Origin of the sequence: Streptomyces sp. NPDC090442 (assembly GCF_044769405.1) — a bacterium.
GTDB lineage: Bacteria > Actinomycetota > Actinomycetes > Streptomycetales > Streptomycetaceae > Streptomyces.
In genome coordinates this window covers 1-55,912 of sequence record NZ_JBIVXW010000057.1, presented here as the reverse complement: position 1 = coordinate 55,912, position 55,912 = coordinate 1, and the positions used below count along the sequence as shown (strand labels likewise).

Here is a 55,912-nt window from a genome sequence, read left to right as displayed (position 1 = left end):
TCACCGAACTGGTCCGCGGCCTGGACCTGCCCGAGCCCGCGGGCTACGGCGACTCCCCCGTGCCCACCCCGGCGCGGCCGGACCGCGACCCCGCGGACGGCCCGCTCACCCAGGACGCGCTCTGGGCCGCCGTGGCGGAGTTCCTGCCGGCCGGCGGCGTGCTCGTGGCCGAGCAGGGCACCGCGTTCTTCGGCGCCCAGGAGCTCCCGCTGCCGCGCGACGCCCGGTTCGTCGGCCAGCCGATGTGGGGCTCGATCGGCTACACCCTCCCGGCCACCCTCGGCACCCAACTCGCCGCCCCCGACCGGCGGTCGGTCCTCGTCATCGGCGACGGCTCACTCCAACTGACCGCCCAGGAACTGGGTTCGATGGCCCGCTACGGCCTGACGCCGGTGGTCGTGGTCATCAACAACGACGGCTACACCGTCGAGCGCGCCATCCACGGCGCCACCGCTCCGTACAACGACATCGCCGCCTGGAACTACACCGCCCTGCCGGCCGCGTTCGGCGCCGGTGACCACTGCGTCACCCGGCGGGTCACCACCCCCGCGGAGCTGCTCGACGCGTTCCGCCTGGCCGCCGCCGCCCCGGACCGGATGGTACTGATCGAGGCCGTGCTGCCGCGCGACGACGCCCCCGAGCTGCTCACCGCCCTGGCCGGCCGATTCGCGGCGCAGAACGACTACGGGGATTGAAACCTCCCCTCCCCAACGGAGTCATAAAGGACGGGGCCTCCTGGCAGAAATCAGGTGAGGCAGGGACGGGGGTAGGGAGCCGCGTCACCGGCCCCCTACCCCTCCGGTCCGTCGTCCCCCGGCTCACCACCCCACCCCCCACTGTCAGTGGCCGGTGCTAGCGTGCGTCACAGCTCGACGATCGGAGGAGGAGAGATGTCGGACGCCACCGGCTCCCCGGCCCAAGCACCGCACCCCTTCGGGGAGTTCTCGCCGACCACCCTCGCGGACGTGCTGGGCCGCGCGCAGGTGATGGACGTCGGCATCCGCCCCCTGTGGCCGTCGGTCCCGCGGGTCGCCGGGCCCGCGTTCACGGTGCACTGCCCGCCCGGTGACAACCTCATGCTGCACGCCGCGATCCACCGCGCGGCACCGGGCTCGGTGATCGTCGTCGACTCCGGCGACCCCAACTACGCGCTGGCCGGCGGCAACGTCTGCGCCGTCGCCCAACGCCGGGGCATCGCCGCCTTCGTGGCCGACGGACTCATCCGCGACCTGGCCGAGGTCCGCGCGAGCGGCTTCCCGGTCTTCGCCCGCGGGGTCATCCCGATACCCGGCAGCAAGAAGGCCGTTGAGCCGCTCAACGTCCCGGTGCGGTGCGGCGGCGTGCCGGTCTCCGCCGGGGACGTGGTGGTCGCGGACGAGGAGGGCATCGTCGTGGTGCCCAAGGACCGACAGGACGAGGTGCTGGGCGCGGCCCGTGCGAAACAGGCCAAGGAGGACCGCGAGTCCCTCGATGACTGGGCGGCGGCGCACCGCGCCCGCGTCGACGCGGCCCTGCGCGAGGGCGGTTACGAGGGGTGAACGGGCGGACCGGCCGGGCACCGCGCGGTCATTGACCGGCCGCCCCCAACGCCCATGGCGCGACCGGGTCTTGCCGACGGCCACGCTCTGCGACATTCTCGAATCCCCGTTGCTGACGGGGGCGGTCCTGCCTCCTGGACGCCGCCGCCGACCGAGCACACGGTTCCCGCCGCGGAGCCCGGGCCGGCGCGTCGGGAAACCCTAGGCCGGAAGGCCGACGCGAAGATCCGTTCACGGGCGGTGCCTGCGGTGGGACGGCGTGGCAAGAGTGGGTGGGGCATCCGTCCGACCCGCTGACTGAACTGCCCGGAGGCTGACGGTGGACACCCAGAACCCGATCGACCACCCCGACCTGTCCGACGTCGCGGCCCACGCGGCGGCGGCCCACCTGATCGAACAGTCGCTGGGGCACTTGTACTCCGCGGCGTTGCGGACGGCCGTCCTCCATCACCTGGCCGACCATGTGGCGGGCGGCCCCCGCACCGCCAGCGAACTCGCCCGCCGCACCGGCACCGACGCCGGCGCCCTCCGGCGCACGCTGCGTTACCTCGCCACCCGTGGGGTCTTCCGCGAGGACGACAACGGGGCCTTCCACCTCACGCCGGCCGGGCAGTTCCTGCGCACCGGGGTGCCCGGCTCGCTGCGCGACGCGGTGCTGATGCTCACCGACGACATCTTCGTGCGCTCTTCGGGGGCGCTCGACGAGACCGTGCGGACCGGCGTGCCCGCCTTCCCGAAGGTCTTCGGCGCCCCGTTCTTCGAGTACCTCCAGGGAGACGACGCCACCCGGGCGCTCTTCGACACCGGCATGGCCGCCTTCTCCGAGCCGCTCGACGACCTGGTGGCGGGCGCCTACCCGTTCCCGGAGCACGGCATCGTGGTCGATGTCGGCGGCGGGCGGGGCGGGCTGCTGCGGCACGTCCTGCTGCGGCACCCGGGCCTGTCCGGGGTGCTGTTCGACCAGGCCCCCGCGCTGCGCGAACACGTCCTGGAGGGCGTCGAATTGGCCGGGCGGTGGCGCGCCGAACCGGGCGACTTCTTCACGGCCGTGCCGGACGGCGGCGACGTCTACGTCCTCAAGCACGTGCTGCACGACTGGGACGACGCGGCGGCGGTGCTCATCCTGAGCGCCTGCCGGCGCGGCCTGGCCCCCGAGGGCAGGGTCCTGGTCGTCGACTCGGTGCCGGAGCCGGGCAACGCCCCGCACCCGGGCAAGACCCTGGACGTGGCGATGATGACGCTGGTGACGGGCCGGGCGCGCGGGCCGAAGGAGCTGGACGTCCTCTTCGCGCGGGCCGGTCTGCGCCGCTCCCGGATCCTGCCGACGCCCACCTTCGCCTCGATAGTGGAGGCGGTCGCGGCCTAACAGCCGCCCGCCTCGCCCCCGTTCACCCCCGCCACGGGTGCCGCCGCCACCGACGGCGGTGGCACCGATCGCGGTGACACCGCCCCGGTCGCCCCGGGGCCCGCCGGAACCGGAACGCCCGCACCGGCGACGCCGGTCTCGACGACAGCCCCCTCGACGACGCCCGCCTCCCCCGTACCCGCTTCTCCCGCGCCCGCCTCCGGAACGTCCACTTCCGGGGCCGCCGGCAGGGAGACGACCATGGTGAGCCCGCCGCCGGGGGTCTCCTCCGGGGTCAGTGTGCCGCCCATCGCCTCCGTGAGGCCGCGGGAGAGCGCCAGGCCGAGCCCCAGGCCGGTGGTGTTGTCGGTGTCGCCGAGCCGCTGGAACGGCTCGAACGCCCGCTCCCGGTCGTCGAGTTGGATGCCGGGCCCGCGGTCGATGATGCGCAGCTCGACGCGGCCGGCGAGCGCGCTGGCGCCGATCGTGACCGGCCGGCCGGCGGGCGAGTGACGGACCGCGTTGGACACCAGGTTGGCGATGACCCGCTCCAACAGGGGCGGATCCGCCAGCACATCGGGGGCGCGCTCCAGCCCGTGGGACACCACCCGCCCGGGCGCCTGCGGCGGCGATCCGGGCAGGGTGTCCAGCGCGACGGGCAGCACCTCGGTGAACGCGACGGGTTCCAGGTGCAGGGTCAGCGCCCCGGCCTGGAGTCTGCTCAGGTCCAGCAGGTTGTCGACCAGGCGGCTGAGCTTGGCGAGGGATTCCTCGGCGGTGGCGAGGAGTTCCTCGCGGTCCTCCGGCGAGAAGTCCACCTCGCGGCTGCGCAACGAGCTGATCGCCGCCCAGCTTCCGGCCAGCGGTGTGCGCAGGTCGTGGCCCACCGCGGCGAGCAGCGCGGTGCGCATCCGGTTGGCGGCCTTGACCGGTTCGACCTCGGCGGCGGCCTCGGCGAGCCGGGCCCGCTCGACGGCCGCGGTCAGATGCGCGGCGAAGGCGGTGAGCACCCGGTGTTCGGAGGCCGGCAGGCGGCGCCCGATCAGCACCAGCACGCTGTCGTCCCCTATGGGGACCTCGGTCCGATGGTCCACACCCGGGTCGCCGGCGGCACCCACGGCATGCACCACCGCACCGACGCCCCCGCCGGCGCCGTCCCCACCCGTCGCCGGCCGCCACGGCTCCGACGCGTCGGCGCGCGGCCGCAGTTCGATGCGGTCCATGCCGAAGGTCTCGCGGGTGCGCTCCAACAGCTCGGGCACCGCCCGGTCCCCGCGTAGGATGCCGCCGGCCAACGAGGTCAGCGTCTCGGCCTCGGCGGTCGCCCGGGCCGCCCGCCGCCCCAGGCGCAGCGAACGGTCCACGATGGCGGCGACGGTCACCGCGACGGTGGTGAACGCGGTCTGCGCGACCACGATGTTGGCCTCGGCGAAGGTGAACTCGCCGATCGGCGGGATGAAGTAGTAGTTCAGCAGCAGCGACGTCGTCACCGAGGCGAGCAGCGCGGAGACCACCCCGCCGATGCAGGCCACGCCGAGCACCGTCAGCAGGAACAGCAGCGCCTCGCTGGTGAGGTTGAGCGACAGCGGGGCCGAGACGCCGCGCAGCACCAGCGTCAGCAGGATGGGCAGTACGAGTCCGACGATCGGGCCGGCCGCCCGGCGGGTGCGCGGCAGGCCGCTGCCGGGGATGACCCAGGTGCGGCCGTGGCCGACGTACTCGTGGCTGACGGTGTGGACGTCGATGTCCCCGGACCGTTCGACGACGGTCTCCCCCACGCCGCGCGGGGCCAACAGCCGCCGCAGCCGGCCGCGGCGGCTGGCACCGACGACGAGTTGGGTGGCGTTCTGGGCACTGGCGAAGTCCAGCAGCGCGGCCGGGACGTCGTCGCCGACCACCGCGTGGTAGGTGCCGCCCAGGCTCTCGGTGAGCCGTCGTTGGCCGGCCAGTGCGGCGGGCGAGGCGCCGGCCAGGCCGTCGCTGCGGGTGATGTGGACGGCCAGCAGGTCGCCGGCGGAGCGGTCCACGATCCGGGCGGCGCGGCGGATCAGGGTCGTGCCCTCCGGCCCGCCGGTGAGCGCCACCACCACCCGCTCGCGGGTCTCCCACACCGGCCCGATCCGGTGCTCGCTGCGGTACTTGCGCAGCGCCTCGTCCACCCGGCCCGCGACCCACAGCAGCGCCAACTCGCGCAGGGCGCTGAGGTTCCCCAGCCGGAAGTAGTGCGACAGCGCGGCGTCGACCTTCTCCGGCGGGTAGATGTTGCCGTGCGCCATCCGGCGCCGCAGGCCCTCGGCCGGCAGGTCGACCAGCTCGATCTGGTCGGCGCGGCGCACCACTTCGTCGGGCACGGTCTCGTACTGCGGCACTCCGGTGATCTTCTCCACGACGTCGGTGAGCGACTCCAGGTGTTGGATGTTGAGGGTGGCCACCACGTCGATGCCGGCGCCGAGCAGTTCCTCGATGTCCTGCCAGCGCTTGGTGTTCCGGCAGCCGGGCGGGTTGGTGTGGGCCAGTTCGTCGATCAGCACCACCTCGGGGCGCCGCCTGAGCACCTGGTCCAGGTCGAGTTCGGCGAACTCCACACCGCGGTGCCGGCGGACCGTCCGCGGCAGCAGGGTCAGCCCCTGGAGCATCGCTTCGGTGGCGGGCCGGCCGTGGCACTCGGCGAAGGCCACCACCACGTCCGTGCCGCGCACGGTCCGCCGGCGTCCCTCGTCCAACATCCGGTAGGTCTTGCCCACCCCGGGGGCGGCCCCGAGAAAGACCTTCAGCCGGCCGGGACACCGCCGCCCCGGCCCCGCGGTCCCCTCGCTGCCCCACTTCATGACGCACTCCCTTCCGGTACGACAGCGCGCCGGGCGGCGCCGCGGGAAGTGCCTCCCCGCGGTCTGTCACCGGCCGGCGCGCGGACCTCGTCTTCCGGGTCCTGCGAGCATCGTCACCGCCCGCCCGGGCGAACCGCCTCGCGCGGCCCGGACGTTGACGCAACTCTGACCCGGCGGGACGGCGGAAGATCGGATCGGCGGGCGATACTCGACGGATGATCTCCCTCTACCGCAGCGCATCGGGCCGGGAGCGCGTCCGGCGCTGGTGCCTGGACCAACTGGATGCCTGGCCGGTGCCGCACGAGCGGGCGACCGTCACCGCCCAGGGAGCCCTGACCCACGTGGTGGCGGCCGGCTCCGGCGCCACGACGGTGGTGTGCGTGCCGGGCACCAACTTCTGCGCCGCCGCGTGCCTGCCGCTGGCCACGGCCCTGGTGTCGGCGGGCCACCGGGTCATCCTCCTCGACGTCCCGGGGCAGCCCGGTCTGAGCACGGGCGAACGGGGGCTCGCCGGCGGTCGGTTGGCGTGGTACGGCGCCTGGCTGGACGAGACGCTCGACGAGCTCGCCGCCGGGCCGGTGACGGTGCTGGGCCACTCCTTCGGCGCCGCCATCGCGCTGTCCGCCGCCTCCTGGTCCGTCGACCAGCTCGTGCTGCTCTCTCCCGGTGGGCTGACCCGACTGCGCCTGACGCCCGGTGTGTTGGCCGCCTCGGCCGCCTGGTTCTTCCGCCCCGCACCCCGGCACAGTGACCGGCTGCTGCGCACCATGCACGCGCCCGGCCACCACCCGCGCCCGGAACTGGTGGAGTGGATGACCCTGGTCGCCCGCCACACCCGCTCCGGCGGGGCACCGGGCCTGGCCACCCTGCCCGCGCGTCCGGTGCCGCGCCGGGTCGTCACCGGCGCGCACGACACCTTCCTCCCGCCGCGCCGCCTCGGCCCGGCGGTGCGCAGCGCCCTCGACACGGACCTGGAGGTCCTCCCGGACGCCGGCCACCTGCTGCTGGACGAGCAACCCGCCTATGCCGCCTCGCTGGTGGACGAGCCGGTCTGAGCCTGCCTCATACGGGACGGCGCGGGCCGGCCGGTCAGCCTCGCGCGCCCGGTCCCGCCCCGGCGGACTCCGGCGCGCACCGGTAGAGCCGGTACGCCTGCCCCGGGACGGGGGTGCAATGCCCGCGCACCCACGGGCCGATGGCGCGGCCCGGGTCGGTCGCCGGGCCGCCGAGGACGACGTACCGCAGTTGCCCGGTGGCGACGAGGTGCCGGAAGCCGGCGGCGGTGGGCGTGGGCGCGGTGCCGGTGAAGCCGCCCATGGGGAGCACCGCGGCGCCGGCGTGGAGGATGTACGGGGAGGCGGTGCGCCAACTGGTCGTGGCGAACAGGAAGGCGGCGCCGTCCCGGTGGGCGCGGGTGTAGTCGAGGAGCCGCCGCTGCGCGGGGCTGAGCGCCGTCCCGTCGTAGGCCCGGTCGGCGGCCTGGTGGCCCGTGTGACCGCCCTTCCCGGGCGGCTTCGGGTGGTGGGCGACGGCGCGGTGCCGGTTGACCACGGGCCCGGTGGAGCCCATGCCGGAGTGGCCGTAGGCCGGGTCGAGGACCGACGACGCCCAGGCGGCGGACGGCAGGAGCATGGCCACCAGCCCGGCACCGAGACCGACAAGCGCGGTCCGTCGCCGGGCCGTTCGGCCGCCGGCGCGGGCGACGGACCCGGAGTCCACGGCCGCCCCGGAGCCAGTGACCGGTCCACCGCCGACGGCTCCCCGCGAGCGGGCGGCCGAGCGCCCCCGCGCCAGCAGCGCCAGCGCGACCACCGCCAGGGCGACCGCCGCCGGCGCCAGCCACGGCAGGAAGTCCGGGAACAGCTCCGCTATCGCCGCCGACCAGGCCACCGTGCCCACCACGGCGGTCGGCAACGCCCAGGCCCGCGACCGGCCGCCGCGCAGCCAGCCGCGCCAGAACTGCACCGTCCCGGCGCCGAACAGCGCCGCCAACGGGACGGCCACCACGCCCAGATAGTAGGTATGGCCACCGATCGCCCCGGCGCTGAACACCAGGAAGTACGTGACCAGCCACACCCCCCACAGCACGAAGCCGGCCCGCAGCGGATCCGTCCGCGGCCGGCCCCGCCGCCACACCAGCCCGCACACGGTGGCGAGCGCCGCGGTCGGGTAGAGCCAGCCGATCTGCGAAACGATCGATGGGGCGAACATCTTGACCCACTGCGCGGCGGTCGGCCGGGTGTGGCCGGTCGGTGGCGCCGGGGCGGTGCCGGCCATGGTCGACACCGCGACGCTCCCGGTGTCCGCGGCGTCGACGTGGAGGTTGGAGAAGCGGTTGACGAAGTTGTAGCCGACGACCTGGCTGACCGCCGAGTTGTTGGTCGTCCCGTCGACGAACGGGCGGTCCTGGGCGGGGGTGAACGTCACCAGCAACACCCATGACGCGGACGCCGCCAGGCACAGCGCGCCCGCCGCGGACAGGTGCGCCAGCCGCCGCCTGAGTGTGGCCGGCGCGGACAACAGGTAGAGCAGGCCGAGCGCCGGCAGCACCGCCCACGCCTCCAGCATCTTCGCCTGGAAACCCAGGCCGACCCAGGCACCGGCCGCCAGCAGCGGGCGCAGCCGCGCCGCGCGGGCCGCGCGCAGTGCGGCCTCGCCGGCCAGCAGGACGCAGAGGGTGAACGCCGGGTCCTCGACCTCGGTGCGGAACAGGCCGGCGACCGCCGGGGTGAGCGCGAAGGCGCCCGCCGCCAGCAGCGCCGCGTTCTCGCCCGCCCAGCGCCGCACCGCGCGGTACAGGATCGCGACGCTGAGCACGCCCTCGATCACCTGCGGGAGGGTCAACGCCCAGGGGTGGAAGCCGAAGATCCGCACGGAGAGCGCCTGCGGCCACAGGAAGCCCGGCAGCTTGTCGATGGTGACGGAGTTGCCGGGGTCGAAGGAGCCGAAGAGGAATCCCCACCAGCTCTCCGACATGCTGCGCGCGGTCTCGGAGTAGAACGCGTGGAACGCGCTGTGTTGGATGTCCCAGGCGAACAGCACCGCGGCCACCACGAGGATCGCGAGCAGCACCGGCCGGGCGTGCGCCGGCCGCGGTTCCGGGGCCGGCCGCGCCGCCCTGGCCCGCGCCAGCAGCCGACCGGCGCCCGCGGGCCCGGTCGGCGCGGCTATCGCCGGGGGTGCGCTCCTCGCTGAGGTGGTGCTGGCCATGGACGGTCCTCCCTGGTGGAACTCGCCGGTCGGTGTGCCAGATGACCGTCCGGCCGGCACGGCTCCGCCCGCCGCCGACTGTTCAACGGACGTTCAGTTCGCGGGCCGCCCGTTCAACTCGTCAGCCCGCGGTTCACCTCGCGGACCGACGGGCCCGGCGCCCCGGTCCGGCCCCGACTCCCACATTCAGACAAAACGCCCCTTATCCCCTCTCCTCTTCCACTACATTCCCCCCATGACCGACGAACCCCTGCGCTTCCCCGACCTCGCCGCCCGTCCGCACCGGCTCTCCGTCGACCGCCTGATGAGCGCGCCGCCCGCCGCGCTCTACCGGGCCTGGACCGAGCGGCTCGACGGGTGGTTCGCGGCCCCCGGCTCGGTGTTGATGACGGGCCGGGCGAACACGCCGTTCTTCTTCGAGACCGAACACGAGGGGAACCGCCACCCGCACTACGGCCGGTTCCTGCGGCTCGATCCGGACCGGCTGGTGCAGCTCACCTGGGTCACGGGCGACGGCGGCACGCGGGGCGCGGAGACCGTGGTCACCGTCGAGTTCGCCGCCGAGGGCACCGGGACCCGACTGCGGCTCTCGCACGCCGGTTTCGCCGACGAGGCGGCGCGCGACCGGCACCGGCAGGCGTGGCCGTACGTCCTGGAGCAGCTCGACCGGCGCACCGCACCCTGACCCGGTGCGGGGCCGTCGATCGACCCGGTGGCCGAAAGTCTTCGCGCACCACACCAGTTGACGCCAAGTCAAGATCCATGACTCCACAAGAGGGATCCGAAGACGGATCCGACGTTTTGACTCGCGAACGAAGGGCAGGCGCGCCATACCGGACCATGATCCAAATTATGGGAGGGCACCTATGACGACGGCAGTTACCACGCACCCCGGAACGCGACACGGCCAGGGTCACCTCCAGGGACACCGGACCGTCCGCTCCGGTACCGGCGGACTGCCGCACGTCCCGGACGCGTCCAAGGTCGCACCGAGGGACGCCAAGGCACTGTCCCGGCCGTTCTTCGCGCGGATGGCGGAGCTGGAGGAGGGCACCCACGAGTACCAGTACGTGCGCAACACCCTCGTCGAGATGAACCTCTCCCTGGTCCGGTACTCCGCCGCGCGGTTCCGCAACCGCGGCGGGGACCCCGGGGAGATGGAGGACATCGTCCAGGTCGGCACCATCGGGCTGATCAAGGCGATCGACCGCTTCGACCCGTCCCGTGAGGTCGAGTTCACCACCTTCGCGGTGCCGTACATCGTGGGCGAGATCAAGCGGTTCTTCCGGGACGCCACCTGGGCGGTCCATGTGCCGCGCCGTTTACAGGAGTTGCGGATCGAGATCGCGCAGGCCAAGGAGCGCCTGTTCGCCCGCCTCGACCGGGACCCCACCGTCGCCGAGCTCGCCGAACACCTCGGGCGCTCCGAGGAGGAGGTGATCGACGGCCTGATCGCCGGCAACGGCTACACCGCGGGCTCGCTGGACCAGCCCACCGACCCGGCCGAGGACGAGGCGACCCACTCCCTCGCCGACGCCCTGGGCGACGAGGACCCGAGGCTCCAACTCGCCGAGGACCTGCACGCGTTGACGCCCCTGGTGCAGAAGCTGGACCGCCGCGACCGACGGATCCTGGCCCTGCGGTTCGTCCAGGAGAAGACCCAGTCCGAGATCGGCCAGGAGCTCGGCGTCTCCCAGATGCACGTCTCCCGCCTGCTCGCCCGGATCCTGGCCAAACTGCGGACGGGGCTGGTCGACCAGCCCTGACGCCGTCGACCGTCAGGCCCGACCGCGGGCCCGCCTGAACCTGGCCAGCCCGTCGGCCAGTTGGACCAGGGGCGGGGGGTAGTCGTAGCCGGCGCGCTCGTCGTCCGGCAGCCGCCACGGCTCGTGGACGGCGGGCGCGGCGAGCCCGGCGAGCTCGGGCACCCAGCGGCGGACGTACGCGCCGTCCGGGTCGTACCGCTTGGCCTGGAGGAGCGGGTTGAGCACGCGGTTGGGTCGGGTGTCGGTGCCGGTGCCGGCCACCCACTGCCAGTTGAGCTGGTTGTTGGCGAGGTCGCCGTCCACCAGCAGGTCCAGGAAGTGCCGGGCGCCCACCCGCCAGTCCACGTAGAGGGTCTTGGTGAGGAAGCTGGCGGTGAGCAGCCGGCCGCGGTTGTGCATCCAGCCCTCGTACCGCAGTTGGCGCATGGCCGCGTCGACCACCGGGTAACCGGTGCGGCCGGCCTTCCAGTCGGCGATGTCGTCGGCGGCCGATTGCGCGGTGCGCCAGTGGTCGTGCCGGGTGCGGTAGTCGGTGGTGGACGCGTCGGGCCGGGCGGCCAGGACCTGGTGGTGGAAGTCCCGCCAGGCGAGCTGCCGGACGAACGCCTCGGCGCCGGGGCCGCCGCGGTCGCGTGCCCGGTGGACCAGTTCGACGGGCGAGAGGGTGCCGAAGTGCAGGTGCGGGGAGAGCCGCGAGGTGGCGTCGCCGGCGAGGTCGTCGTGGCGGTCGGCGTACTCCGCCGCCCCGCTGCGCAGCCAGGCGGTCAGCCGCTTCCGGCCCGCCGCCTCACCGCCCGCCGCGAGCCCCGCCGAGACCCCGGACACCCCTCGGGACGTCGGGATGTCCCGGGAGCCGAGGTGCGCGGGGACCGTCACCGCGCGGGGCGCCGCCAGGACGTCGCGCAACCGCTGCCGGGACCAGTGCCGGAAGTAGGACGTGAAGACCGCGAAGTGGTCCGAGGCCGCCGGGGTGAGCGCGCCGGGCGGGATCGCGGTGAGCACCGCGTCGTGGGCGCAGAGCCGGCGCCCCTCGGCCGCCAGCGCGCGGCGCAGCCGCTCCTCGCGGCGCGTGGCGTAGCCGCTGACGCCGGCCGCCAGGTGCACCTCGACGGCGTCCGCCTCGGTGGCGACCCGGCACACCTGGTCGACGACGTCCCCGGCCCGGACCACCAGGCGGCCGCCGCGGTCGCGCAGCCCGGCGTCGAGCTGCGTCAGGCAGTCGGCGAGGAACGCCCGCCGGTTGGGCGCGGCGAACCCGGCCGCGGCGATGCCCTCGTCGAGGACGAACAGCGGGACCACCGCGTCGGCGGACCGCAGGGCCGCGCGCAGCGGCGGATGGTCGTGCAGTCGTAGGTCGGAGGTGTAGAGGACGACGGCGACGGTCATGCGTCAACTCCCTTGCTCGGTAGCGGCGTCGCTCCGCACGCCGCCGGGCCACGCCCGCACCCATCACAGCGGCTCCGCGGGCCCGCCCGACCGCGCCACGCCGCGGGGCCCCCGCCCCAGACCCCCCGGGACTTCACACAAAGTGTGTGATGTTCTAGGGTGGGCGCACCGCGCGACGGTCGCCGGGAGAGGAGAGGAGGTGCGCCCGCGATGGGAACGAGCCGTGGCTCCGAGGCCGAGGTGGAGGAGCGTCGGCAGGCGGTGCTGCGCCTGGTGGCGCGGGAGGGCGAGATCCGCATCGCCGCGCTCGCCGAGCGGATGCGGGTCAGCCTGATGACCATGCACCGCGACCTGGACAGCCTCCACCAGCGGCAACTGCTGCGGAAGGGCCGGGGGGTGGCGACCGCCTTCCCCGACGTCACCATGGAGAGCGCGCTGCGCTTCCGGGAGCACGCCAACGCCGACGTGAAGGCCGCGCTGGCGGACGCCCTGGTGGCCGAGGTGTCGCCGGGCGACACGGTGTTGCTCGACTGCGGCTCCACGCTCTTCCCGCTGGCCCGCCGGCTCGCCACCGTCGACGGGGTCCGGGTGATCACCAACTCGCTGCGGATCACCGCCCTGTTGGCCGGCACTCCGGTCGAGGTCACGGTGGTCGGCGACCGCTACTACGAGGACTTCGCGTCCTGCGCCGGCCCGCAGGCCCGGCGCCAGCTCCAGGGCCTGCGCGCCGACGTCGCCTTCGTCACCGCCACGTCGATCCACCGCGGCCGGCTGTTCCACCCGGTGCGCGCCTACGCCGAGTCCAAGCACGCCTACCTCCGGGCCGCCGACCGGTCCGTACTCGCCGCCGACCACAGCAAGTTCGGCCGCACGGCGACGCATCCGTACGGCGACGCCGGTGGCTACGACCTGATGGTCACGGACACCGCGACCCCGTCGGACGAGCTCCGGGCCGTCCGGGACCTCGGTGTCGAGGTCCGCACGGTGACCCCCGCCCCCCACGCCTGAGCCGGGCACCGCCCCGGTCGAGCCCCAGGCCCCACCTTCCCCAGAGAAAGGCCCCTGCCATGCGTGCCGTCGTCATCCACACCCCCGGGCACTACGAGGTCACCACCGTCCCCGACCCGACCCCGGGCCCGGGCGAGGTCGTCGTCGCGCCCGCCGCGGTCGGGATCTGCGGGACCGATGTGCACATCGTCGAGGGGGAGTTCGCGCCCACGCCGTATCCGATCGTGCCCGGCCACGAGTTCACCGGCAAGGTCGTGGCGCTGGGGGCGGGGGTGACCGGAGTGCGCACCGGGGAGCGGGTGGCCGTCGACCCGTCGCTGTTCTGCGGCGCCTGTCACTACTGTGCCAACGGCCGCGGCAACCTGTGCGAGAACTGGGGCGCGATCGGCGACACCGTGGACGGCGCGATGGCCGAGTACGTCAAGGTCCCGGCCGCCAACTGCTACCGGCTGCCGGAGGGCGTCGACCTCGCGCAGGGCACCCTGATCGAGCCGCTGTCCTGCGCGGTGCGCGGCTTCGACGTGCTGCCGCGCCGGCTCGGCGACCACTACCTCGTCTACGGGGCCGGCACCATGGGCCTGATGATGCTCCAACTCGCCCGGGCCGCCGGCGCGGCGTCCCTCTCCGTCGTCGACATCAACACCGACCGGCTGCGGATCGCCGAGCGGCTGGGCGCCGACGCCACCGCGGTCAGCGCCGCGGAACTGGACCGTCCGCAGGGCTGGGAGACCGTCATCGACTGCACCGGCGCCATCCCGGTCATCGAGGACGGGCTCGGCCGGGTCCGACGCGGCGGAACCTTCCAGCAGTTCGGCGTCGCGCCGTCCGCCGCGACCGCGTCCTTCTCGCCGTTCCACGTCTACAACGACGAGATCACCATCGTCGGGTCGATGGCCGTGCTGCACAGCTTCGGGCGGGCCGTGGACCTGATGGCGAAGGGCGTCATCGACGCCGACACGATGCTCACCCACAGCTACGACCTGGCCGAGTTCGGCACCGCCCTGGAGACCTTCCGCAGCGGCTCCGGGCGCAAGATCCAGCTCCGCCCGCAGCGCTGAACTCCCTTCCGTCCCCGTCCCGTTGCCCGGAGGCGACACCGTCATGCCCACCGTTGCCGGGGTGGACTCCTCCACCCAGTCCTGCAAGGTCGTCGTCTGCGACGCCGACACCGGGAAGGTCCTCCACCGGGGGCGCGCCGCCCACCCCGAGGGCACCGAGGTCCCGCCCGAGGCGTGGTGGCGGGCGCTCCGGACCGCGGGCGGGGGCCTGCTGGAGCAGGTGGACGCGGTCGCCGTGGCGGGCCAGCAGCACGGGCTGGTGGCCCTGGACGAGGACGGCCGGCCGGTGCGCGACGCGCTGCTGTGGAACGACACCCGCTCGGCACGGGCGGCCGCGGACCTCGTCGCGGAGCTCGGCGGGCCGCAGGCGTGGGCCGCGGCGGTCGGCACCGTGCCGGTCGCCGCGCTGACGGTCGCCAAGCTGCGCTGGCTGGCCGAGCACGAACCGCGGCACGCGGACCGCACCGCGCGGGTGTTGCTGCCGCACGACTGGCTGACCTGGCGGCTGTGCGGCGGGCCCGGCAGCGGCGCCGAACCGGTCACCGACCGCGGCGACGCCTCCGGCACCGGCTACTGGTCCCCGGCCGACGGCGCCTACCGGCACGACCTTGTCGCCCTCGCTCTCGGCGGCCGCACGCCCCAACTCCCGCGCGTCCTGGGCCCGTACGAGGCGGCCGGCCGCACCGCGCACGGCGCCCTGGTGGCGGCCGGGACCGGCGACAACATGGGGGCCGCCCTGGGCCTGGGCCTCGGGCCGGGCGATGTGGTGATCTCCCTGGGCACCAGCGGCACCGCGTTCGCCCGCTCCGCGCGGCCCACCGCCGACCCCACCGGCGCCGTCGCCGGTTACGCGGACGCCACCGGCCGCTTCCTGCCCCTGGTGTGCACCCTCAACGCCGCCCGGGTGCTGGGCTCCACGGCCCGGATGCTCGGCGTCGGCCTCGACGACCTGGACCGGCTGGCCCGGGCCGCCGAACCGGGCTCCGGCGGGCTGGTGCTGCTCCCCTACTTCGGCGGCGAACGCACTCCCAACCTGCCCGAGGCGGCCGGGAGCCTGCAGGGGCTGCGGCACGACAACGCGACCCCGCCGAACCTCGCCCGCGCGGCCGTCGAGGGGATGCTGGGCAACATGGCCGAGGCGCTGGACCAACTGCGCGCCCAGGACGTCGAGGCCCGCCGGGTCCTGATCATCGGTGGGGCGGCCCGGTCGCCGGTGGTCGGCGAGATCGCCGCCGGGATCTTCGGCATGCCGGTGACCGTGCCCGAACCCGAGGAGTACGTGGCCCTGGGCGCCGCCCGCCAGGCCGCCTGGGCGCTGGCCGGCACCGCCGAACCGCCGCCCTGGCCGGTCGCCGCGGCCCGCGAGGTGTCCGCCCCGGCCGACGCCGCGCCGGGGCGCCGGATCCGCGAGGCGTACGCGGCGGCCCGGGCGGCGATGTACTGAGCGGGCCTCGGGTGCGGCCGCCCCTCACGCACCGGGCGCGGTCGCCGGCCCGTAGCGCTCCGCCAGGACGGCGACCGCGTCGGCGACGGCCCGGCGGAGCGCGGGCGGGCCGAGCACCTCCGCCTCCGCGCCCAACCTGAGCAGGTCGCCGACGGCCACTTCGGGCCCCTCGACCGGCAGTTCCACCAGGATCCAGCCGTCCGCGTCCGGCTCCCCGGCGTCCTCCAGGGCGCGCCGGCCGGCCGCGCCGAAGTACATGGGCAGCAGCCGCCGCGCCCGCGGCGAGACCCGCAGCCGCGCCACGTCCCGGTGCAGCGCGGCCTCCAGGCGGCGGGCGGACTCCGCCCAGTACGCGGCCAGATCGAAGCCGGTCGGCCGCGCGAACGCCTGGTCCGTGACCTCCACCGCCAGGAACCGCGCGATCCGGTACGTCCGCACCGCCTCGTCCACGAGGGCCACCAGGTACCAGATGCCGCCCTTGAGGACGATGCCGAGCGGGCGCAGCTCCCGGTGGACCTCGCCGCGCCAGCGCCGGTAATGGGTGCGCAGCACCCGTCGTTCCCACACCGCCCGGGCGATCGGCGCCAGATGCGCGACCGGGTCGGCGTCCCGGAACCAGGCCGGCGCGTCGAGGTGGAAGCGGTCCTGGATCCGGCGGGTCCGCTCGGCGAGTTCCGCCGGGAGCGCCGCCTGGACCTTCAACTGGGCGGTCGCCAGCACCGCGCCGAGCCCCAGATCGGCGGCCGGTCCGGGCGCGCCGGCGAGGAACAGCGCGCCCGCCTCGGCGTCGGTGAGCCCGGTCAGGCGGGTGCGGTAGCCGTCCATCAGGCGGTAGCCGCCGTCGGGGCCGCGGTCGGTGCGGACCGGGACGCCGGCCGCGCCGAGCGCCTCGACGTCCCGGTAGACGGTGCGGACCGACACCTCCAGTTCCGCGGCGAGTTGGGCGGCGGTCAGCCGTCCGCGGTTCTGGAGCAGCAGGAGCAGGGCGAGGAGCCGGTCGGCGCGCATCGCCCGATTGTCCCGCGTACCTGACAGGAGGTGTCAGGTACGGCCGGCAGGCTGGCGGTATCCCGCACGCGGAACCGCCGTGCGGCCCGACGAGAGGACAGCCAGCCATGCCCGCGCAGACCACCGGCCGCATCACGTACGCCAACTGGGAGGAACGCCCGGTGAGTTCGGCGGGGCCGGGCCCGCGCCTCGCCCACGCCTCCGTCACCAACGCCTTCTCCGGCGGCATCGAGGCCGCCGGCACGACCTGCGAGTACAGCATCGTCTACACCTCGGACAAGACCGGCACCTTCACCGGCCTGGAGCTGCTGACCGGTCGGCTCGACGGGCGGCAGGGCGCCTTCGTCCTGGAGGAGCGCGGCGAGTTCGCCGCGGACGGCACGGTGCGCTGCACCTTCGCGGTCGTACCGGGCTCGGCCACCGGGGAGTTGGCCGGGCTGAGCGGATCGGGCGGCTTCGTCTGCTCCCCCGGCGAGCCGTCGTTCCCGTACGACTTCGCCTACGCGTTGGGGTGAGCCCTGGCGGGCGGACCGACGGGAGTGCTCGCGCCGGTCCGCCCGTGCCCGTCAACCGCGGCCGAGTGCTCCCTGACCGACTTCGGGCGCGACCTCGCCGAGGCCCTGGCGCCCCTCGGTGCCTGGGGCACCGACGCCCGCGGCGGCCGCCGGTGACCGGCTTCTCGCGGTGCCGGGTCGGTGGCCGGGTACCGACGAGAAAGTGGGTGTCGCGCGGCCCGCCACCGCTGTCCCGTCAGGGATAGGCGACCACGGTCGAGGGGGCGGTCGAGCTGCCCGAGGTCGGGGCGCCGGTGTCGTTGATGACGCGTTCGTACTGGCCCTTGCCGCCGAGCGAGACCACCAGCAGGTCGTGGAACGTCACCCCGGGGGCGGCGGGGGCGGCGAAGCCGTGGTGTTGGACGATGCCGGGGTCGACGTTGTAGTAGCAGTAGCTGCCCAGTCCCCACGCCTCGTGGGTGGTGACCGAGTCGGCGACCTTGTAGGCGGCGTAGCCCTTGACGTCGCCGTCCTGGACGGCCGCCTGGTTGGGGGCGTCGTACGCCTTCTCGTTCTGGAGGAAGACGGTGCGGCCCCGTTGGCCGTACCACTGCACGTCGTACTTGTTGAAGTGCTCCACGAACAGGCCGGTGGCCAGGACGTCGTCGCCGTTGACGCGGATGCCGTAGTCGGCGCGGTTGGTCTCCCAGCCCACCCCCTCGCCGTGGTCGGCGCGCCAGACCCAGGTGTGGTCGACGAGGGTGTGCCGACTGTTGATCACCATGCTGGTGGTGGCCTTGCCGGGGCCGGCGCCGCCGATCCGGACGAAGACGTCCTGGACGGTGGTCGGGTTGGCGGAGTGGTCGGCCAAGGCGCCGGGCGGGCCGATTTCCAACAGGGTGGCGGAGTTGACCGGTCCGGCGTCGATCAGCAGGCCGGCCAGTCGGATGCCGTCGACGTCGGCGGTCTTCAGGGCGGTGACACCGTTGTCGGGGATCAGGGTGGCGTAACCGAGGCCCAGCACCACGGTGTTGGGCGCGGTCACCTGGATCGGCCGGTCGAGGCGGTAGATGCCGGGGGTGAACAGCAGGTGGAGTCCCTGGGCGAGCGCCTGGTTGAGGGTGGCGGCGGTGACCCCGGGCTTGGCGACGTAGAACCGCGACAGCGACAGGGCGGTGCCGCGCGGGGTGCCGTTGCCCCAGGTGACGCCGCGGGCGGCGGTGCGCAACTCCGGTAGGAAGACCCGGTATTCGTCGCCGTGGAGGTGGAGGAAGGGCTTCTCGCGGGAGGCGGGGGTGGTGTCGAGGACGGTGTAGGGGGGTTGGGGGAAGGTCTGCGCGGGGGCGCCCTCGACGCCCGAGAACACCATGTTCCAGACGCCGTTGGACCAGCCGCCGACGGCGCTGTCGCGGCTGTACCACTGCTGTTGGGAACGCGGCTCGACGGTGCCGTCGATGCGGCAGTCGGCGAGGTAGCCGCCGCTGGCCCAACCGTCCCCGGCGGGCGCGAGGTTGAGGCCGCCGCGGACGTGCATCCGGCGGAACGGGGCGGCCTGGGCGACGGCCCAGCGGTTGGTGCCGTTGGCGGGGACGAGGGCGAGGTTCTCCGCGGAGCGCCAGAAGTTCTGGGTGGCGTTGCCGTTGAACCAGCCGGCGTCGACGGTGACATCGCCGTTGATGGTGGTGTCGTCGGGGGACAGCCCCAGGCCGGCTATGGAGGTGTAGAAGCCGAGTTGGGCGTTGAGGCCGTGGTAGGTGCCGGGCTTGAACAGCAGGGCGTAGCGCCCCTTGTCGAACTGGGCCTTCTCCTGCTGCTGGAAGACCTCGTCCAGCTTGGCCTGGATGCCTGGCGTGGCGGGGTCGAAGACCAGGACGTTGGGGCCGAGGTCGCCGCCGCCGGGCAGGGCGTGCGGGGGCCGGTGGGGCGGTGTGGCGGCGGCCGTTCCGAGGGGGCCGAGCAGGGCGGGCGCCGCGGCGGCCGCGGTGGCGGCACCGAGGAGGGCCCGGCGGCCGACGGCCTGCCGTTGCGGGGTGGGGGGTTCCTCGGAGGCAGGGGTCATGGATGACCCTCCTGATTCAGGAAGTGAAGCCGTGGGGGGAAGGGAGCGCGCTCCCGCCGTCGCATGCTTCAGCTTCGTGAAGGGTGCGTCAAGAGGGCCTACCGGAGTTCGCCGACCGACCGCCGGGCCACCGCCAACGTACCTGCCGTTAAACGGAGTTGATCCCACTATGCGCTTTCGCGCGGTGCACCGGGACACCCCCACCGCGTTCAAGAAGTGACCGGTCGGGGTGGCTCACTTCACCGTCTGGTCGCCGTCGGGGAGGTCCTGGACGGTGACCCCGGCGCGCGGCTGGCCGAGCCCGTCCGCCACCGCTTGGGCCAGTCCGTCCGGGTCGGGCTTGGTGGGCACCGGCACCTGCGCGCCCTCCGGGTAGCTCTCGATCGCCCGGCTGAAGTAGCTGGGATGCCAGGCACCGACCGCGCCCCGCACCTCCACGGCCCGCACCGCCCTGGCGCCGATCCGCTGCTTGACGGCGGCGAGGATCCGGTCCGACCGGTACTCGCCCGGCACCTGGAACAGGCTGGCGTGCGCGCCGACCAGCCCGCCGTCCGCCAGCCGGACGGTGACCGTCAGACAACTGGTCACCGCGGGGTAGAAGAGGGTACCGCCGGGCCCGACCTCGCCGACCTGGCCCTCGGTGATCCGCAGCGCGGCCGTCGGGGACGCGGCGGGGGCGCTCGCCACCGCCGGCCCCGCCTGGGCCAACACCGCCCCGACCGCGCCGGCCTGGACCGTCAACAGCGCAACGGCCACCGCTATCGCGCGGCCTCGTACGCGTGCCATCGTCGCGCCGCCCCTCACTCGAACCGGGCCGGGTCGCCGGCGCCCCGCCGGACGACCTCCACCGTGCCGCCCGAGAAGTCGACGACGGTGGTGGGCTCGGTCCCGCAGTCGCCGGAGTCGACCACCGCGTCGATGACGTGGTCGAGGCGCTCCTTGATCTCCCAGCCCTGGGTCAGCGGCTCCTCCTCGTCGGGCAGCAGCAGGGTGCTGGAGAGCAGCGGCTCGCCGAGCTCGGCGAGGAGCGCCTGGGCGACGGTGTGGTCCGGGATGCGGACGCCGACGGTCTTCTTCTTCGGGTGCAGGAGCTGACGCGGGACCTCCTTCGTCGCGGGGAGGATGAAGGTGTAGCGGCCGGGGGTCGCGGCCTTGATCGCGCGGAAGACGTCGTTGTCGATCTGCACGAACTGTCCGAGCTGCGCGAAGTTCTGGCACACCAGGGTGAAGTGGTGGCGGTCGTCGAGGTGGCGGATCGACCGGATGCGGTCGATGCCGTCGCGGCTGCCGAGCTGGCAGCCGAGGGCGAAGCAGGAGTCGGTCGGGTAGGCGACGAGCGCGCCGGAACGGATCGCTTCGGCGACCGTCCCGATGGTGCGGCGCTGGGGGTTGTCCGGATGGACGTCGAAGTACTTGGCCATTTTCGCGAGTCTAGGTGATGTTCGGGCCGGTCAGCGGCGCCGGCGCGGGCGGGGCCCGGCGGGTCCGGACGGTGGGTCAGCAGGTGCGGCGGAGGTAGCCGTCGTCGCCGGGCCGGCCGACGTCGCGGTCGCGCAGGACGAAGGAGAGCCGCTCGCCCCAGGCGCGGCAGGCGGTGGCGAGGTCCGGTCGGCGGTACTCGATGTCGAAGACCCGGTCGTCGTAGGTCTTGGCGTAGGCGGGGCACTCCCGGTAGCGGGCGCACTCCTCCGTGACAGCGAAGTCGAAGCCGGCGCGGCGGGCTTCGGGCAGGAGGTCGGCGGTGTTCTTCTGCGCGGCGGCCAGCCCCCGGTCGTGGGCCCGTCGGGTCAGCAGGGCGGCGAAGGCCCGCGCGTGGTCCTTGGTGAGCAGGCCCTGGGAGCGCTCGTAGGAGTCGAGGTTGTCCGGTTCGACCGCGTCGAAGCCGGCGGCGGCGCAGCCGTCGATCCAGGGTCCGACGACGCCGAGCAGGGCGGTGCGCTTGGCGGCGGTGGAGATGTCGAGCAGCGGCTCGTGCCAGTCCTCGTCGATGACCGGGTCGCCGTCCCGGTCGCGCAACAGCAGGTCGGGGTGGTGCCGCTGCCACCAGCGCCGGGCCTCGGTGCCGGGCTGCGCCTGGAAGGCGTTGACGTAGCAGATGGTGTAGCGGCCGGGCTCGGGCCGGGCGGTGCGGTCGCGGGAGACCACCTGGACGCCGTCGGCCGGACGGTACGGGCCGCCGATCTGGTAGTCGAACGCGGCGCCCGCGGCGGGCAGTTCGACGCCGTGCCGGGCGTGCGCCGTCGGGGACGGGTGCCCCGCCGCCGTCGGAGCGGCCGGGGAGCAGCCGGCGAGCGGCAGGACGGCGAGCGCCAGGACACCGACGGCACGGCGCAGCGGCGCGGGCAGGCGGGACATGTACGACACGGGGGACACGACACGCCACCCTATGCGCCCGCACGACCACCACCCACTCCAACCCGACGGACGCCCCAACTCCGCCCAGCGACAAGAGAGTTCGCCTCCCTGCAAGGTGACGCACTTCACATAGTCCAGAATGGATTATTCATCGCGCGAACCCCCCGCCCGCGCTTAGCTGGTCGGGTCAGACCTTCGACCAACTGAGCACCACCACACGGGGAGTGATCGCATGTTCCGGGTCCTACGCGCGCTGGGCGCCGCCGTTCTGCTGGCGGGCCTGTCCCTCTCTGCGGCACCGGCCGCGAGCGCGAGCGCCGATACCCGCACGGCCGTCGGCGGCGGCAGCGGCATCATCTTCCGGATGCTGCCCAACCCTGAGCAGCACAAGAGCCTCTACGTCTGCACCCTCACGGCGGTCGGCCGGGACCGGGCCGGCAATCTGGTGGGCCTGACCAACGCCCACTGCTTCATCGACGAGAAGGGCAACAAGCTGGTCGGCGCGCCGGTCTACCTGGACGTCTCGCCCGCGGGAACGGCGGCCGCGCCCGCCCCGTTCACGAAGAGCGCCCCCGACCTGAAGACCGGCCAGATCGGCACGGTGACGTACGTCAGCACGCCCAACAACCTGCTCAGCACCGGCCCCAAGGGCCTGGACTACACGGTGATCCGCCTGGACGAGAAGCGGGTCAAGCCCACCAGCACGGTCGGCGGGGTGACCATCAAGTCGATCGGCGCGCCGCCGGCCAACGGGACCCGGATGTGCAAGGAGGGCCACCGAACCGGCCTGACCTGCGGCATCAAGCTGGGCACCCACGGCATCTGGTTCACGCACCTGATCTGGACCAACGGCGGTGACTCCGGTTCGCCGGTGGTCAACGGCCAGACGCTGGTCGGCAACGCCTGGGGCGCGCAGCACAGTTCGCCGATCCTGAGCATCATCGACGAGCTGAACGCGCACGGCGGCGTCGGTGCGGGTTTCCACCTGGCCGACTGAGCCCGCTCGCCCTCCGCGCCGCCCGGGACCCCTCGGGCGGCGCTCGCGCGTATTGGCCCAGTCCAAAGTGTTGACGTGCCCACGGCGAGGGTCCACGCTGTGGTCGATTGGTCTGGACCACCCCCCTGGATTCCCCCCGTCGGCTTCGCTGGAGGGCATGTGCCACCTCGTCAACTCAGGACCCTCGCCACGGCCGTCTCGGCGGCCGCGCTCGCGCTCGCCGCCGCCGGCACGGCACTCGCCACCGGTCACCACGCCGCCCCACCGGCCCCGGTGACCGCCCCCACGGCGCTGGGCGGCAACTGGTACGCGGCGGCGCCGTACCTCATGCCGCTCGACAACGACCCGCCGGACGCCGGCGCGGTGATGGACGCCACCGGCATCAAGGCGTTCCAACTCGCCTTCGTCCTCGCGCCCAACGGCGGCGGCTGCTCGCCGACTTGGGACGGCCTCCACCCGGTGGACGCGGACACCGATGTGACCAAGGTGATCTCCGCGATCCGCGCGAAGGGCGGCGACGTCTCCGCCTCCATCGGCGGCTACAACGGCACCAAGCTGGGCCAGGCGTGCGGCACCCCCGAGGCCACCGCCGCCGCCTACCAACAGGTCATCGACAAGTACGGCCTGAAGGCCCTCGACTTCGACCTGGAGGAGCCGGAGTACGAGAACACCGCGGCCATCCACAACGAGATCGGCGCCGCCAAGATCCTCCAGCAGAAGAACCCCGGCCTCTACCTCTCCGTCACCACCGCCGGCACCGCCGACGGCACCGGCTGGTTCGGCAAGCAGATGCTGAACGAGGCCAAGTCCCAGTCCTTCACCCCGGACAACTTCTCCATCATGCCGTTCGACGGCGGTTTCAACGGCGCCGCCGCCCAGACCTCCGCGCTCACCAACTTCAACGCCGTGCTGCGGTCCACCTTCGGCTGGGACGAGGCCACCGCCTACGCCCACGAGGGCATCTCCCAGATGAACGGCCGCAGTGACACCGGGGAGTTCTTCACCCAGGCCGACTTCCAGACCGTGCTGGACTTCGCCACCTCCCACCACATGGCGCGGCTCACCAACTGGTCGGTCAACCGGGACCGGCAGTGCACCCCGCCGGACAACAACGGCCGGACGTCGGGGACCTGTAGCAGCGTCCCGCAGGGCGACTGGGACTTCACCAAGTTCTCGGTGAAGTTCGCCGGCGCCACCCCGCCCACCGCCCCGCCGACCACCGCGCCGCCCACCACGCCTCCGGGCGGTGGTTGCGCCGCGAGCCCCTACGCCGCCGGCAGCGTGTACGTGGGCGGCGACACCGTCTCCTTCAACGGCCACTCCTGGAAGGCCCGGTGGTGGACGCAGGGCGAGGCGCCCTCCACCGGCGGCTCCGGGGTCTGGCAGGACCTCGGCGCCTGCTGAGCCGCGGAGGGGAGGAGCACCCGACCGGACATCGACGCCCCTCCCCTCCGCACCCTCCCCCCGGTGCGTGGTGGATCACGCATCCGGGCGCCGGTCCGGGGCAGACTCGGCGGTATGAGCACCACACCCCCGGTCCCCCACCTGCCGCGGACCATCGACGAGACCCGTCTGCTGCACGCCCTCCCGATGGCCGCGGCCGTCGACGCGCTGCGCGCCGCGCTGCGCGACGGCCCGGACCCGGAGGCCGATCCGCCGCGCACCATCGTGCCCGTCGAGCACGGCCAGTTGCTGCTGATGCCCGCGCACCGCAGCCGGTACGCGGGCGTCAAGGTCGCCACCGTCGCCCCCGACAACCCGGCCGCCGGGCTCCCCCGCGTCCAGGGCCAGTACCTCCTCTTCGACGCCGCGACCCTCTCCCCGGTCGCCCTGCTCGACGGGATCGCGCTGACCACCGTGCGCACCTCGGCGGTCTCCGCCCTCGCCGTCGATCTGCTCGCCGCCCCCGACGCCGCCCACCTGGTGGTGTTCGGCACCGGCCCGCAGGCCCGCGGCCACCTCGACGCGTTCCGCGCGGTGCGCCCGCTGCGCCGCGTCACCGTCGTGGGCCGCACCCCCGCCAACGTCGAGCGCTTCGTCGCCGACGTCCGCCGGGACACCGGCCTGACCGTCGAGGCCGGCGACCCGACCGCGGTCGCCACCGCCGACCTCGTCGCCTGCTGCACCACCGCCCGCACCCCGCTGTTCGACGGCGCGCTGCTCCCGCCGCATGCCACGGTGACCGCGGTCGGCTCCCACGAGCGCGGCAGCCGCGAGGTGGACGGCACGACCGTCCTGGGCAGCACGGTCGTGGTCGAGTCCCGGACCGCCGCGGCCCGCGAGGCCGGCGACCTGATCCCCGAGTTGGAGAGCGGCCGGCTCGCGCCCGCGTCGATGCTGACGCTCGCCGGTCTGGCCACCGGAGCCGCCACCGCGGACCCGGCCCGCCCGCGCCTCTTCAAGAGCGTCGGCATGGCCTGGGAGGACCTCGCGGTGGCCGGCGCCGCCTACGAGGCCGCCTGACGGGACGGATCCCGTCCGCTTTCCCGGTCCTCGTGCAATGCTGGGGGCGCCCGGCCGATGGCATGTGACCTCGGCCGATGCCAAGGATGGGGAGCGTACGGCAGCGTGAAGGCAGCGATACGACGGACCAGTACCGGCATCTGGGACCGCTTCGCGGCGTCCGACCCGGGACTGCTGCGGCTGATGGCGGGGTTGCGGACGGTGGGGGCGATCGTGCTGGCCCTCGTCGCCCTCGCGCTGCTCGGCACCAGCGTCTCGCTGATGGTCGCCGGCGCGATGACGGCGATGGTCGCCACCTTCGCCATCCGGGAGAAGGAGGTGCGCGGCCAGGCCGTCACCCTCGGCCTCGGGCTGCCGACGGCGCTGGCCGCGGTGTCGCTGGGGGCGCTGCTGCACAACCAGGTCGTCACCGGTGACCTGTTCTTCATCGCGCTGATCTTCGGCGCCGCCTACGCCCGCCGGTTCGGCGACCGCGGCACGGCGCTGGGACTGATCGGCTTTCAGGTCTACTTCATCTCGCTGTTCGTGCACGCCACGGTGGCGATGCTGCCGGAGCTGTATCTGACCCTGGCGGTCGCGTTCGCGTGCAGCACGGTGATCCGGTTCGCGGTCGTCCGGGACACCCCCGAGCACACGCTGGGCCGCCTGCGGGAGGCGTTCCGGGCCCGCCTGGCCCAGTTGGTCGCCACCCAGCGGAAGTTGGTGGACGCCGACCCCGAGGAGTTGGACGGCGTCCTGGACGACCTGCGGCGGCACACCGCCCGGCTGCACGAGACCGCGCTGATGATCCAGGGCCGCCTGGAGGAGGGCACCCGGGACGCGGCCACCGCGGCGCTGCTCCAACGCCGCATCGCGGACGCCGAGATCGCCGCCGAACGCCTGGGCATGACGCTGCTCAACGCCCGCAGCGCGGAACGCACCGACACCCTCACCCTGCACCTGCCGCACGCCCCGGTGCCGGCCGGCTCCAAACCCCTGCGGTCCGAGGGCGACGCCGTGCCCACCCTGCGCCGGGACCTCGAAGCGCTGGGGCTGTTGGTGGCCCACCGCTCCCCCGGCGACCGCGGCACCGCGCTGGCCCACGTCCGCAACCGGCTGCTCGGCTACCGCGACGAGGACGAACTGCCGCGCGGCTCCGCGGCGGTGCAGGACGCGTTCCGTGCGCTCGGCGAGGCCGCCCGCGCCGTGCTGGGCCTGCGGATCGCGCTGGACGGGCCGCAGGACGAGTCCGACGACACCTCGGCGACCGCCCGCTCGCGCGAGGAGCTCGACGCCGAGGACCTGTCGATCGTCGGCGCGGAGGAGGACGAGGAGGACGAGCGCACCGGGCTCCAGCGCCCCACCACCCGGGCCGCGTTCCAGGTCGCGGCGGGCTCCGCACTGGCTATCGTCGGCGGGGAGTTCCTGTCCACCCAGCGCTGGTACTGGGCGGTCCTGACCTGCTGGGTGGTGTTCCTCAACACCGCCTCCACGGGCGAGATCCTGGTCAAGGGCTACCGCCGGCTGCTGGGCACGGTCCTCGGCGTGATCGCCGGTGTGGCGCTGGCCGGGCTGGTGGGCAACCACACCTGGACGGCGTTCGCGCTGGTGCTGCTCTGCGTCTTCGGGATGTTCTTCACCGCGCCGCTGTCGTACGCGCTGATGTCGTTCTTCGTCACCGCGATGCTCGGCCTGCTCTACACCCTCCTCAACACCTACAGCGTCGCGACGCTGGTGCTGCGCATCGAGGAGACCGCGCTGGGCGCGGCGTGCGGCATCATCGCCGCGGTGCTGGTGCTCCCGGTGCACACCGACCGGCGCACCGACGAGCACCTGGGCACGGTCCTGGACCGGCTCCGGGACGCGGTGTCGGCGGCGGTGACCCAGCTCTCCGGCGGCCCCGCGGAGGACCTGCTGACCCGGGCCCGCGATCTGGACACCGCCCTCAACGACCTGCGCGGCTCCACCCAGCCGCTGGTGCACCCCATCACCCCGCTGCGGGTGCGCCGGCAGACCGCGCGCTATCTGGTGGCGCTGCTGGAGACCTGCGCCTACCACGCGCGTTCGCTGGCGGCGACGGCCGAACTCCTGCCGGCCAGCCGGTCGGTGGCGGCCGATCCCCGGCTCGCCCGCGCCGGCCGGCGGATCGCGCGCAACATCGAGCTGATCGCCGCGCGGGTGAACGACGAGCCCGTCGACGGCGAGGTGGAGGCGGGCGCCAGCATCGCCTCGCTGCTGGAGGCGGACGGTTCGCCGGTGCCGCCGTCGCACACCGTCACCTTCCGGGTGCTGCGGCACCTCCAGCGCCTCGACGAGGGCGTGGTGGGTATCGCCCGCGCCCTGGACGTGCCGGTCGCCGGGCGGGCGGGCCGGAAGAAGAGCGTCTGACGCACAAGACCCCACCGGGCCGGCCGCGCGGATCGCCGCGCGGCCGGCCCGGTGCCGTTCCCCAGGGCCACGAAGCCGCTCCCGTCCGTCACTTCCCGGTAAAACTTTCCCGCGTTCCCGTAGGGCGCCCGCTCCCGCGCCGGCGCCGCCCGGCGCCCGCCCCCGCGCCGAACCCGCAGCTCAACGCCGTCGCACCGGCCGTTCGCCGGGCCCTCACGCGCGCCCCGGCGGGCCCCCGCGCGCCCCGTCCCGCATGACGCCCCGGTTGACGCGACCGGCCTCCGAGGAACACCCTCGTTACATAGGTGCTCGATACAACTGACTCTGGCGAGACGGGTCGGGCGACCGTCCATCGGCGTTGCCCGCCCCCTCCCGACCCCCGGTCCGCCGCGGCCCGTCCCGCGGTTCCGCGGCGCCGGCGGCCCCCAGGGCTCGGAGGAGGAGGACAAGGCATGTGCGGCATCACCGGCTGGATTTCCTTCGACCGCGAACTGCGCGCCGAGCAGGCGACCGTGGACGCGATGACCGAGACGATGGCCTGCCGCGGGCCCGACGACCGCGGCACCTGGGTACAGGGCCCCGCGGCGCTGGGCCACCGGCGCCTGGCCATCATCGACCTGCCCGGCGGACGGCAGCCGATGGTCGCCGAGCGCGCCGACGGCACCAAGGTCGTCCTCGTGTACTCCGGTGAGACCTACAACTTCGGCGAGCTGCGCAGCGAACTGGTCGACAAGGGGCACCGGTTCACCACCGATTCCGACACCGAAGTCGTGCTGCACGCCTACCTGGAGTGGGGCGAGGCGGTCGCCGAACGCCTCAACGGGATGTTCGCGTTCGCGGTCTGGGACGAGCAGCGCCAGCGGCTGGTGATGATCCGCGACCGGATGGGCATCAAGCCGTTCTACTACTACCCCACCGCCGACGGCGTGCTGTTCGGCTCCGAGCCGAAGGCGATCCTGGCCAACCCGCTCGCCGACCGGCGGGTCGGCCTGGACGGACTGCGCGAGATGTTCGCCTTCGTCAAGACGCCGGGGCACGCGGTGTGGGAGGGGATGCGGGAGGTCGAGCCGGGCACCGTGGTCACCGTCGACCGCGACGGGCTGCGCCGGCACGCCTACTGGGCGCTGCGGACCCGGGCCCACCAGGACGACCGCGAGACCTCCATCGGCCACGTCCGGACCCTGCTCGACGACATCGTCCGCCGCCAGTTGGTCTCCGACGTGCCGCGCTGCACCCTGCTGTCGGGCGGGCTGGACTCCTCGGCGATGACCGCGCTGGCGGCCCGTCAACTCGCCGAGGCGGGCGAGACGGTGCGCAGCTTCGCCGTCGACTTCGTCGGCCAGACCGAGAACTTCATCGCCGACGACCTCCGCGCCACCCCCGACACCCCCTTCGTGCACGACGTGGCGCGGCTCGCCCGCACCGAGCACCAGGACATCGTGCTGGACTCCGCCACCCTGGCCGACCTCGACGTCCGCGCCAAGATGATCCGGGCCCGCGACATACCCATGGGCCTGGGCGACATGGACTCCTCGCTGTACCTGTTGTTCAAGTCGATCCGGCAGCACTCGACGGTGGCGCTGTCCGGCGAGTCGGCCGACGAGGTCTTCGGCGGGTACAAGCAGTTCTTCGACGAGGACGCCCGGAAGGCCAACACCTTCCCCTGGCTGGTGGGCTTCATCCAGCACTTCGGCGACGACGACCACATCCTCAACTCCGACCTCAACAGCGCCCTGGAGCTGCCCTCCTACGTCCAGGACAACTACGACCGCGCCATCAAGGACGTCGAACGGCTCGACGGCGAGAGCGACTTCGAGTTCCGGATGCGGAAGATCTGCTATCTGCACCTCACCCGCTTCGTGCGGATCCTGCTGGACCGCAAGGACCGGGCGAGCATGGCCGTCGGGCTGGAGGTACGGGTCCCGTTCTGCGACCACCGCCTGGTCGAGTACGTCTACAACACCCCCTGGTCGCTGAAGTCCTTCGACGGCCGGGAGAAGAGCCTGCTGCGCGAGGCCACCGCCGACGTGCTGCCGCGCTCGGTGTACGACCGGGTGAAGAGCCCGTACCCGTCCACGCAGGACCCGCAGTACGCGGTCGCGCTCCAGCAGCACGCCAAGGACCTGTTGGCGCGCCCCTCGCACCAGATCTTCGACATCGTGGACCGCGGCTGGCTCCAACGCGCGGCGGACCACGAAGCGCCGCAGATCACCCAGGCGTCCCGGCGCGGCCTCGAACGCACCCTGGACCTGGCCCTCTGGTTGGAGATGTACTCCCCCACCATTACGCTCTCCTGATCCACGGCGGGGCCCCGACGGGCCCCGCCTCGGACCTGAGTCCGGTACGGCAGGCGATGGGTGAGCGATGACGATCGGTGACGACGCGGCGCTGCAGTTGGTGGTTTCGCTGCACCGGCTCACCCGGAGCCTGCGCAGGTCCGCCACGGCGGGCAGCATCCAGCTCACGCACACCGCGGTGCTGGCGCTGTTGACCCAGCGCGGACCGTCCCGGATCGGGGAGATCGCGCAGTGGGTGCCGTGCTCCCAACCCACCGCCACCGCGGCCGTCCTCGGCCTGGAGTCCGCCGGCCTGGTGCGCCGGGAGGCGGACCCCGACGACCGGCGCGCCAGCCGGGTCCTGCTCACCGAGCGGGGCTCGGCGGCGCTGGCGGAGGTGGCCCGCGGCGAGGCCCAGGTCCTCGCCCGCCGCCTGAGCGTGCTCCGCCCGGAGGAGATCCGACTGCTCGCCGAGGTGGAGCCGGTGCTCCGCCGACTCGCCGAGGCCGGGGACTGACCCGCGCCGCGCCCATTGGTGACGGTGGCTCAACAGCGCGTCCGCGGCGTCGCGTTGCCCACCGTCCGACGGGCGGCAGCCGCGCCGCCCCGACCGACCCGCCACCACGGGAACGGACATGCGTCGTTCCCACGTTTTTCGCCCACCCGCTCACCCGTCCCGCTGGACCTCCTAGCCCACTTGGCCCCTCGTTACGAGATGACGGGGCCTCAGGTCAGCCATGCTGCCTCTCCTCATGGAGGTCCTCGTGGAGGTGCTCAGGTAATGGCTGAAGACCGGCAGCAGACCACCGACCCGCGCGTGGGGTCCCCGCGGCGGCGCGTGCTGGCCGCGGCGGCGCTCGCCCCCGTACTCGCCGCGGCGACCACCCCCGCCCGCGCCCGCCCCACCGCCGGCCCCGCCGGGTCGGCCGCGGCGCCCGAGCGGAAGCTGATCACCCCCGTCCACACCACCCCCGACGACTGGAAGGCCGTCGCCAAGGCGATGGGCCGCGGCGGCGACGTGAAGCGCAACGTGATGTTCCACATCGGGCTCCCCCGCCGGGACCTCCGGGTGGTCTCCCACCGCGTCCGGGTCAGGCCGGCCCTCGCCCTGGGCTCGCACTGCTCCTTCGTCCGGTACACCGACGGCAGCACCCTGCTGATGGGCGACATCGTGGTCACCGAGGACGAACTGCAGGACTTCGTCGACGCGTTGCAGCATCACCAGATCCGGCTGACCGCCCTGCACAAGCACCTGCTGGCCCAGCAGCCCGACGTCTGGTGGGTCCATGTGCACGCGCACGGCCACCACCCGTTGGCGCTGGCGCGCGGGCTGCGCGCGGCGTTCGCCGGCACCGGGACCCCTCCGCCGGCGACCACCGAGGCGGACGGCGAGGTCGACCTGGACACCGCCGGGATCGACCGCGCCCTGGGCGCCAAGGGTTCCGTGGACGACGGGATCTACAAGTGCATCTTCGTCCGCCGCGAGAAGATCACCGACGGCCATATGGTGCTCCCGCCGGGCCTGGGCTCGACCAGCGCCCTCAACTTCCAGCCGCTGGGCGACGGGCGGGCCGCGATCAGCGCGGACTGCTGCATGGTCGCCGACGAGGTCCAGCCCGTCCTCCGGGCGCTGCGACGGGCCGGCGCCAAGCTGGTGGAACTCCACAACCACGGGCTGACCGACGATCCCCGGCTGTTCTTCGTGCACTTCTGGGTGGTCGGCGACGCGGTCCGGCTCGCCCGCGCGCTGCGTCCCGCGTTGGACTCCACCAACGTCGTCCCGGCCGGCTGACCGGGCCGCCGGGCGACCACGGACGGCGGTCCGCGCGGTGCGCGGGGCGATCGGTGCGGTGACGGTGGACGCGGCGCGGGGCCGCGCCGCGCCGCCCCGGTCGCCCCGCCGCTCCAGCTCCCGGCCGCGAAAAGGAGTTGCGCGGCTCTCCGCCGTGGGGTTTCCTCTCCTTCCGAGCCCCGGCCACCACGCGCCGCCGGGCCACGACGACACAACGAGAGGAGGGACGGGTCGATGACCGCCATGACCATCCCGCTCGTCCCCTCCCGGGGTTCCGACCAGAGCTGAACTCCGGGGCGGACGGGCACCTTCCAGGGAGTGCCCCGGACCGTGCAAACACCCGAACTGACGCTGCGGCCGCTCGCCGGACCGCACGAGCTCGACCTCTTCAACCGCCTGCCCTACCTCCTCAACGACGAGCTGGCGGACGACCTCGCCCAGGGCCGCCGACGGCCGGCGTGGATGTGGCTGGCGCTCCGCGGCGACCGGCCGCTGGCCAGGCTCGCCTGGTGGAGCCGACCGGGAAACGACGTCCCGGCCCTGCTGGACCTCCTCGACCTCGACGACGAACTCCCGGACCACGAGCGGATGGACGTCGGCGTCCGCCTGTTGCGCACCGCCATGGCCGCCACTCTCCCGCGCGGCGCCACCCCGCCCGAGTACGGCCGCTACGTCCCGCCCGACTGGCGCGACACCCCGGCCGCCCGGCAGGCCGTTCGGGACCGGATGACGGTCCTGGAGCGTGCCGGCGCCCGGCCGTTCGTCGAGCGGCTGCGCCTGGAGTGGCGCCCCGGGACGCCGGTTCCCGCGCCGACCGGGCGCCTCTCCTTCGCCCCGGCCCCGGACCCGGAGCTGTTGCTCACCCTGATGACCGAGGCGCTCGCCGGCACCCTGGACGCGCACAGCCGTGCCGACCTGACCCGGATGTCCGCGCGCGCGGCGGCCGTCGCACACTACGAGGGGGAGCTCGCCAACTACCGTTCCCCCAGGGACTGGTGGCGCGTGGCGACCCTTCCCGGCGGGGCTCCGGTGGGCTTCGTCCTCCCCTCCCACAACGGCTACAACGCCAGCGTCGCCTATATCGCCGTGCTGCCCGAGCACCGTGGCAACGGCTACGTCGACGACCTGCTCGCCGAGGGCACCCGCGTCCTCGCCGCACAGGACGTCCCCCGTGTCCGGGCGTCCACGGACCTCGGCAACTCCCCCATGGCGGCCGCCTTCCGGCGCGCCGGCTACGTCAACATCGGCCACGAGATCACCATGGTCTGGGGCTGAGCGGGGAGGGCCCGAGGACCGCGCCGGCAGCGCGTACGCCACGCCGGGCTCCGGCCCTCCGGCGGCCCGAACCCACCGGAAAACGGCGAGCGGTGGGCCCGGCCGGCGCAGTACGGTCCGGGCATGGTGGACGAGGACGGGTACTTCGGAGAGCACGTCGCGGCCAGGTACGACGCGGATGAGGCGGAGATGTTCGCGGCGGAGGCGGTGGATCCGGCGGTGACGCTGCTGGCCCGACTGGCCGGTCGGGGCCGGGCGTTGGAGCTGGGCGTCGGCACGGGGCGGATCGCGCTGCCGCTGGCCCGCCGTGGGATCCCGGTGCACGGCATCGACCTGTCCCGGGCGATGGTGGCCCGGCTGCGGGCCAAGCCGGGCGGCGACGACATCGGCGTGACCCTCGGCGACTTCGCCACGACGCGGGTGGCCGGGAGCTTCTCCGTCGCCTATCTGGTCTTCAACACGCTCATGAATCTGACGTCCCAACAGGCGCAGGTGGACTGCTTCCGCAACGTCGCGGACCACCTCGAACCGGGTGGCACCTTCGTCGTCGAGGTGATGGTCCCCGAGCTGCGCAAGCTGCCGCCCGGGGCGCAGGCCGTCCCGTTCCAGATCGGCCCGACCCGCTGGGCGTACGACGTCTACGACGTGGCGACCCAGGCGATGAGCTCCCACTACGTCGACGTGGTCGACGGCCGCGGCAGCTTCACCTCGACGCCCTTCCGGTACGTCTGGCCGGCGGAGCTCGATCTGATGGCGCAGCTCGCCGGGTTGCGGCTGCGCGAGCGGAGGGGCGGATGGGCGGGCGAGCCGTTCACCGGCGAGAGCCAACGGCACGTGTCCGTCTGGCAGAAGCCCGTCCACGCCGACGGCAAGGGAAGGTGACCGGTCGCCTTTCTCGTTCACCCCGAGCTGGCCGAGAGGCGTGGCCGGCGCGAAAACCGATTGGCCGGCGGGCCCCGGACCAGGAAGAGTGCGGGGGAAGGAGCGCCGGCCGTCGCGCGGCGCTCGGTGCAGGGTTCCGCAGTTTTCACAACGATTCCTCAGTTTGGGCCGATTCATGGGGCATGTAGAAGTCGCGCACGTGGAGTACTACCTTCCGGACGGGCGGGTGTTGCTCGATGACGCCTCCTTCCGGGTGGGCGAGGGGGCCGTCGCCGCGCTCGTCGGGGCGAACGGCGCCGGCAAGACCACGCTGTTGCGGCTGATCTCGGGCGAGTTGAGACCGCACGGCGGGTCGGTGACGGTCAGCGGGGGCCTTGGGGTGATGCCGCAGTTCGTCGGCTCGGTGCGGGACGAGCGGACGGTGCGCGACCTGCTCGTGGCGGTCGCGCCGGAGCGGATCCGGCAGGCGGCGCACGCCGTCGACGAGGCCGAACTCGCCCTCATGGAGCGGGACGACGAGGCGGCCCAGATGCGTTACGCCCAGGCGTTGAGCGACTGGGCGGAGGCGCGCGGCTACGAGGCCGAGACGGTGTGGGACATGTGCACCACGTCGGCGCTGGGCATCCCGTACGAGAAGGCGCAGTGGCGGGCGGTGCGGACGCTGTCCGGCGGTGAGCAGAAGCGGCTGGTGCTGGAGGCGTTGCTGCGCGGGCCCGACGGGGTGCTGTTGCTCGACGAGCCGGACAACTACCTGGACGTGCCGGGGAAGCAGTGGCTTGAGGAGCAGTTGCGGGAGACCCGCAAGACGGTGCTGTTCGTCTCGCACGACCGGGAGTTGCTGGCGCGGTCCGCGCAGCGGATCGTGAGCGTGGAGCCCGGACCGGCCGGCAGCGACGTGTGGGTGCACGGCGGCGGCTTCGCGACGTACCACGCGGCGCGGGCGGAGCGGTTCGAGCGCTTCGAGGAACTGCGGCGGCGGTGGGACGAGAAGCACGCCCAGTTGAAGCGGCTCGTCGTCGACATGCGGCAGTACGCCTCGCGCAGCGACGAGATGGCGTCGCGGTACCACGCGGCGCAGACCCGGCTCCAGAAGTTCGAGGAGATCGGCCCGCCGCCGGAGCCGCCGCGGCCGCAGAAGATCACCATGCGGCTCAAGGGCGGCCGCACCGGGGTGCGCGCGGTCACCTGCCAACGGCTGGAACTGACCGGGCTGATGAAGCCGTTCGACCTGGAGGTCTTCTACGGCGAGCGGGTCGCGGTGCTGGGCTCCAACGGGTCGGGGAAGTCGCACTTCCTGCGGCTGCTGGCGGGCGAGGACGTGGCGCACACGGGGCGGTGGAAGCTGGGCGCCCGGGTGGCACCGGGGCACTTCGCGCAGACCCATGCCCACCCCGAGCTGATGGGGCGCACGCTGGTCGACATCCTGTGGACCGAGCAGGCGAAGAGCCGGGGGCCGGCGATGAGCGCGCTGCGCCGCTACGAGCTGGACCAGCACGGGGACAAGCCGTTCGAGAAGCTGTCCGGCGGGCAGCAGGCCCGCTTCCAGATCCTGCTGTTGGAGATCGGCGGCGCCACCGCGCTCCTGTTGGACGAGCCGACCGACAACCTGGACCTGGAGTCGGCCGAGGCGCTCCAGAAGGGACTGGAGGCGTACGAGGGGACGGCGCTGGTGGTCACGCACGACCGCTGGTTCGCCCGGTCGTTCGACCGGTTCCTGGTCTTCGGGCAGGACGGCCGGGTCCGGGAGGTGCCGGAGCCGGTGTGGGACGAGGGACGGGTGGAGCGCCGCCGCTAGAACCTGTCCGACCTCGGCCCCTCGGGCAGGCCCTTCTAGCGCACGCGGCACGGGAGGGGAAATCCGCCGCCACCCTCGGGGCGGGGTCTCGGCCGTGTTCGGACCGGTTTCCGATGCGCCGTTCGGGCCGCCGGACACCGGGCGAACAGGGCGCGTCCAGAAGGACGTTCGACACCCGGTGACCGCCCCGCGCACACCCGCCCCAGAGCCGCGCACCAGCCCCAGCATTCCCCACTCTGCCGCCGCGGGGGGTGGTGCGCGGCCGACGGAACGCCGGGTGGGCGCTCTACTGCACCGGAACATTCCCGTCAAGGTGGTGAATTCGGGCCCGAAAGTGGGCAGTTGACCCTTGTCTTGACGCGGTGATTGACTTCCCGCGTCACCCGGCACCGCTCCGCGCCCGCGACCCGGAGGCCAGAAAGGGATCACCGGGTCCTTCGGGATCCGCGGGCACCGTCACGGCTCCGGGTGAGCAGTGGTCACGCATGTCCTTCAACAGGCTGCCGCCCGTCGAGGATCGAGGCCCATCGGAGCGTGAGGATCACCGTCGCATGAGAATAAGCGTCGTCGTCCCCGCCTACCGCGCCCGGGACGCGCTGGAGTTGTGTCTGCTGGCCCTGGCCCGCCAATCGCTCGACACCGCGCACTCGGCCGAGGTGATCGTGGTGGACGACGGCTCCGCGGACGGCACGGACCGGATGGTGGCCGCGCTGCCGGCCGGCCTCGACGTCCGCTATGTCTACGAGCCGCGCTCGCCCGCGTCCGGCCGGGCGCGGGCCCGCAACCTCGGGCTGGCGCACGCGACGGGCGACCTCGTCGTGCTGCTCGACGCGGACCAGGTGGTGGCGCCGACGTTCCTCGCCGAGCACGTCCGGGCCCATGCCGAGGGCGACGACCTGGTGGTCGTCGGCCGGCGGTTCCAGTTGGGGGACGGCCCGGTCGACCGCGAGCGACTGCGGTACGAGTTCAGCTTCGAGGCGCTGCCGCCGGTGGTGCGCGGCGACGAACGGGAGCCGGTGCTGGAGGCGTTCGACTGCGAGCTGGCCGGGCTGGAGACCGCCTGGCACTACGTGTGGGCGTGCAACGCCTCGGTGCGGCGCGGCCATCTGGTGGCGGCCGGCGGCTTCGACGAGGCGTTCGTCGGCTGGGGGTTGGAGGACGCCGAGCTGGGCTACCGGCTCACCCGCCGCGGCCTGCGCCTCCGCTACGCCACCGAGCCGGCCGTCTACCACCTGCACCGGGAGTCGCCCCCCGCGGCCCGGCACGGCGAATGGCGGCGCAATCTCGCGCACTTCGCGAGCGTGCACGACGACGTGGTGGTGCTGCTCCAGCGGGTCTTCGAACCGGTCGTCGACCCGACCGGCCCGGGCTGGGGCCGGCACGAGTGCGCGCTCCGCTTCGAACTCGCCGCCCGCGCGCTCGCCGGCCGCCTGCGGCCCGCACCGACGGGCTGAGCCGAGGCCGCCGTCACGCCCGGGCCGCCCCGGCGCACCGGCGGATCCCCCCGCCTCGCTCCCGGGGGCGGGCCGCTTCGCGTGTCTACTCTGGAAGTGCGGCGGTCCGCCCCGTCCTATGGGCGGGGCATCGGACGAGGGCCCAACGGGCCCGCGCCCCGGGCCGTACGACGCCACCCGAAGGAGAGCCGTGTCCGGCGCACCATCCCTCCCCACCACCGGGACGCGCGCCCCGGACCGTTCCTGCGTCCTGCTCAAGCACGGCGAGATCTTCCTCAAGGGGCGCAACCGCCGGCTGTTCACCGAGCGGTTGCACGACAACCTCCGGGTGGCGCTGCGCGGTGTCGGCGGATCGACCTGGATCAAGATCGCGCAGAACGTCACCGTGCTGGGCGGCCAGGTGCCGCAGGAGGCGCTGGTCGAACGGGCCCGCCGGGTGATCGGCTTCAACTCCGTCCAGCCGGCGATCCGGGTCGACAGCTCCCTGGAGGCCATCACCGCGGCGGCGGTACGGACGCTCGCCGAGCTGGCCGCCCAACGGCCGGTGGCCAGCTTCGCGGTGCGGGTCAAGCGCCGGGACAAGGCGTTCCCGCTGACGTCGTCGCGGCTGGCGGCCCACCTGGGGGCGCGGATCCAGGAGGCCCTGGACGGACTGCCGGTGGACCTCTCCCACCCCGGCGTCCGGCTGGCCGTCGAGGTCGACCGCAAGGAGACCTATCTGTCCTGGGTCCGGTATCCGGGCCAGGGCGGGCTGCCGGTCGGGGCCAGCGGGCGTGCCCTGGTGCTGCTGTCGGGCGGCTACGACTCCCCGGTGGCCGCCTATCGCGCCATGCGCCGCGGCCTGGCCTGCGACTTCGTCCACTTCACGGGCGCGCCGTACACCAACGCGTCCTCGACGTACAAGGCGTACGCGCTGGCCAGGGAGCTCAACCGCTACCAGCCGCCGGGCCGGCTGTACGTCATCGCCCTCGGGCGGGCGCAGCGGCAGTTGGCGGTGGCCGGCGCGGGCCGGCTCCAGGTCGTCGCGCAGCGGCGGCTGATGGTGCGGGCCGCCTCGGCGCTGGCGGCCCGGATCCGGGCGCAGGCGCTGGTCACCGGGGACAGCCTGGGCCAGGTGGCCAGCCAGACGCTGGCGAACCTCGTGGCCGTGGACGAGGCCGCCGCGCTCCCCGTCGTCCGGCCGCTGGTCGGCTGGGAGAAGCAGGAGATCATCGACGAGGCCCGCGCCATCGGCACCGCGGACGTCTCGGTGCTCCCGGACGAGGACTGCTGCCGGCTGCTCGCCCCGCCCCAGGTCAGCACCCGGGCCGCGCTGCCCCAACTGCATGCGCTGGAACGCCGCCTGGACCTCGACGAGCTGATCGCGGAACTGCTGGCGGGCGCCCAGGTCATGCGGCCGGAGGCGGATGGCGGGGACGACGGGAGGGACGGGGGTGCCACCGGCGGCGCGGGGGCCGTCGGGGCGGGGGCCCGGATCGGGAGCGGGTCCGCTGCTCCCGGTGATGCCACGACGTGCGCGGCGCGGGCGTCGGCAACGGCCTGAGGGCGCTCCCCCGGCTCGGCGAGGCCCCGCCGGGACCGTGGGTCAGGACCGGGCCTGCGGCTCGGGCTCCGGGAGCAGTTCGCCCGTCTCCAACAGGGTCTTGAGGTTGGACAGCAGGGCGGGCCAGCCGTGCTGGACCATGCCGCGGGCCGTGGAGTCGGGGGCGAAGCCGTCATGGACCACGGTGAGCTTCACCATGTCACCGAGCGGCTCGATCTCGAACGTCACCTTGGAGCGCGGCTCGGCCGCCAACGCGGCCTGGACGTCCTCGGCGACGCCCATGCGCCGGGCCCACTCCGGCGTGAAGGTGTGCCAGGTGTAGGACAGCCTCCGGTACGGGCTGGACTCCAGGACGACCTGCTCGGGGTGGGCCGTGGCGGCCCCGCCCTCGTTCCAGGTCATGGCCGACCCGGCCCGCCAGTCCGTGTCGAACTCCACGCCCCAGTAGCGGCTGGTGAAGGACGGGTCGGTGAGGGCCTGCCAGAGCCGCTCCGGCGTGGTGCGGACGTAGGTGGTGTAGACGAACGCGTTGCTGTCCATGGGTGGCGTCTCCAGTGCGTGTTTGAGGTCGGCAAGGGCGCGTGCCCGGTCGCGGTCGTAGTGGCTGATCCAGCGGTCGGCGAGGGCGTTGATCGGCTCGGCGTTGAGGTAGTGCAGCTTCTCCCGCCCGCGCCGCAGCGTGGTGATCAGGTTGGCCGCCTCCAGCACGGCCAGGTGCTTGCTCACCGACTGCCGGGTCATCTCCAGTTCCGCGCACAGCTCCCGCAGGGTCTGCCCGTTGCGGGCGTTGAGGCTGTCCAGCAGCCGGCGGCGCCCCGCGTCGGCCAGCGCTTTGAAGACCTCGTCCATGGCCCGCATCTCTCCTGCCCCACCCCTTTATGCAACCGATTGGCTGCATAAAAAGATAGGCAGCCATTTGGCTGCATGTCAATCGGGACGGTGGCGCCCCAGGGAGGAAACGGACGGGGACGACTGTCGAACGCGGCGGGCGAACCGCCCCGGCCGAGCACGCGACAGCACCAACGCGCCTTCCACATGGGCAAGTTGGTCGCCGCCGAACGCGCCGGCGAGCGACGTCCGCGCGCCGACCGCCGGCTCAGTCCGTGATCTCGATCCGGCGGGGGGTCGCGGGCTCGGCCTTCGGGACGGTCACGGTCAGCACCCCGTCGGTCAGATGCGCCGTGACCTCGTCGGTCCTGACGTCGACGGGCAGCGCCGACCGGTACTCGAACCGGCCGGTCCGGCGGGTGGTCCGGCGCAGCACGCCCTCGCTCCCGCACTCCTGGTACTCGCCGGTGACGCGCAGTTCCCGGCCGCCGATCTCGACGTCGACGTCCTCGCGCCGCACGCCGGGCAGTTCGGCCTCGACGACGTAGGCACCGTCGGTCTCGTACATGTCCGAGAGCGGCGCCCACTGGGTATGGCCGCTGGGCGCGGTGGCGCCGCCGGGGGACTCCAGCAGGCGGGCCATTCGCTGGTAGAGGTCGTCGAACTCCGAGGCGAACGGCTCGCCCCAGCCCAACTGCGGCAGGATCTGCTCCAGGAAGCCGCCGGGACGGCGTCGCGCGGGCATGTTCATCGCCATCACCTCCGCGAGACGAGGGTGGTCGGCCGCCGCGCGGGGCGCGCGGGCGCGCCTGCTTCCCATGCTGCGCGTCCCGGTGCGGGCCGGCGACTTCGGCGAGCGGGGCGCCGCCTCAGCCGAAGAGCCCGGGCACCCGGATCGTCCGCACCGGTCGCTTGGGCTTCGGCTCCTGGCGCGGCGGCAGCCGACCGCCCGGCAGCTCATCGGCCCGCGGGGGCTGGTCGACGCCGCCCGACGCGCTCCCGGAACTCCCGGTGCCGTTGGGCGAGTTGTCGGCCGCGTCAGGGGCACCGACGCGTCCCGGCTTCCCGGGACCGCCGGGGTTCCCGCCGCCCCGGCCGGGCTTCCCGACCCGCCTCGGCTGTCCGACTCCCGCGGCCCCCGCGCGCTGCCGGCGCGCCGCCGCTCGGCGTCCCATGGGGCTACACCGTGTGCCGGGGCGCGTCGGTCCGCGCGGGGTGCGCCCCGGCGGTGCCTTCGGTGACGCAGCCCGGGCCGGGGAAGATCTCCGTCTCGTGGCCGTCCTCGTAGCGCACCCGGTACGGGGGTTCGCCGTTGCGGCCGAGCACCTCGACCACCGTGGCCCGGTGCTCCGGGCTGCCCACCGCACGTCCGGTGATGCGCAGTACGTCTCCCTTGTGCGCCTGCATCGCCGCTCACCCTTCCCTGCGCTGCCGTGACTGTCCGCGCACGCCGTTCCGGTCGTGCGCCGCGCCTCCTTCCAGTGTGCGTGCGTCGCCGCGCACCGCACGGGGACGGTGGCCGGGCGCCGGGTGGCGCGGTGCGATCCGCGGCACCGGCCGGCGGCGGCAGGGCCCGGCGCCACCGGCCCGGTTCAGCCCTGGATCTCTACGTGGCGCGGCTTGGCGGCCTGCGCCTTCGGGATCGTCACGGTGAGGATGCCGTCCGTGAGCGAGGCGGTCACGTCGTCGGACCGCACGTCCACCGGGAGCAGTGCCCGGTACTCGAACCTCCCGGTGGGGCGGCCGCGGTGGCGCAGCGCGCCGGCTTGCTCGGACTCCCTGAGCTCCCCGGAGATGCTCACCTCGTGCTCGCCGACCTCGACGTCGATGTCCTCGCGCTTGATCCCGGGCAACTCGCACTCGACGACGTACGCCTCGTCCGTCTCGTGCAGGTCGGCCGGCGGGGCGAGGGCCGGCGTCTCGGCCAGCGGCGAGGTGAACGCGGCGGACTCCAGGAAGTGGTTCATCCGGTCGAAGAGCTCCTGGAACTCGGCCATCGGCCGGGGCCAGCCCGTCCCGCGCTCCCACAGGCTTCCGGATGGGTGGCGGCTCGGCAGGTTCATCGGGGGTCACCTCCCGTACGGCGACTGAACGCTCCTGCTGTTTCCATGCTGGCCACCACCGGCGGGCCGGCGCGACTCGGACGGGCCCCGGGACGCTGACGGTACGTCAGGTATGCGAGCTCACTCGCCGTGGTAGAGCCGGTCCGCGCCGACCAGCAGGACCTCGCCCTTGGCCTCGGCGGCGCGCAGCTCCGGGCCGAAGCCGACGCCGCTGTAGCAGGTGAGCACGGTCCGGCCGGTGTCCTCTCCGGCCGCGGTGACCAGGGCGAGGATCCGGCGCAGCCGGGCCAGGTGCGGGACGTCCATGGCCTCGTTCCAGCGGACCAGCCCGACCGAGAGCAGCGCGCCGGGCCGCCCGTCGGCGGTGCCCCGGACGACGACCTCGGCGTCGAGCCGGGTGTCCCCCTCCGGGTCGGGGACGGTCCCGCGGACGGCCGTGTGCACCGCGCCGCCGAAGGTGTCCCAGGCGGCGTACCGGGTGACCCACTCCCGGCAGAGCTGGGCGAAGTGCGGGGCGGCCACCGTGGCGTCGAAGTCCGGGCGGATCCGGCGCCACACCTCGGCCGTCTCCTCCTGCTCCAGCGCCGCGCGGTGCGGCCAGGCGATGGCGTGCTCGAAGGCGAGCAGCGGTTCGGCGATGCGGTAGCGGGTCAGCCCGGGCCGGAACGCGTCCGCCTCGTCGTGCAGCAGTCCGTGGTGGCGCATCGCGGCCAGGACGTGGGAGACGTCGTGGAGCGAGGCGCCGAGGCGGTCGGCGATCCCGCCGGGGGTGGAACGGCCGCCGGCGATGGCTACCAGGACGGAGTGGCACAGCGCGCGGTCCGCGTAGTCGCCCTCCTGCTCCAGCAGGTGGCGGGCCTCCCAGAACAGCGGCACCCGGGGGTTGAGGACGGTCCGACAGATCCAGGCGTCGAAGTCGTCCGGGCCGGCGGGGGCGTCGTCGCAGACCAGGTCGCCGCGGTAGGCGGGGGTGCCGCCGACGACGGCGTGCACCTGCACGGCGAGCCGGGGCGCCCGGATGCCCCAGAAGCGGGCCGCCTTGCGGAAGCCGAACGGCCGCACCGCCACCTCCAGGGAGGCCAGGCCGTGCAGCGAGGAGGGGCCGGCGAACAGCCGGCGGATGACGGCGGGGCTGGCGCCGCTGAGGATCAGGCGGGCGCGGTTGTGCGGGCGCTCCTGGTGCACGCGGAGGAAGGCGCCGTGCAGGAGCGAGGAGAGCGCGGGGCTGTGTCCGACGAGTTCGGGGAAGTCGTCGATGATCACCGCGGTGGGGCGCTCGTCGCCCAGCGCGAGCAGTGCCTCGGCGGCCTCGTCCCAGTGGTGCCAGTGCGGCGGCCGGTCGGCCCCGGTGTGCTCGGCGAACCGCTCCGCCAGGCGCCGCAGGGACTCCGCCTCGGCGGCCGCCTGCCCGTCGAAGTAGAAGCCGCCGGTGGCCTGGCTGAGCGCCTCCAGCAGCACGGTCTTGCCCTGGCGGCGCTGCCCCGAGACCAGCGCGAGGGTGGTCCCGGGGCGGGGGTCGCAGACGAAGCGCGCGAGGTCCGTCCACTCTTCGGCGCGGTCGAAGATCCGGTCGGGCCGGGCCGGCAGGGTCGTGGCATCCGATGGCGACACGGGCCCGCTCCCCTCGTTACGGGCCGCCGGCGGCGGCCGGCGGCCGACCTTGCTGTCCGTACGGGTCGCTGTGGGTCAAGTACACCTCCGGCGTCCGGCCGCTGTCCGCCCCGGTGGGCCGTACGGGGCACCGCGCTCCGGCGCTGCCGATCAGCCCGGTTCCGGGGCCGGCTGCCCGGGTCGGGCGGGGGTGGCGTCGGGCGCGCCGCCGTCCCCGGCGGCGTCGTCGCGCGCGTACGTGAGCCGGTCGACCACCTCGATGACGCCGTCCACGTTCTCGCAGAGTCGGACCGCGATCGGGAGCAGGCTCCTGCGCTCCAGGGTGCCGGTGAGGGTCACGGTGCCGTCGGCGACGTCGACCGTGACCGCGGACGGTGAGACGCCGAGCGTGCGGGTCAGCACCTCCTCCAGGATCTCCTCCTGGATCGCCCGGTCCCGGCGCAGGAAGAGCTGGACGAGGTCGCTGCGGCTGATCACGCCGATCAGCCGCTCCCCCTCGTCGACGACGGGGAGCCGCTTGACCTTGCGCTGCTCCATCGTCCGGGCCGCCTCGACCACGCTCCACTCCGGCCGCGCCACCACGGCCGGGCTGGTCATGATCGCCTCGGCGGTGGCGGCGCCGGCCTTGGAGAGCTGCCTGCGCAGCAGGTCGGCTTCGGAGACCACGCCCACCGGCCGCCCGTCGTCGTCGACGACCGGTACGGCGGTGATGTCGTACTCGTCGAGCAGCCGCGCGATCTCCCGGAAGAGGGTGCCGCGCTGGACGGTGACGGCGTTGGGGGTCATCAGGTCGGCCACTCTGCGGTGCCTCATGGTGGGCCACTACCTCCGGATGTGCCTGGTTCGGTCGGCCCCGGCCGGTTTCGACCGGAGTCCTGTCTTCATGATCCCGCGTCGGGCCGCCGAACGGCGCACGGGATCCGGGTGCGACGACGAAGCGGCGCCCCGGCTAGTCGTGCGGAACGACGGCAACGGGGCAGGTCACATGGTGGACGGCGGCATGGGCGACGGGGCCGATGCGGGGCGCGGGCCGTCGTCGCTGCCGCCGGCGGCCGACCACCAGGAGCCCCGCCCCGTGCGCGGCCTCGACGACGGCCCGGGCCGGGCTGTCCGACAGCAGGGTCCGCTGCACCGGCACGTCGGGGTACCGCGCCCGCCAGGGGTCGAGGGCGACCCGCAACTCGTTCTCCGCGGCCGTGGTCACCTCGGCCGCGGCGTCCGGGTCGACGCCCCAGGGGGTATAGACCTGCACCGGGAACGGGCGGCCGTGCACCACCTGGAGCAGGACCCCGCGGCCGGCCGCGGCGTCGAAGGCGAACTCCAGCAGCCGGCGGGCCGGCCCGCCGAGGCTGACCCCGACCACGACCCGCGGTCCGGCGACCGCCGTCTCCGCTGGGTCCGGCGGTTCCCCGCCCGGCGTCCGCGGGCCGTCCGGCATCCCCGGCGCATCGGCCCGGACGAGGACGACCGGGCCCTCGGCCCGCGCCACCACGCTCAGGCTGATGTCACCGAGGACGAAGCTCTTCCAGGCCGACAGGGCCCGGGAGCCCAGGACCAGCAGCCGGGACTCCTCGGCGGCCCGCAGCAGCGCCGACTCCGGCTCGTCCCCGACGAGGTCCTCGATGATCCGCAGGTGCGGGTGGCGGGCCCGGACCGCGTCCGTGGCGGCGTGGACGACCCGGCGGGCGTAGACGTTCTGGTCCCGCTCGGGGGCGGTGTCCGGTGCCTGGGCGGCCAGCAGGATCCAGGCGTGCAACAGCCGGAGTACGGCTCCCCGCCGGTGGGCCTCGTCGGCGGCCCACCGGGCCGCGACCAGGCTCTCGGCCGAGCCGTCGAGCCCGACGGTGATGATCTCCGGCTCCATGGCTGTCCCTCGACGCGAACGGTGGGCGACGCCCTCGCCCCGCGGACCGGGGCACCGGCCCCGCGCTATCGAGCCTGCGCGCCCGCGTCCGGCCTGGCCAGTGGGCCGAAGGTCACCGGGTCGGGGCCGCATGCCCCGGGTCTGCGGGGGCCGTCATCCGTCGGCCGGAGCCGCCTGCGGCCCCTCGGTCGGGGAGCTCTCCGGCAGGGTGACCGTGAACGCCGTCCGCCCGGGTCGGCTGGCCAGTTCGACCGTGCCGCGGTGCGCGGTGACCACCGCGTGCACGATGGCCAGGCCCAGTCCGGTGCCGCCGGCGGCGCGGGAGCGGCCGTGGTCGGCGCGGACGAACCGGCCGAAGACCTCGGACCGGAGCTCGTCCGGGACCCCCGGGCCGTCGTCGACGACGGTCAGCCGTACGGTCCCGGAGGCGGCCCGCAGGCGTACCGTGACGGCGGTTCCGGCGGGGGTGTGGGTCCGGGCGTTGGCCAGGAGGTTGCCGAGGACCTGGTGCAGCCGGTGCTCGTCGCCGATGACCGTCACCGCCGTCTCGGGCAGGTCCAGCAGCCAGCGGTGGTCGGGGCCGGCCGCCCGGGCGTCGTCCGTCGCGACCAGGACCAGGCGGGTCAGGTCGACCGGCGTCCGCTCCAGGGCGCGGCCGGCGTCGAGCCGGGCGAGCAGCAGCAGGTCGTCGACCAGGCGGCTCATCCGCTCCGATTCCGCGTTGATGCGCTCCAGCGCGTGCCGGACCTCGCCGGGCACCGGGCCGCGGTGGCGGAGGGCGAGTTCGGCGTGGCCGCGGACGTTGGCCACCGGGGTGCGCAGTTCGTGGCTGGCGTCGGCGGCGAACTGGCGCAGCCGCTCCTCGCTGGCCTGGCGGCGTTCCAGGGCGTTGCCGACGTGGCCGAGCATCCGGTTCAGGGCGGTGCCGACCCGGCCGACCTCGGTCCGCGGGTCGACGACCGGCACCGGCGCCGGCATGGCCACCTCCCCACTGGCGAGCGGCAGTTCCGCCACTCCGGCCGCGGTGGCGGTCACCCGCCGCAGTGGGCGCAGGGACAGCCGCACCCACAGCGCCCCGACCACGCCCGTGGCCAGGAGTGCCCCGCCGAAGACGGCCGCCTCCACCGCTTCCAGCCGGTGCACGGTCTCCTCCACCGGGTGCATCGGCAGCCCGGTGACCAGGATGTCGCCGTCGTCCCCGGCCACCGCGTTGAGCCGGTAGGTGCCGACCGCGGAGAGGCGGACGGTGCGCCCGGTGCCGTCGGTCGGCAGTGCGGCCAGGGCCCTGCGGTCGTGGGCGGTGAGCGGCACCCGGGCGTCGTTGGTCTGCCGCACGACGGCGGCCTGCGTGGGGGCGCCGCGCAGCAGCCGCGCCCCGAAGGTGCCGTTGGCCTGGCCCCGGGTGTCGGGCTGGTTGTCGGCGTCGGGCTTCGCCTCGTGTTCCAGGCTGGCGGCGAACCGGCCGGCGGAGGCGGTCAGTTGCTGGTCCAGGCGCCCCACGAGGAACCCCCGCAGGGCGAGCACGGTGGTGACGCCGACGGCGGCGCAGGCGAGCGCGAGGAGCGCGACGAGCCCGGCGGTGAGCTGGCCGCGCAGGCTGCGCGGGAGCGGCGCCCTCATGCGGGGTCGGGCTTGAGGACGTAGCCGACGCCGCGCACGGTGTGGATCATGGCTGGTCGGCCGGCGTCGATCTTCTTCCGCAGGTAGCTGATGTAGAGCTCGACGACATGGGCCCGGCCGCCGAAGTCGTAGGACCAGACCCGGTCGAGGATCTGGGCCTTGGACAGCACCCGCCGCGGGTTGCGCATCAGGAAGCGGAGCAGTTCGAACTCGGTGCGGGACAGCTCGACGAGGTCGGCGCCGCGGAACACCTCCCGGGCCTCCTCGTCCATGACGAGGTCCCCGACGACCAGCCGGTCCCCGGCCGGCTCCCGGGCCATGCCGGCCCGGCGCAGCAGTCCGCGCAGCCGGGCGATGACCTCTTCCAGGCTGAACGGCTTGGTGACGTAGTCGTCGCCGCCGGCGGTGATGCCGGCGATCCGGTCCTCGACGGAGTCCCGGGCGGTCAGGAACAGCACGCAGACGGTCTCCACTTCCCGGCGCAGCAGGCGCAGGAGTTGGAGGCCGTCGGTGTCCGGCAGCATCCAGTCGAGGACGACGGCGTGCGGGCGGAAGGACCGGGCGGTGGCGAGCGCGGTGCCGCCGTCGGGCGCGGTGCGGACCTCCCAGCCCTCGTCCGCCAGGGCGCCGGAGAGGACCTCGGTCAGGTCCGGTTCGTCGTCGATCACCAGGACCCGGACCGGCGAGCCGTCGGCGGTGTCGAGGCGGGCGGGGGTGGTGCGGTGGTTCGTCATCGTGCGTCCAGCATCCCCCGCCCCGCTGTGCACCTGGTGTCCGAGGGCCTCTGAGTTTCCTGTGAATCCGGGGGCCGGGCCGCCGCTCAGAGGTTCCTCAGAAGTTCCGCTGACACGCTGGCGGCCCCTCGGAAACGGAGCCCCATGAGTGTCCTCGCCCCTCCCCGCACCGACGCCCCGAAGCGCCGGCCCGGGCGCCCGCCGGCCGTCGTGGCCCCGCTGCTGGCGCAGCTCGCCGTCTGGGCGGGCGCGGCCGGTGTCCTGGGCCTGTGGTGGGCGGACACCGCGTCGGTGACCGGGCCGGCGGGCTGGGTGACCGGCGCCGGCCGGATCACCGGGCTGTTGGCCGGATACGCCTGTGCGGTGCTGGTCGCGCTGATGGCACGGGTGCCGCTGCTGGACCACACCGTCGGTACCGACCAGCTGGCCCGTTGGCACGCGAGGGGCGGGCGGTACGCCGTCGGCCTGGCGCTGGCCCACACCCTGCTGATCGTCTGGGGTTCCTCGCTCACCGTGCACAGCGGGGTGCTCCAGGAGACCGCCACCCTCGTGCTGCACTACCCGGACATGCTCAAGGCCACCGTGGGGTTCCTGCTGCTGGTCGGCACCGGCCTGCTCTCCGCGCGGGCCGCCCGCCGCCGGCTGAGCTACGAGACCTGGCACTACCTGCACTGCCTCACCTACGCGGCGCTGTTCCTCACCTTCGGGCACCAGCTCTCCAACGGGGCGGACTTCGTGGGCAACCGGGCCGCGCAGCTGGCCTGGTACGCGCTGTACCTCGGGGTGGCGGCCCTGGTGGCGTGGTACCGCTTCCTGCTCCCGCTGCGGCGGGCGCTGCGCCACCGGCTCCGGGTGGCGGAGGTCCGCCCGGAGGCGCCGGGGGTGTTCTCGGTGCACCTCACCGGGCGGCGCCTGTCGGACCTGGGGGCCGAGCCCGGGCAGTTCTTCCGCTGGCGGTTCCTGGCGCCCGGGCTGTGGTGGACCGCCACGCCCTACTCCCTGTCGGCACCCCCGCACCCCGACCGGCTGCGGATCACGGTGAAGGCGGCCGGCGGCCACAGCGCGGCGCTGGCCCGGCTCCGGCCCGGTACCCGGGTCTGGGCGGAGGGTCCCTACGGCGCGTTCACCGCGGCGCGGCGCAGCGCCCCGAAGGTGCTGCTGCTGGCGGGCGGCGTCGGCATCACCCCGCTGCGCGCGCTCTTCGAGACCCTCCCCGGCGAGGTCACCCTGCTCTATCGGGCCCGCCGCCCCGAGGACCTCGCGCTCCGCGGGGAGCTCGACGCGATCGCCGCCGCCCGCGGCGCGGTGGTGCACTACTCCGTCAGCCAACCCGACGGCGCCACCTGGCCGTTGACGGCCCGCGCCCTCGGCCGGCTGGTACCGGACCTGGCGGCGCACGACGTCTACGTCTGCGGGCCGCCCGGCATGACCGAGGCCGCGCGCCGCGCCCTGCGGGCCGCCGGCGTGCCGCGGCACCGCGTCCACCACGAGTCCTTCGACTTCTGACGCCTTGGTGCGTCCCGTCCCGATCCCCGTCCGCAAGGAGCCCCACGTGCGCCGAGCCGTCCTCACCACCGCGTCCACCGGTGCGCTGGTCGTCCTGCTGCTGTCGCTCAAACCGCACCAGCCGCCCGGCCTGCCGGCGGTCGCCGCGGCCCCGTCCCCGGCCTCCACCCGGCACCCCGGCGGCCGGCCCACCGACGGCACCTACACCGGGGCACCGGTCCCCACCCGCTACGGGACCGTGCAGGTCGCCGCCACGGTCAAGGGCGGCCGGTTGACGGCCGTGAAGGTGCTCCAGGTGCCCTCCGACAGCGGGCGCGACCAGGAGATCGCCGCCTACGCGGTGCCCCGGCTGACCCAGGAGGCGCTGAGCGTCCACGGTGCCGCGATCGACGCGGTGTCCGGCGCCAGCTACACCAGCGCGGGCTATGTCCGGTCGCTCCAGAGCGCGTTGGACCGGGCCGGTGCCTGACCGCGCGCGGCCCGGACGGGCGCCGGAGCAGCGGGACACCGGGCTGCGGCACGTCGAGCACGTGATGGGGACGGTGTTCTCCTTCGACGTCCGCGCCCCCGTATTGCCGGGCGTGGCGGCCGCGTTGGAGGACACGGTGGCCTGGCTGCACCACGTCGACCGGGTCTTCTCGCCCTACCGCCCGGACAGCGTGGTGAGCCGCCTGGCCCGCGGCGCCGCGCGGCCCGAGGACTGCTCGGCGGAGGTGCGCGAGGTCCTCACCCGGTGCGAGGCGGCGCGGCGCGCCACGGGTGGCTGGTTCAGTGCGGTCGCCGGCGGCGTCCTCGACCCCTCGGGCCTGGTCAAGGGGTGGGCGGTGGAGCGGGCCGCGGAACGGCTCCGGGCCGCGGGCGCGCGGCACGTGTGCGTCAACGGAGGCGGCGACCTCCAGTGCTTCGGCGGCGCGGCGCCCGGGATGCCCTGGCGGATCGGTCTCGCCCATCCGCTGCGCGCGGACGCCCTGTGCGCGGTCGTCACCGGCTACGACCTGGCCGTGGCCACCTCCGGCACCGCGGAGCGCGGCCCGCACATCCTGGACCCGCACACCCGGGCCCCGGCCCGCGGGCCCGTCGCCGTGACCGTCGTCGGCCGCCGGCTGACCACGACCGACGCCTACGCCACGGCTGCCTTCGCGATGGACGCGAAGGCAGCCGACTGGTTGGAATCCCTGCCCGGTCACGAGGCGTTGGCGGTCACCCGGGACGGCGGGTCGTGGCACACCACGGGCTTCCCCCAGTGGGGCACGCCGGTGCTCACCGGCCCCTGACCGCGGCGCGGGCGGTGGCGCTCACCGCAGCGGCACCGTCAGCTCGGCCGGGGCGTTCGCCGGGGAGCCGAAGGCCACGGTGCTGCCGCGCGGGGTGCGGCCCCCGTAGAGCGGGTCCGCGGTGTCCAGGACCAGGGCCAGGCGGTGGCCGGCGGGGACGTCGTAGGCGGTGGGGAAGAGGGTGACGTCGAGGGGGACGGGGCGGCCGGGCTGGGCGCCGGTCCAGCTCTGGGGCGCGTGGGAGATCAGCTTGCCGATGCCGAGCGCGTTGACGTCGTAGAGGTAGGCGAAGGCGGTGCCCTGGGGGGCGGAGGCGGTGACGGTGGTGCGCAAGTGGGCGGCGCCGCGCAGGTGTTGGGCCGTCGCGTAGGGCGACGACTGCCAGACCGCGGCGGAGCGGCGGGGCAGCAGCGGGACGGCGACGGTGGGCGGCAGGCCGACGACCTGGTCGAGGGCGCCGGAGAGCTCGGCGATGCCACCGTCGGCGCCCGAGTCGGTGCCGCCGGCCACCTGACGCGTCCAGCCGGTCGGGGCGGCGCCGGTGGCGAGCGTGCCGGTGCCGTGGGCGTCGGGACGGCCCAACGACAGGTGTTCCGTACGGGAGTTGACGGACTGCCAGTCGGGATAGTCCTCCTGGCCGCCGGTCGGTCGGACCTTCAGCTGCACTCCTTCGCGGGTGGCGGGGGTCGGGGCGGCGCCCTTGAGGTAGCGGTCGAGCCAGTGGCGGGCGCTGCTCCAGGTGGCGTTGGGCAGGCCGAGCAGGCTGGTCAACTCCTGGGTGGCGTGGTCGCCGGGGCGCAGTTCGAGCCGCTTGGGAACCGTCAGCCGCTGGTAGAAGTCGGTCATCTGGCCGGGGTTGAAGATGCTGTCGCCCCAGGCGTTGGCGAGGAAGACGGCGGTGCCGTGGGCGTTGATGCGGTCCACGTAGGTGGCCGGGGAGCGTGTGTGCGCCCACTGGACGACGCGGGCCATGTCGCGGTCGGCGAAGAGGTCGGACAGCGTCCGGGAGAACTCCGGGCTGCGGCGGCCGGTGGGGATCTGGATGGCGGCGAGCAGGCCGGCGGCCTGGAGGTGCCGGGTGCGGCCGCTGTAGAGCGCGTCGGTCAGGTCCGCCCAACCGCTGAGCGAGGCGACCGCCTTGACCCGCGGGTCGGCGGCCGCGCCCATCAGCGTCAGACCGCCACCCAGCGAGAGGCCGACCATGCCGATGCGGCCACGGTCGGACGGGGTGTGCGCGAGGGACCAGTCGATCACCGAGGAGATGTCGCCCACGTCCTTGGGGCCCGCGACGTCGATCTTCCCGCCGGAGGCCCAGAAGCCGCGCACGGTGTACGTCACGGCGACGTAGCCGTCGGCGGCCAACGCCCGGCCCTGGGCCACGTACTCCAGGTCGTTCTGCCCCCAGCTGGCCGGCTGGACGACCAGCGGGTAGTGGCCGTCGCGGTCGGCACCGGGGGTGCCGGGCGCGGGGGTGAAGACGTCGGCCTTGAGGACGGTGCCGTCCTTCATGGGGATGTCGACCAGGCGGAAGGCCGGGGCGGCGGACGCGCCGACGGTGGCGGCCGCGGGCCGTTCCCTGCCGGCCGCCGCCGCGGGGCCGGCAGGCACGCCGACGGCCAGGGCGAGGGCAACTGCCCCCGCGCACAGGGACGTTGCCGTACGTCGTCGTCGGCCGAGGGGGGTGCCTGCGGTACGGCAGGGTCGCGCCATCACTGCTCCAGGGGGGTCTGACCACGGCGCCACGATGGCGTCCGTAGGGTGCGGTGATCGGGAGCGTAGGGCCGCCCGACGACCCCGGACGAGATCATGATCGGCCAAATTACCGACGGGTAATGCGCCGTCACCGGCGGCCACTTGGGGGCGGGCGCGAGGCGATATGCGTGGGATGCGGCAAATGGTTTAGGGTACCCGGATGATCTTTATCGTTGTGAAGTTTCCCGTGAAGCCCGAGCACGTCGAGGAGTGGCCCGAGAAGGTCGCCGCGTTCACCCGCGCCACCCGGGAGGAGCCCGGCAACCTGTGGTTCGAGTGGTCGCGCAGCATCGAGGACCCGAACACCTTCGTGCTGGTCGAGGCGTTCCAGGACGACGCCGGCGAGGCGCACGTCAACTCCGACCACTTCCGTGCCGGCCTGGAGGCGATGCGTCCGCTGCTGCGCCGCACCCCCGACATCGTGAGCACCACGATCCCGGGTGCCGAGGGCTGGAGCGCGATGGGCGAGCTCGCCATCGGCTGACGCCCGCGCGCAGACCTGACGAAGCGGCGGATCGCCCCCGGGGCGGACCGCCGCTTCGTCGTTCCCGCGCGGCGGTTCGCCGACGTGCGGTGGTTCAGCGGAGCCCGGGGGCGACCTCGGACGCGAAGAGGTGGAGCGAGCGCAGGGTCCGGTCCGGGCCGGGGTCGACCGGGTGCACCTGGACGATCAGGTCGGTGGCGAGGGACAGCAGGCGGTCGGCGCGCAGCGCGGCGAGGACCTCGTCCGGAGTGCCGACGCAACTGTCGTTGCGGGCCCCACGGGCGGCTTCCGGGCCGGCCTGCGCGGCGAGGCGGGCGAATCCGGCCTCGGCGTCGGCCCGCGCCTCGGCGCGGGTGGGCGCGACGTAGACGGACCGGGACAGCCCGATCCGCGGGGCTGCGTCCGGACGCTTCCAGTGCGCCACGTACGCCTCCACGAGCGGCAGTTGGGCCTCACCGAGCGGAGTGCCGGGCGGCACCGCGCGGGTGCCCGGGACGGGGCCGACCGAGGTGCGGGCCAGCAGCAGTCCGTTGCCGTGCTCCGCCGCCCGCACCGCGCCGGGCACACCGAACGTGGCCTCCCACAGCCGGTCGGCCAGCCCGGGTGCCGGCGGGAACAGCGCGGGACCGCCGGGCGTCAACTCCGCGCCGGCCAGGGCATCGCGCACCACCCGCAGGCCATCGGCGTAGGCGGCCCGGCGGTCCGCCGGGGAGCGGCCGAAGAGGGCGGAGACGAGCGCGCCGCCCCCGGTGCCCAGGCCGAGTTCCAGGCGTCCGCCGCTGAGCGTGTCGAGCACCGCAGCGTCCTCGGCGAGCCGCAGCGGGTCCTCCAGCGGCAGGGTGATGATGCCGGTGCCGAGCCGGAGGCGTCGGGTACGGGCCGCCGCGGCGGCGAGGAAGACCAGCGGCGAGGGCAGTCCGCCGTCCTGGCGGGCGTGGTGCTGGGCGACCCAGCCGCTGGCGAAGCCCCGTTCCTCCGCCGCGGTGAGCAGCTCCAGAGCCTGCGCATAGAGCTCGGTCGGCGGCGCGTCGTCCACGAGGCGGGTGAACACGCCCAGGCGGAGCGGTGGTTGTGCGGTCATCCGGTCCTCTCGTTCGGCGCGGGCCGTCACGTGGCGGAACGCCCGCGGGGTGCGGTGGCGGGGGTATCCCTGCCCGCTGGCGGGTGGGCTAGTGCTCCGGCGGGGTGCGGGTCACCGCCCGGCCCGCGGCGGTGGCGGCGCGGGCGAAGCGGGCGGCGTCGAGGACGGCGGCGCCTCCGGGGTCGTTGTTGAAGTAGGCGTAGACGTCGGCCCGTTCGGGCCAGGTGTCGGCGATCCGGTGCACCCAGGTGTCCAGGGCCCGCCGGCCGTAGCGCGGCCAGGGATCGGCGCGGCCCGCGTGGAGGCGGAGGTAGCCCCAGTCGGTGGTGCGCCACAGCGGCGTCACGGGCCGGGAGTCGCGGTCCGCCCAGCACAGGGCGGCGCCGCGGCGCTCCAGTACGGCGCGGATCGGGTCGGTCCACCAGGAGGCGTGGCGCGGTTCGACGGCGACCCGGACGCCGGCGGGGAAGCAGCCCAGGCAGGCGTCGAGCAGTCGGGCGTCCGCGGCCAGCGTGGGCGGCAGTTGGAGCAGGACGGGGCCGAGCCGGGGGCCGAGGTGTCCGGCGCGGGACAGCAGCCGGCGGACCGGCTCCTGTGGGTCGCGGAGCCGCTTGACGTGGGTGAGGTAGCGGCTGGCCTTGACGGCGATGACGAAGTCGGGCGGCGTCCGGTCCCGCCAGTCGGCGAAGGTCCGGGCCTCGGGCAGCCGGTAGAAGGCGGCGTTGCTCTCCGCGGTGGCGAAGTGCCGGGCGTACTCCTCCAGCCAGCGTCGCTGCGGCAGTTCGGGCGGGTAGAGGACGCCGCGCCAGTCGCGGTACTGCCAGCCGGAGGTGCCGAGGTGGAGGGTCATGCCGGGATGCGTCCCCCGTCCGGTGCCCGGTGTACCGGGTCGGCGGCCCGGGAGGCGGAGGCCCGTCCAGGGGCCTCCGCCTCAGCGGGTGCCGCCCCGGTGGGGCGGCACCTTCCGCGGGCTCAGAAGCGGACCGACGGGTCCCGGGTCACCTTCGGGACGGACAGGACCGCGTCGAACGCCGCGGGGACCTGGGTGACGACACTGGCGCTCTGGGTGCGGATCCGGTCGAGCAGCGGCGTCCCGTCGGCGCCGCGCGGGGACCGGCGGAGGTCGGTGAGGGTGGTCCGCTCGCCGAGCCCGGCGTCCAGGAGGGCGCCCTCGACGCTGCCGGGCTCCGGGGGCGCCAGGGACGTGTCCGCGAGGGTGAAGCCGACCGGGCTGCGCTCGTCCGGGAGCATCTCGGGGACGTGGTCGGCGGTGTGGGTCAGGGCCACCGTGCGGTAGGTGTCGCCGAGGGTGCGCGCCAGGTGCCCGCCCATGGGCAGGGCGCTGAAGGCGCCGCCGAACGAGATCTCGGTCTTCTGGATGTGGTTGTTGTGCGCGACGAGCACGATGCGGGTCCCGGGGGCGCTGTGCTCCAGATGCCAGCGGACCGACTCGGCGAGGTAGACCTCGCGGACCGCGAGGTCGCTGCCGCTGCCGCGGCCGGACTGCAGGGCGTGCATCGCCTGGAACAGGTAGTCGGCGTGGGCGGCGGCCTCCACCCGGCGCAGCGCGATGTCGTAGCGCTCCTGGCCGCCGTGCGCCACGCACCGCGGTTCGGTGGCCCGCAGCCGGAGCCGGAGCCGGGCGAGGGCGGCGGTCAGCGCGTCCTGGTCGGCGGGGGCGAGGCGGGCCCAGGCCGGCGCGGCCGAGGCACCGGAGCCGCCGCAGAAGCGGTCGCTGATCTCCAGCGCGGTCTCCAGGAGGGGCAGGGCGTCGGGGTCGGCCGCGCCGAGGTAGTCGCCGACCGGCTCCAGGGCCGGCCGCAGCGCGCCACCGGCCTCGGGGAGGTCGAGACCGGCGAACCGCAGGGGGTGACCGCCGGCGCGCTGGTGCCCGCGCAGCCAGCGCAGGAAGTCGCCGGCGCCCCACTCGGCGGCCGCCCGGCTCACCTCCGCCAGGCCCTCGTCGTCGCCCTCCCCCTGCACCCAGCGGTCCACGGCGAAGGCTTCGCTGAAGCCGAATTCGAGGGCGAGGACGGTGAATCCGCACCGTTCGGCGAGGAACCGCACGACCCGCTGGCGGGCGAGCCAGAACTCCTCGACGAAGTGGGCACCCTCGCCCACGGCGACGACCCGGGCGCCGTCGGCGATCTCCCGGAGCGCCTGGAGGTCGTCGAGGGGCGCGTGCGGGTCGAGCGTGGCCAGTTCGGTGGCGTGCGCGCGGAACCAGGGGGCGAGCGGGGCGTGCGGGGTGGTCTGGTCAGGCATGGGGGTGTCTCACTTCTGCTCTGCGTACGGAGGTCTCTGCTCTGCGTACGGAAGTTCGGGACGGTTGCGCGTCCGTGGGCCGGCGGGCCGGGGGACGCGAGCGCGCAGGCGCGGTCGGCACCGGGCCGTGCGGCCGGCGGTGCGTCGCGCCCGTCGCGGACGGCGATCAGAGGAAGTGAGTGTGTACCGGCATGCGGACGACCGTAGCCGCCGCCGTCCGGGCACCGCACCCGAATTTCCGCAGGCCCGCCGGCGGTCCCGCCCCACCACGGGGGACATTCTCGACAAAAGGTGCACCTTGACAGTCGCCGGGGCACGTTCTATGCAGATGATGTAGCCGGCTCGGCCGCGATATCGGCAGGTGAGAAGGGTTGCGAGGGATACGGCCGGGCGCCGCCCCTCGGGACGGCCGTCCGCCGCGCCGCCGCCCCGGATCGGGCCGCAAGACGAGGAGAAGACCATGGCACGAGCAGTCGGTATCGACCTC

Annotated in this window: 48 protein-coding genes (1 of these 48 cut by a window edge); 27 read left to right on the top strand and 21 right to left on the bottom strand. The window is 74.3% G+C overall.

Annotated elements, in window-relative coordinates:
- From ACIQU6_RS31975 to ACIQU6_RS31965, 3 genes are all read left to right on the top strand, one after another.
- Positions 1 to 695, top strand: the end of a protein-coding gene (locus ACIQU6_RS31975; protein ID WP_403485210.1) for an alpha-keto acid decarboxylase family protein. 997 nt of this gene lie to the left of the window's left edge; only the last 695 of its 1,692 coding nucleotides appear in the window; its start codon lies beyond the left edge, outside the window; its stop codon occupies positions 693 to 695.
- Between the two features lie 195 nt (positions 696 to 890).
- Complete coding sequence (locus tag ACIQU6_RS31970; RefSeq protein ID WP_403485209.1) at positions 891 to 1,538, top strand: RraA family protein; 648 nt, start codon at positions 891 to 893, stop codon at positions 1,536 to 1,538.
- 319 nt (positions 1,539 to 1,857) lie between these two features.
- Positions 1,858 to 2,904, top strand: a complete 1,047-nt coding sequence (locus ACIQU6_RS31965; protein ID WP_403485208.1) for a methyltransferase — start codon at positions 1,858 to 1,860, stop codon at positions 2,902 to 2,904.
- Here ACIQU6_RS31965 and ACIQU6_RS31960 read toward each other — a convergent pair.
- Complete coding sequence (locus tag ACIQU6_RS31960; RefSeq protein ID WP_403485207.1) at positions 2,901 to 5,711, bottom strand: ATP-binding protein; 2,811 nt, start codon at positions 5,709 to 5,711, stop codon at positions 2,901 to 2,903. The genes ACIQU6_RS31965 and ACIQU6_RS31960 overlap by 4 nt on opposite strands.
- A 215-nt stretch (positions 5,712 to 5,926) precedes the next feature.
- On the opposite strand from ACIQU6_RS31960, the gene ACIQU6_RS31955 reads away from it, so the two are divergent.
- Positions 5,927 to 6,766 carry an alpha/beta fold hydrolase gene (locus ACIQU6_RS31955; RefSeq protein ID WP_403485206.1) on the top strand — a complete coding sequence of 280 codons (840 nt, stop codon included), beginning with the start codon at positions 5,927 to 5,929 and terminating at the stop codon, positions 6,764 to 6,766.
- Positions 6,767 to 6,800: 34 nt separating this feature from the next.
- Here the strand turns inward: ACIQU6_RS31955 and ACIQU6_RS31950 are convergent, their stop codons facing one another.
- On the bottom strand, positions 6,801 to 8,921 hold the full coding sequence (locus tag ACIQU6_RS31950) for an ArnT family glycosyltransferase (RefSeq protein WP_403485205.1): 2,121 nt from the start codon (positions 8,919 to 8,921) through the stop codon (positions 6,801 to 6,803).
- Between the two features lie 235 nt (positions 8,922 to 9,156).
- Between ACIQU6_RS31950 and ACIQU6_RS31945 the strand changes: the two genes are divergently transcribed.
- Both ACIQU6_RS31945 and ACIQU6_RS31940 read left to right on the top strand, forming a co-directional pair.
- Entirely contained in the window at positions 9,157 to 9,606 is a 450-nt protein-coding gene (locus ACIQU6_RS31945) for an SRPBCC domain-containing protein (protein WP_403485204.1), read from the top strand.
- 181 nt (positions 9,607 to 9,787) lie between these two features.
- Complete coding sequence (locus ACIQU6_RS31940; protein ID WP_403485203.1) at positions 9,788 to 10,687, top strand: RNA polymerase sigma factor SigF; 900 nt, start codon at positions 9,788 to 9,790, stop codon at positions 10,685 to 10,687.
- A 12-nt stretch (positions 10,688 to 10,699) separates the two neighbouring features.
- Here the strand turns inward: ACIQU6_RS31940 and ACIQU6_RS31935 are convergent, their stop codons facing one another.
- Positions 10,700 to 12,073, bottom strand: coding sequence for a cryptochrome/photolyase family protein (locus ACIQU6_RS31935; RefSeq protein ID WP_403485202.1), 1,374 nt, complete (start codon positions 12,071 to 12,073; stop codon positions 10,700 to 10,702).
- A gap of 210 nt (positions 12,074 to 12,283) precedes the next feature.
- Here ACIQU6_RS31935 and ACIQU6_RS31930 point away from each other — a divergent pair, with 210 nt between their 5' ends.
- From ACIQU6_RS31930 to xylB, 3 genes are read left to right on the top strand one after another with little or no spacing between them, the layout of a single operon-like run.
- Complete coding sequence (locus tag ACIQU6_RS31930) at positions 12,284 to 13,081, top strand: DeoR/GlpR family DNA-binding transcription regulator (protein WP_403485201.1); 798 nt, start codon at positions 12,284 to 12,286, stop codon at positions 13,079 to 13,081.
- Positions 13,082 to 13,140: 59 nt separating this feature from the next.
- On the top strand, positions 13,141 to 14,139 hold the full coding sequence (locus ACIQU6_RS31925) for a zinc-dependent alcohol dehydrogenase family protein (RefSeq protein ID WP_403485200.1): 999 nt from the start codon (positions 13,141 to 13,143) through the stop codon (positions 14,137 to 14,139).
- Between the two features lie 43 nt (positions 14,140 to 14,182).
- Positions 14,183 to 15,583, top strand: a complete 1,401-nt coding sequence (gene xylB, locus ACIQU6_RS31920; RefSeq protein ID WP_403485199.1) for a xylulokinase — start codon at positions 14,183 to 14,185, stop codon at positions 15,581 to 15,583.
- A 24-nt stretch (positions 15,584 to 15,607) separates the two neighbouring features.
- Here the strand turns inward: xylB and ACIQU6_RS31915 are convergent, their stop codons facing one another.
- The gene (locus ACIQU6_RS31915; RefSeq protein WP_403485198.1) at positions 15,608 to 16,591 is read right to left on the bottom strand and encodes a helix-turn-helix transcriptional regulator; all 984 of its coding nucleotides are present in this window, start codon (positions 16,589 to 16,591) and stop codon (positions 15,608 to 15,610) included.
- A 107-nt stretch (positions 16,592 to 16,698) separates the two neighbouring features.
- On the opposite strand from ACIQU6_RS31915, the gene ACIQU6_RS31910 reads away from it, so the two are divergent.
- Both ACIQU6_RS31910 and ACIQU6_RS31905 read left to right on the top strand, forming a co-directional pair.
- On the top strand, positions 16,699 to 17,106 hold the full coding sequence (locus tag ACIQU6_RS31910) for a DUF3224 domain-containing protein (RefSeq protein WP_403485197.1): 408 nt from the start codon (positions 16,699 to 16,701) through the stop codon (positions 17,104 to 17,106).
- A 24-nt stretch (positions 17,107 to 17,130) separates the two neighbouring features.
- Positions 17,131 to 17,262 (top strand): hypothetical protein, encoded by a 132-nt coding sequence (locus tag ACIQU6_RS31905; protein ID WP_403485196.1) that lies wholly within the window; start codon positions 17,131 to 17,133, stop codon positions 17,260 to 17,262.
- A 79-nt stretch (positions 17,263 to 17,341) separates the two neighbouring features.
- On the opposite strand, the gene ACIQU6_RS31900 is transcribed toward ACIQU6_RS31905, so the two are convergent.
- The 4 genes from ACIQU6_RS31900 to ACIQU6_RS31885 form a co-directional block, all read right to left on the bottom strand.
- Entirely contained in the window at positions 17,342 to 19,144 is a 1,803-nt protein-coding gene (locus ACIQU6_RS31900; RefSeq protein WP_403485195.1) for a coagulation factor 5/8 type domain-containing protein, read from the bottom strand.
- 234 nt (positions 19,145 to 19,378) lie between these two features.
- Complete coding sequence (locus ACIQU6_RS31895; protein WP_403485194.1) at positions 19,379 to 19,930, bottom strand: hypothetical protein; 552 nt, start codon at positions 19,928 to 19,930, stop codon at positions 19,379 to 19,381.
- A gap of 14 nt (positions 19,931 to 19,944) precedes the next feature.
- Positions 19,945 to 20,565 (bottom strand): L-threonylcarbamoyladenylate synthase, encoded by a 621-nt coding sequence (locus ACIQU6_RS31890; protein WP_403485193.1) that lies wholly within the window; start codon positions 20,563 to 20,565, stop codon positions 19,945 to 19,947.
- Between the two features lie 76 nt (positions 20,566 to 20,641).
- On the bottom strand, positions 20,642 to 21,499 hold the full coding sequence (locus ACIQU6_RS31885; RefSeq protein WP_403485219.1) for an endo alpha-1,4 polygalactosaminidase: 858 nt from the start codon (positions 21,497 to 21,499) through the stop codon (positions 20,642 to 20,644).
- Between the two features lie 232 nt (positions 21,500 to 21,731).
- Here ACIQU6_RS31885 and ACIQU6_RS31880 point away from each other — a divergent pair, with 232 nt between their 5' ends.
- The 12 genes from ACIQU6_RS31880 to thiI all read left to right on the top strand — a co-directional run bounded on the left by ACIQU6_RS31880 (position 21,732) and on the right by thiI (position 38,343).
- Positions 21,732 to 22,496 (top strand): trypsin-like peptidase domain-containing protein, encoded by a 765-nt coding sequence (locus tag ACIQU6_RS31880; protein WP_403485192.1) that lies wholly within the window; start codon positions 21,732 to 21,734, stop codon positions 22,494 to 22,496.
- A 159-nt stretch (positions 22,497 to 22,655) separates the two neighbouring features.
- Positions 22,656 to 23,900 carry a chitinase gene (locus ACIQU6_RS31875; protein WP_403485191.1) on the top strand — a complete coding sequence of 415 codons (1,245 nt, stop codon included), beginning with the start codon at positions 22,656 to 22,658 and terminating at the stop codon, positions 23,898 to 23,900.
- A 114-nt stretch (positions 23,901 to 24,014) separates the two neighbouring features.
- Positions 24,015 to 24,959: an ornithine cyclodeaminase family protein gene (locus tag ACIQU6_RS31870; RefSeq protein WP_403485190.1), complete on the top strand. Its 945-nt coding sequence runs from the start codon at positions 24,015 to 24,017 to the stop codon at positions 24,957 to 24,959.
- A gap of 183 nt (positions 24,960 to 25,142) precedes the next feature.
- Entirely contained in the window at positions 25,143 to 27,326 is a 2,184-nt protein-coding gene (locus ACIQU6_RS31865) for an FUSC family protein (protein WP_403485218.1), read from the top strand.
- Positions 27,327 to 27,778: 452 nt separating this feature from the next.
- The gene (gene asnB / locus ACIQU6_RS31860) at positions 27,779 to 29,623 is read left to right on the top strand and encodes an asparagine synthase (glutamine-hydrolyzing) (RefSeq protein WP_403485189.1); all 1,845 of its coding nucleotides are present in this window, start codon (positions 27,779 to 27,781) and stop codon (positions 29,621 to 29,623) included.
- A gap of 67 nt (positions 29,624 to 29,690) precedes the next feature.
- Complete coding sequence (locus ACIQU6_RS31855) at positions 29,691 to 30,119, top strand: MarR family winged helix-turn-helix transcriptional regulator (RefSeq protein WP_403485188.1); 429 nt, start codon at positions 29,691 to 29,693, stop codon at positions 30,117 to 30,119.
- Positions 30,120 to 30,383: 264 nt separating this feature from the next.
- Positions 30,384 to 31,394 (top strand): DUF1259 domain-containing protein, encoded by a 1,011-nt coding sequence (locus tag ACIQU6_RS31850; RefSeq protein ID WP_403485187.1) that lies wholly within the window; start codon positions 30,384 to 30,386, stop codon positions 31,392 to 31,394.
- A 330-nt stretch (positions 31,395 to 31,724) separates the two neighbouring features.
- Positions 31,725 to 32,669, top strand: coding sequence for a GNAT family N-acetyltransferase (locus ACIQU6_RS31845; RefSeq protein WP_403485186.1), 945 nt, complete (start codon positions 31,725 to 31,727; stop codon positions 32,667 to 32,669).
- Between the two features lie 123 nt (positions 32,670 to 32,792).
- Positions 32,793 to 33,551, top strand: a complete 759-nt coding sequence (locus tag ACIQU6_RS31840) for a class I SAM-dependent DNA methyltransferase (protein ID WP_403485185.1) — start codon at positions 32,793 to 32,795, stop codon at positions 33,549 to 33,551.
- Positions 33,552 to 33,726: 175 nt separating this feature from the next.
- Positions 33,727 to 35,346, top strand: coding sequence for an ABC-F family ATP-binding cassette domain-containing protein (locus tag ACIQU6_RS31835; protein ID WP_403485184.1), 1,620 nt, complete (start codon positions 33,727 to 33,729; stop codon positions 35,344 to 35,346).
- Positions 35,347 to 35,897: 551 nt separating this feature from the next.
- Positions 35,898 to 36,800, top strand: a complete 903-nt coding sequence (locus ACIQU6_RS31830; RefSeq protein WP_403485183.1) for a glycosyltransferase family 2 protein — start codon at positions 35,898 to 35,900, stop codon at positions 36,798 to 36,800.
- A 190-nt stretch (positions 36,801 to 36,990) separates the two neighbouring features.
- Positions 36,991 to 38,343: a tRNA uracil 4-sulfurtransferase ThiI gene (gene thiI / locus ACIQU6_RS31825; protein ID WP_403485182.1), complete on the top strand. Its 1,353-nt coding sequence runs from the start codon at positions 36,991 to 36,993 to the stop codon at positions 38,341 to 38,343.
- Positions 38,344 to 38,385: 42 nt separating this feature from the next.
- Here thiI and ACIQU6_RS31820 read toward each other — a convergent pair whose 3' ends face one another.
- The 9 genes from ACIQU6_RS31820 to ACIQU6_RS31780 form a co-directional block, all read right to left on the bottom strand.
- The gene (locus ACIQU6_RS31820; RefSeq protein ID WP_403485181.1) at positions 38,386 to 39,192 is read right to left on the bottom strand and encodes an ArsR/SmtB family transcription factor; all 807 of its coding nucleotides are present in this window, start codon (positions 39,190 to 39,192) and stop codon (positions 38,386 to 38,388) included.
- A 247-nt stretch (positions 39,193 to 39,439) separates the two neighbouring features.
- A complete protein-coding gene (locus ACIQU6_RS31815) occupies positions 39,440 to 39,991 on the bottom strand; it encodes an Hsp20/alpha crystallin family protein (protein WP_403485180.1) in 552 nt (183 codons plus the stop codon).
- A gap of 359 nt (positions 39,992 to 40,350) precedes the next feature.
- Positions 40,351 to 40,578 (bottom strand): DUF1918 domain-containing protein, encoded by a 228-nt coding sequence (locus tag ACIQU6_RS31810; RefSeq protein ID WP_403485179.1) that lies wholly within the window; start codon positions 40,576 to 40,578, stop codon positions 40,351 to 40,353.
- A gap of 185 nt (positions 40,579 to 40,763) precedes the next feature.
- Entirely contained in the window at positions 40,764 to 41,234 is a 471-nt protein-coding gene (locus ACIQU6_RS31805; RefSeq protein WP_403485178.1) for an Hsp20/alpha crystallin family protein, read from the bottom strand.
- 120 nt (positions 41,235 to 41,354) lie between these two features.
- Positions 41,355 to 42,845: an ATP-binding protein gene (locus ACIQU6_RS31800; protein WP_403485177.1), complete on the bottom strand. Its 1,491-nt coding sequence runs from the start codon at positions 42,843 to 42,845 to the stop codon at positions 41,355 to 41,357.
- 150 nt (positions 42,846 to 42,995) lie between these two features.
- Complete coding sequence (locus tag ACIQU6_RS31795) at positions 42,996 to 43,658, bottom strand: CBS domain-containing protein (protein ID WP_403485176.1); 663 nt, start codon at positions 43,656 to 43,658, stop codon at positions 42,996 to 42,998.
- Positions 43,659 to 43,794: 136 nt separating this feature from the next.
- Positions 43,795 to 44,709: a universal stress protein gene (locus ACIQU6_RS31790; protein ID WP_403485175.1), complete on the bottom strand. Its 915-nt coding sequence runs from the start codon at positions 44,707 to 44,709 to the stop codon at positions 43,795 to 43,797.
- Between the two features lie 153 nt (positions 44,710 to 44,862).
- Positions 44,863 to 46,329 carry a sensor histidine kinase gene (locus ACIQU6_RS31785; RefSeq protein WP_403485174.1) on the bottom strand — a complete coding sequence of 489 codons (1,467 nt, stop codon included), beginning with the start codon at positions 46,327 to 46,329 and terminating at the stop codon, positions 44,863 to 44,865.
- Positions 46,326 to 47,063: a response regulator transcription factor gene (locus ACIQU6_RS31780; RefSeq protein WP_403485173.1), complete on the bottom strand. Its 738-nt coding sequence runs from the start codon at positions 47,061 to 47,063 to the stop codon at positions 46,326 to 46,328. Before ACIQU6_RS31780 ends, ACIQU6_RS31785 begins: the two co-directional genes overlap by 4 nt.
- 144 nt (positions 47,064 to 47,207) lie before the next feature.
- On the opposite strand from ACIQU6_RS31780, the gene ACIQU6_RS31775 reads away from it, so the two are divergent.
- The 3 genes from ACIQU6_RS31775 to ACIQU6_RS31765 all read left to right on the top strand — a co-directional run bounded on the left by ACIQU6_RS31775 (position 47,208) and on the right by ACIQU6_RS31765 (position 49,843).
- Positions 47,208 to 48,569, top strand: coding sequence for a ferric reductase-like transmembrane domain-containing protein (locus ACIQU6_RS31775; RefSeq protein WP_403485172.1), 1,362 nt, complete (start codon positions 47,208 to 47,210; stop codon positions 48,567 to 48,569).
- A gap of 46 nt (positions 48,570 to 48,615) precedes the next feature.
- Positions 48,616 to 49,038, top strand: a complete 423-nt coding sequence (locus ACIQU6_RS31770; protein ID WP_403485171.1) for an FMN-binding protein — start codon at positions 48,616 to 48,618, stop codon at positions 49,036 to 49,038.
- Positions 49,039 to 49,102: 64 nt separating this feature from the next.
- Complete coding sequence (locus tag ACIQU6_RS31765; protein WP_403485217.1) at positions 49,103 to 49,843, top strand: FAD:protein FMN transferase; 741 nt, start codon at positions 49,103 to 49,105, stop codon at positions 49,841 to 49,843.
- 21 nt (positions 49,844 to 49,864) lie between these two features.
- Here the strand turns inward: ACIQU6_RS31765 and ACIQU6_RS31760 are convergent, their stop codons facing one another.
- Positions 49,865 to 51,553, bottom strand: a complete 1,689-nt coding sequence (locus ACIQU6_RS31760; protein WP_403485170.1) for a CocE/NonD family hydrolase — start codon at positions 51,551 to 51,553, stop codon at positions 49,865 to 49,867.
- A 202-nt stretch (positions 51,554 to 51,755) separates the two neighbouring features.
- On the opposite strand from ACIQU6_RS31760, the gene ACIQU6_RS31755 reads away from it, so the two are divergent.
- Positions 51,756 to 52,079 carry a putative quinol monooxygenase gene (locus ACIQU6_RS31755; protein WP_274911658.1) on the top strand — a complete coding sequence of 108 codons (324 nt, stop codon included), beginning with the start codon at positions 51,756 to 51,758 and terminating at the stop codon, positions 52,077 to 52,079.
- 94 nt (positions 52,080 to 52,173) lie between these two features.
- Here the strand turns inward: ACIQU6_RS31755 and ACIQU6_RS31750 are convergent, their stop codons facing one another.
- The 3 genes from ACIQU6_RS31750 to ACIQU6_RS31740 all read right to left on the bottom strand — a co-directional run bounded on the left by ACIQU6_RS31750 (position 52,174) and on the right by ACIQU6_RS31740 (position 55,425).
- On the bottom strand, positions 52,174 to 53,160 hold the full coding sequence (locus ACIQU6_RS31750; RefSeq protein ID WP_403485169.1) for an LLM class flavin-dependent oxidoreductase: 987 nt from the start codon (positions 53,158 to 53,160) through the stop codon (positions 52,174 to 52,176).
- A gap of 88 nt (positions 53,161 to 53,248) precedes the next feature.
- Positions 53,249 to 54,010 carry a DUF72 domain-containing protein gene (locus ACIQU6_RS31745; protein ID WP_403485168.1) on the bottom strand — a complete coding sequence of 254 codons (762 nt, stop codon included), beginning with the start codon at positions 54,008 to 54,010 and terminating at the stop codon, positions 53,249 to 53,251.
- Positions 54,011 to 54,132: 122 nt separating this feature from the next.
- Positions 54,133 to 55,425: an erythromycin esterase family protein gene (locus ACIQU6_RS31740; RefSeq protein WP_403485167.1), complete on the bottom strand. Its 1,293-nt coding sequence runs from the start codon at positions 55,423 to 55,425 to the stop codon at positions 54,133 to 54,135.
- Positions 55,426 to 55,912: the final 487 nt, after the last annotated feature.

What these genes read in the sequence shown, in the direction of transcription:
- ACIQU6_RS31970 (WP_403485209.1), top strand. Translation starts at nt 891, where the DNA reads ATGTCGGACGCCACCGGCTCCCCGGCCCAAGCACCGCACCCCTTCGGG.
- ACIQU6_RS31960 (WP_403485207.1), bottom strand. Translation starts at nt 5,711, where the DNA reads ATGAAGTGGGGCAGCGAGGGGACCGCGGGGCCGGGGCGGCGGTGTCCC.
- ACIQU6_RS31955 (WP_403485206.1), top strand. Translation starts at nt 5,927, where the DNA reads ATGATCTCCCTCTACCGCAGCGCATCGGGCCGGGAGCGCGTCCGGCGC.
- ACIQU6_RS31950 (WP_403485205.1), bottom strand. Translation starts at nt 8,921, where the DNA reads ATGGCCAGCACCACCTCAGCGAGGAGCGCACCCCCGGCGATAGCCGCG.
- ACIQU6_RS31945 (WP_403485204.1), top strand. Translation starts at nt 9,157, where the DNA reads ATGACCGACGAACCCCTGCGCTTCCCCGACCTCGCCGCCCGTCCGCAC.
- ACIQU6_RS31940 (WP_403485203.1), top strand. Translation starts at nt 9,788, where the DNA reads ATGACGACGGCAGTTACCACGCACCCCGGAACGCGACACGGCCAGGGT.
- ACIQU6_RS31935 (WP_403485202.1), bottom strand. Translation starts at nt 12,073, where the DNA reads ATGACCGTCGCCGTCGTCCTCTACACCTCCGACCTACGACTGCACGAC.
- ACIQU6_RS31930 (WP_403485201.1), top strand. Translation starts at nt 12,284, where the DNA reads ATGGGAACGAGCCGTGGCTCCGAGGCCGAGGTGGAGGAGCGTCGGCAG.
- ACIQU6_RS31925 (WP_403485200.1), top strand. Translation starts at nt 13,141, where the DNA reads ATGCGTGCCGTCGTCATCCACACCCCCGGGCACTACGAGGTCACCACC.
- xylB (WP_403485199.1), top strand. Translation starts at nt 14,183, where the DNA reads ATGCCCACCGTTGCCGGGGTGGACTCCTCCACCCAGTCCTGCAAGGTC.
- ACIQU6_RS31915 (WP_403485198.1), bottom strand. Translation starts at nt 16,591, where the DNA reads ATGCGCGCCGACCGGCTCCTCGCCCTGCTCCTGCTGCTCCAGAACCGC.
- ACIQU6_RS31910 (WP_403485197.1), top strand. Translation starts at nt 16,699, where the DNA reads ATGCCCGCGCAGACCACCGGCCGCATCACGTACGCCAACTGGGAGGAA.
- ACIQU6_RS31900 (WP_403485195.1), bottom strand. Translation starts at nt 19,144, where the DNA reads ATGACCCCTGCCTCCGAGGAACCCCCCACCCCGCAACGGCAGGCCGTC.
- ACIQU6_RS31895 (WP_403485194.1), bottom strand. Translation starts at nt 19,930, where the DNA reads ATGGCACGCGTACGAGGCCGCGCGATAGCGGTGGCCGTTGCGCTGTTG.
- ACIQU6_RS31890 (WP_403485193.1), bottom strand. Translation starts at nt 20,565, where the DNA reads ATGGCCAAGTACTTCGACGTCCATCCGGACAACCCCCAGCGCCGCACC.
- ACIQU6_RS31885 (WP_403485219.1), bottom strand. Translation starts at nt 21,499, where the DNA reads ATGTCCCGCCTGCCCGCGCCGCTGCGCCGTGCCGTCGGTGTCCTGGCG.
- ACIQU6_RS31880 (WP_403485192.1), top strand. Translation starts at nt 21,732, where the DNA reads ATGTTCCGGGTCCTACGCGCGCTGGGCGCCGCCGTTCTGCTGGCGGGC.
- ACIQU6_RS31870 (WP_403485190.1), top strand. Translation starts at nt 24,015, where the DNA reads ATGAGCACCACACCCCCGGTCCCCCACCTGCCGCGGACCATCGACGAG.
- ACIQU6_RS31865 (WP_403485218.1), top strand. Translation starts at nt 25,143, where the DNA reads ATGGCGGGGTTGCGGACGGTGGGGGCGATCGTGCTGGCCCTCGTCGCC.
- asnB (WP_403485189.1), top strand. Translation starts at nt 27,779, where the DNA reads ATGTGCGGCATCACCGGCTGGATTTCCTTCGACCGCGAACTGCGCGCC.
- ACIQU6_RS31855 (WP_403485188.1), top strand. Translation starts at nt 29,691, where the DNA reads ATGACGATCGGTGACGACGCGGCGCTGCAGTTGGTGGTTTCGCTGCAC.
- ACIQU6_RS31850 (WP_403485187.1), top strand. Translation starts at nt 30,384, where the DNA reads ATGGCTGAAGACCGGCAGCAGACCACCGACCCGCGCGTGGGGTCCCCG.
- ACIQU6_RS31840 (WP_403485185.1), top strand. Translation starts at nt 32,793, where the DNA reads ATGGTGGACGAGGACGGGTACTTCGGAGAGCACGTCGCGGCCAGGTAC.
- ACIQU6_RS31835 (WP_403485184.1), top strand. Translation starts at nt 33,727, where the DNA reads ATGGGGCATGTAGAAGTCGCGCACGTGGAGTACTACCTTCCGGACGGG.
- ACIQU6_RS31830 (WP_403485183.1), top strand. Translation starts at nt 35,898, where the DNA reads ATGAGAATAAGCGTCGTCGTCCCCGCCTACCGCGCCCGGGACGCGCTG.
- ACIQU6_RS31820 (WP_403485181.1), bottom strand. Translation starts at nt 39,192, where the DNA reads ATGGACGAGGTCTTCAAAGCGCTGGCCGACGCGGGGCGCCGCCGGCTG.
- ACIQU6_RS31815 (WP_403485180.1), bottom strand. Translation starts at nt 39,991, where the DNA reads ATGGGAAGCAGGCGCGCCCGCGCGCCCCGCGCGGCGGCCGACCACCCT.
- ACIQU6_RS31810 (WP_403485179.1), bottom strand. Translation starts at nt 40,578, where the DNA reads ATGCAGGCGCACAAGGGAGACGTACTGCGCATCACCGGACGTGCGGTG.
- ACIQU6_RS31805 (WP_403485178.1), bottom strand. Translation starts at nt 41,234, where the DNA reads ATGAACCTGCCGAGCCGCCACCCATCCGGAAGCCTGTGGGAGCGCGGG.
- ACIQU6_RS31795 (WP_403485176.1), bottom strand. Translation starts at nt 43,658, where the DNA reads ATGAGGCACCGCAGAGTGGCCGACCTGATGACCCCCAACGCCGTCACC.
- ACIQU6_RS31790 (WP_403485175.1), bottom strand. Translation starts at nt 44,709, where the DNA reads ATGGAGCCGGAGATCATCACCGTCGGGCTCGACGGCTCGGCCGAGAGC.
- ACIQU6_RS31785 (WP_403485174.1), bottom strand. Translation starts at nt 46,329, where the DNA reads ATGAGGGCGCCGCTCCCGCGCAGCCTGCGCGGCCAGCTCACCGCCGGG.
- ACIQU6_RS31780 (WP_403485173.1), bottom strand. Translation starts at nt 47,063, where the DNA reads ATGACGAACCACCGCACCACCCCCGCCCGCCTCGACACCGCCGACGGC.
- ACIQU6_RS31775 (WP_403485172.1), top strand. Translation starts at nt 47,208, where the DNA reads ATGAGTGTCCTCGCCCCTCCCCGCACCGACGCCCCGAAGCGCCGGCCC.
- ACIQU6_RS31765 (WP_403485217.1), top strand. Translation starts at nt 49,103, where the DNA reads ATGGGGACGGTGTTCTCCTTCGACGTCCGCGCCCCCGTATTGCCGGGC.
- ACIQU6_RS31760 (WP_403485170.1), bottom strand. Translation starts at nt 51,553, where the DNA reads ATGGCGCGACCCTGCCGTACCGCAGGCACCCCCCTCGGCCGACGACGA.
- ACIQU6_RS31755 (WP_274911658.1), top strand. Translation starts at nt 51,756, where the DNA reads ATGATCTTTATCGTTGTGAAGTTTCCCGTGAAGCCCGAGCACGTCGAG.
- ACIQU6_RS31750 (WP_403485169.1), bottom strand. Translation starts at nt 53,160, where the DNA reads ATGACCGCACAACCACCGCTCCGCCTGGGCGTGTTCACCCGCCTCGTG.
- ACIQU6_RS31745 (WP_403485168.1), bottom strand. Translation starts at nt 54,010, where the DNA reads ATGACCCTCCACCTCGGCACCTCCGGCTGGCAGTACCGCGACTGGCGC.
- ACIQU6_RS31740 (WP_403485167.1), bottom strand. Translation starts at nt 55,425, where the DNA reads ATGCCTGACCAGACCACCCCGCACGCCCCGCTCGCCCCCTGGTTCCGC.